The organism is Cellulomonas sp. ACRRI (assembly GCF_022346185.1).
GTDB lineage: Bacteria > Actinomycetota > Actinomycetes > Actinomycetales > Cellulomonadaceae > Cellulomonas.
This window is the reverse complement of the sequence record NZ_JAKRMS010000021.1, coordinates 1-41,142: the sequence shown is the minus strand read 5'-3', so window position 1 is coordinate 41,142 and position 41,142 is coordinate 1. Positions and strand designations below refer to the sequence as shown.

The window sequence follows — 41,142 nt, the reverse complement described above, 5'->3', positions numbered from 1 at the left end:
CCCCGACCCCGCGCGACCGGCCGACCGGCAGAGCCGCCGACCCCGCTCCCCCGCACTCCCCGCCTCCGGCGGCCCCGCGCCGCCGCTCCCCCGCAGTGGAGGACCCATGAGAACGACCCGGATCCGGCTCGCGGCCGGTGCCGTCGTGCTGGCGCTCGCCCTGGCCGCCTGCTCCGGCGGCGGCGACGGCGACGAGTCCGCCGACGGCAGCGCGACCGGCTCGGGCGGCGGCGCGATCCGCGTCGCCGTGACCGACCCGGTCCAGCTGATCCCCGGCCGGCAGTCGATCGCCTTCGACTTCAACATGGCCGTCTGGGCGCCGCTGACCTGGATCGACGACGCGGGCGAGCTCAGCTACGTCGCGGCCGACTCCGTCGAGTCCGAGGACGGCACCACCTGGACGATCACCCTGAAGGACGGCTGGACCTTCCACGACGGCACGCCGGTCACGGCGCAGTCGTACGTGGACGCGTGGAACGCGGTGGCCTACGGCCCGAACGCGTGGGAGAACTCCGGGCAGCTCGCGAACATCGTGGGCTACGACGACCTGAACCCCGCCGAGGGCGAGCCGACGACCACGGAGATGTCCGGCCTCGCGGTCGTCGACGACACCACGTTCACCGTGACGCTGACCGGCCCGGACGGCCAGTTCCCGATGCAGCTCAGCCAGGCGCAGACGGCGTTCTACCCGATGCCGGAGTCCGCGTTCGACGACTTCGACGCGTACAACGTGCACCCGGTCGGCAACGGCCCGTTCGAGGTCGAGACCGACTACGCCGAGAACGAGGAGATGACCGTCACGGCGTACGCCGACTACCAGGGGCCCGCCCCGACGGTCGACGCGATCACGTTCGTGCCGTACACCGACACGACCACCGCCTACACCGACGTGCAGGCCGGCAACATCGACGTCGCGGGCGTCCCGGTGGCGCGCCAGACGCAGGCCTCCGCCGACTTCGGCGACCGGCTCTACACCTTCGAGGCCGCCGGCATCTCCTACCTCGGCCTGCCGCTGTGGGACGCGCGCTACTCGGACGTCCGGGTGCGCCAGGCGATCTCGATGGCCATCGACCGGGACACCATCAACGACGTCATCTACGGCGGCCTGTTCACCCCGGCCACCGCGCTCACCCCGGCCGTCGAGGCGGGCACGCCCGAGGGCATCTGCGCGGAGTACTGCGAGTACGACCCCGAGGGCGCGAAGGCGCTGCTCGAGGAGGCCGGCGGCTTCGACGGCACGATCGACATCTACTTCCCGGGCGGCTCCGGCCTCGACGAGCTCTACACGGCCATCGCCAACCAGCTCCGGCAGAACCTGGGCGTGGACGCGGTCGCGACCCCGAGCACCGACTGGGCCGAGTTCGCCGACAAGCGCACCGCGGGCGACATCGCCGGGCCGTTCTTCTCCCGGTGGGGCGCGCTGTACCCGAGCCAGCAGAACACCCTGCGGGCGTTCTACGTCGAGGGCGGCGGCTGCCCGAACTGCATCCCGTACTACGAGCCCGAGGTGACCGACCTGATCGCGGCCGCCGACGCGGAGGTGGACGCGGACGCCGCGGCCGAGGCCTACGCGGCCGTGCAGGAGCGGATCCTCGAGGACTTCCCGGCCCCGCCGCTGTTCTTCGAGACCTACTCCTACGTGGTGTCCGACCGGGTGGCCGAGCTGCCCACGTCGGCGGTCGGCAACCCGACGTACACCCAGGTCGTCCTCGCCGAGGGCGCATGAGCCACGGAACTCTCCCGGCGGGCTCGCTCGAGGACGTCCTCGAGCGGGCCCGCCGGGTCCCCCCGATGTCCGGCTTCCCCCCGGTCGACGAGCTGCTCGCCTGGTTCGGCACGCTCGCGGCCGACCACCCGCGGCTGGTCACCGAGCGGCGGGTCGGCACCTCCCGCCTCGGCGAGCCGATCCCGATGTTCTCGGTCGGCTCCGGCCCGCGGCCGCACCTGCTGTTCGCCGGGGTGCACCCCAACGAGCCGATCGGCTTCCGGACGCTGCAGCACCTCGCCTCGGAGCTGGTGGCCGACCCGGACCTGCTCGCCCGCTCGGGCGCCACCTGGCACCTGGTCCCGTGCATCGACCCGGACGGCACCCGGCTCAACGAGTCGTGGTTCGCGGACCCCTCGGACCGCACCGCGTACGCGCGGCGGTTCTACCGCCCGGCGCCGGCCGAGCAGGTCGAGTGGACGTTCCCGTTCGCGTACAAGGACGCGTACTTCGACGACGTCATCCCCGAGACCCAGGCCCTCATGCGCGTCATCGACGACGTGCGGCCGGAGCTCATGGTGAGCCTGCACAACGCGGAGCTCGGCGGCGTCTACTACTACCTGTCCGAGGAGGTGCCCGGGGCCGTCGACGCGCTGCACGCCGTCCCCCGCACCCTCGGCCTGCCGCTCGACGTCGGCGAGCCGGAGTCCCCGTCGATCCGGTCGATCGCGCCCGCGGTGTTCCACATGTCCAGCACCCGCGAGGAGTACGACTACCTCGAGTCGCTGGGCATGGCGGCGGCCACGATGGTCGGCGGCGAGTCGTCCAGCGCCTACGCGCGCCGGCACGGCACGGTCTCGCTGGTCGCGGAGCTGCCGTACTGGTCGCACCCGCTGGCCGACGACGCCACGCCGACGTCGGCCGACTACGCCGACGTCGTGCGCGCCAAGGGCGCGGAGCTGGTCGACCTCGGCGCGACCCTCACGCGGCTGCTCGAGGACGCCCGGCCCGACCTCACGCTGCGCTCGCCGTTCCTGCGGGCCAGCGAGGCGTTCGTGCCGATGATGGGCGAGGGCGGCCGTGCCGAGCTGCTGCGGGCCGAGCGCCCGGAGCTGCGCCGCGCCGCCACGGCGGCCGAGGTGTTCAGCAACGAGGACGTCGTCCGCTGCTTCCGGCTGCGGTTCGGCGGGATGCTGCTGCGCGCGCTCGACGCCGAGGTGCAGGCCGGTGTCGCCACGGCGCGCGTCCGGCGGGTCGCCGACCGCGCGCGGGAGGTCTACGCCGGCTGGGTCGCCGAGGCGGACTCGCTCACCGGCCTGACCGTGCTGCCCGTCGAGCGGCTGGTCGGCGTGCAGTACGGCGCCACGCTGGCGATGTCGCAGGTGCTGGCGGCCCGGTCCGCGGGGTCGGCGTCGTGAGCCGGTACGCGGTGCGCCGCGCCGTCGAGCTCCTGGTCGTCTTCCTCGGCGTCACGCTGGTCATCTACCTCATGGTGTTCGCGCTGCCCGGCGACCCGATCCGCTCGCTGGGCGGGGACCGGCCGCTGCCGGACAACGTGGTCGCCGAGCTGCGCTCCCGGTACCACCTCGACGAGCCCGTGCTCCAGCAGTACGCCCGGTACCTCGGCGGGCTGTTCACGGGCGACCTCGGCACCAACTTCAGCGGGCAGTCCGTCGCCGGCCGCATGGAGTCGCGGTGGCCCGTCACGATCACCCTCGCGCTGACCGCGTGGGGCATCGAGGTCGTCCTCGGCGTGCTGCTCGGCCTGTTCGCGGGCCTGCGCCGCGGCCGCGCCGGCGACCGGTTCGTCCTGGCCGGCACCATCCTGGCGACGAGCATCCCGGTGTTCGTGGTCGCGGTGACCGCGCAGCTGGTGCTCGGTGTCCGGCTGGGCTGGTTCCCCGTCGCGGGCACCACCGACGGCTGGCCGACCTCCTACCTGCTGCCCGCGGCCGTCATCGCCGTGTTCGGCCTCGCCTCGGTCACCCGGCTGATGCGCGGGTCGGTGGTCGACACGCTGCAGTCCGACTTCGTGCGGACGCTGCGGGCCAAGGGGCTGCGGGAGCGGCAGGTCGTCGGCGTGCACGTGATGCGGAACTCGGCGATCCCGGTGCTGACCTTCCTGGCCATCGACCTCGGCTACCTGCTCGGCGGCACGGTCGTCGTGGAGGGCGTGTTCAACCTGCCCGGCGTCGGCCAGCTGCTGTTCCAGGCGATCCGCGCGCACGAGGGGCCGACCGTCGTCGGCGTCTCCACCGCGCTGATCATCATCTTCCTGCTGACGAACCTGGTCGTGGACCTGCTGTCGTCGGTGCTCGACCCGAGGATCCGCCATGAGTGACACCCTCACCGCGACAGCGGTCACCGAGGTCGACGCGGACGCACCCGCCGCGCCGCGCGGCGTCTGGCGCACGCTGCGGCGCCGCCCGCTGTTCTGGCTCTGCGCCGGGGTGCTCGGCGTGCTGCTGCTGATCGCGGTCGCCCCGTCCTGGTTCGCCGGCTGGTTCGGCCAGCCCGACCCGCGGGCGTGCGACCTGGCCGACAGCGCGCTGCGTCCCGGCGGCGAGCACGTGTTCGGCACCGACGTCCAGGGCTGCGACGTGTACGCCAACGTCATCTACGGCACCCAGGCCTCGCTCACCGTCGGCGTGCTCGCCACCGCGGTGGCGCTGCTGGTCGCCCTGGTCGTCGGCACCGCGGCCGGGTTCTACGGCGGGCTCGCCGACCGGCTGATCGCCCGGCTGACCGACGTGTTCCTCGGCTTCCCGTTCCTGCTCGGCGCGGTCGTCGTGCTCACCTCGATCGGCAGCCGGTCCGCCGTCACCGTCGCCCTGGTGCTCGCGCTGTTCTCCTGGCCGACCATGGCCCGGCTGGTCCGCGGTTCGGTCCGCGCCGTCCGGGACGCGCCGTACGTCGAGGCCGCCAAGGCCATGGGCCTGCGGGACCGGCGGATCATCGCCCGGTACGTGCTGCCCAACTCGATCGGCCCGGTGCTGGCCGTGGCCACGACCATGGTCGGCGGCGTCATCGTCTCGGAGTCGACGCTGACGTTCCTCGGCCTGGGCCTGCGCGCCCCGTCGATCTCCTGGGGACTGCAGCTGTCCAGCGCGCAGACCTACTTCCAGACGTCCCCGCACATGCTGCTGTTCCCGAGCATCTTCCTCACCGTGACCGTCCTCGCGATGATCACGCTCGGCGACGTCCTGCGCGACGTCCTCGACCCGAAGGGCCGCGGCTGACCGCCGCGGCCCGCCGCACCGCCCCGCGCCACCACGGCACCGCCCGCACCACCCGCACCGTCCCGAGAGGCCCACCGCATGTCCGACACGACCGCCACCCTCCGCGCCGCCGCCCCCTACCTCGCGTCGTGGGTGGACCTCCAGGGCGCGTTCCGCCGCGCCGTCGGCGTCCAGGTGGCGATCCGGTCCGGCGACGACCTGGTGCTCGACCACGCCTGGGGCACCGCCGACGTCGCCACGGGCGAGCCGCTGCGCACCGACCACCTGTTCCGGATCGCCTCGCACTCCAAGTCGTTCACGGCGACCGCGGTCATGCGGCTGGTCGAGGCGGGCCGGCTGCGGCTGGACGACACGGTCGCCACCCACGTCCCGGCGCTGGCCGCGTCGCCGCTCGGGTCCCGCACCGTCCGCGAGCTGCTGGGCCACCAGGCCGGGGTGATCCGGGACGGCGAGCGCGGCGACTTCTGGCAGCTGGACGGCCCGTTCCCCGACGAGGGCACCCTGGTCGCCGAGCTGCTGGAGGCCGGCGAGGTCTACGGGTCGAACGAGCACTTCAAGTACTCGAACTACGGGTACGGCATCCTCGGCCTGGTCGTCGAGTCCGTGACCGGCGAGCCGTTCCGCGACCACCTGCGCACCGCGGTCCTCGACCCGCTGGGCATGGCCGACACCGGCGCGGAGTACGACGAGGGGCTCGCCGACCGGTACGCCGCCGGGCACACCGCCCTGCTCGACGCCGACGACCGCCGCGAGACGATCGAGCACGTCGACACCCGGGCGCTCGCCGCCGCCACCGGCTTCTACTCGACGGCCCGGGACATGACCGCCTTCGGCGCCGCGCACTTCTACGGCGACGAGTCGCTGCTGTCGGACGCGGGCAAGCGCCTGCTGCACCGCCAGGAGTCGGTGGTGACGGTGCACGGCAAGGAGGTCGGCCGGTACGGCATCGGCCTGGACCTGCACACGATCGGCGACCGCGAGGTCGTCGGCCACTCCGGGGGCTACCCGGGGCACATCACGCGCACGTACATCGACCCGCAGCAGCGGCTCGTGGTCAGCGTCCTCACGAACGCGATCGACGGCCCCGCGGACCCGATCGCGGTCGGCCTGATCAAGCTGATCGACCTCGCCCTCAACCCGCCCGCCGACGCGCCCGCGCCCGCCGCGGACGCCCGGCCGCTCGCCGAGTACACGGGTCGGTTCGGCGCCCTGTGGGGGATCACCGACATCGCCGAGCTCGGCGGCCGGCTCCTGCTGCTGCACCCCGCCGCGCCGGACCCCGTCGCCGCCTACGACGAGCTGCACGTGCGCGGCCGCGACCGGCTGGGCACGACCCGGCAGCCCGGGTTCGGCTCGGCGGGCGAGGACGTCGTCGTCGAGCGGTCGGCGGACGGCGCGATCGCCGCCGTGCGCAACGGCATGACCTCGTGGCCGCTCGACGAGTTCCGCCGCCGGCGCACCGGCATGACCCGCCGCCGGGACGCCGGTGCGGCCGTCCCCGCGTCTCTAGGCTGACCCGCATGACCAGCGACGACGCAGCACCGGCCGCCGACCTCACGATGACGCCGGACCAGCTGGCGTGGATCGAGCAGTTCGCGCTCACCTGGGAGGGCACGAACAGCGCCCGCATGGAGGGCCGCGTGGTGGGGCTGCTGATGATCGCCGACCGCCCGTACCTGTCCTCGCAGCAGATCGCGCACCTGCTCACCGCGAGCGCCGGGGCCGTGTCCACCGCGACCCGGCGGCTCGTGGAGGTCGGGTTCATCCAGCGGCACGCGATCGGCGGCGACCGGAACCACTACTTCCGCGTCGAGGACGACATCTGGGGGCGCTGGCTGGCGAGCGAGCGGAACTACCTGCCGCGGCTGCAGCGGGTCCTCGACGCGGCCCTCACCGGCGGCCCGGCGGAGGGGCCGGCGCGCCGCCTGCGCAACGCCCGCAACTACATGGAGTGGCTCGCGGGGTACCACCGCAAGATGCTCGCCGACTGGGAGGCCTACCGCGACGCGCAGGCCGGGACTGGAGAACCGTGACGACCGACCCCACCCCCGCCGCCGGCCGCGCGCCCGTGCTGTCGGTCCGCGACCTGACCGTCACGTTCCGGGTCGACCGCGGGCGGTCGCCCGACGTGCACGCCGTCCGCGGCGTCTCCTTCGACCTGCACGCGGGCGAGGTGCTGGCCGTCGTCGGCGAGTCCGGGTCCGGCAAGTCCGTGTCCTCGCTCGCCGTGCTGGGCCTGCTCCCCGGCACCGCCCGGGTCACCGGCAGCGCCCGGCTCGGGGACCTGGAGCTGGTCGGCCTGGACGACCGGGCGCTGTCCGACGTCCGCGGCCGCCGGGTCGCGATGATCTTCCAGGACCCGTCGAACGCCCTGGACCCCGTGTTCACCATCGGGTTCCAGCTGCGCGAGACCCTGCGCCGGCACCTGCCCGGCCTGTCCCGCGCCGAGGCCCGCGCCCGGGCCGTCGAGCTGCTGCGCATGGTCGAGCTGCCCGACCCCGAGGACCGGCTGCGGTTCTACCCGCACCAGCTGTCCGGCGGGCAGGCGCAGCGGGTCATGATCGCGATGGCCCTGGCCTGCGACCCGGAGGTGCTGATCGCCGACGAGCCGACCACCGCACTCGACGTCACCGTGCAGCAGGAGGTGCTGGACGTCCTGCGCCGGCTGCGGGCGCGCACCTCCGCGGCCGTCGTGCTGATCACCCACGACATGGGCGTCGTGGCGGACCTGGCGGACCGGGTCGTGGTGATGCGGCACGGCGAGGTCGTCGAGACCGCCGACGTCGCCGACCTGTTCGACGCCCCCGCCGCGGCCTACACCCGCACCCTGCTCGACGCCGTGCCGCGGATCGGCGCCGACGAGCGCCCCGCCGGCACCGACTCCGCCGAGCGGCCCGCGCTCAACGTCGAGGACCTGGTGGTCGAGTACCGGAACCGCCGGGGCCGCGTGGTCCGCGCCGTCGACGGCGTGACGCTGCGGGTGCAGCCCGGCGAGATGCTGGCGCTGGTCGGCGAGTCGGGCTCCGGCAAGTCGACCCTCGGCCGGTGCGCGCTCGGCCTGGCGCCGCTCACCTCCGGCACGGTCGAGGTCGTCGGCACCCGCCTGGGCCGGGACACCCCGCGCGCCGTGCGGGCCGCCCGCACCCGGATCGGGGTCGTGTTCCAGAACCCGGCCGCGTCGCTGAACCCGCGGTACACGGTCGGCGAGTCGATCGCGGAGCCGCTGCGGGTGCACGCCGGACTGCGCGGTGCCGCGCTGACCGCGCGGGTGGGCGAGCTGCTCGACGGCGTCGAGCTGCCCGCGGCCTGGGCCTCCCGGTACCCCCACGAGCTGTCCGGCGGCCAGCGGCAACGCGTGTCGATCGCCCGCGCGGTGTCCCTGGACCCGGAGCTGCTGATCGCCGACGAGCCCACGTCCGCGCTGGACGTCTCCGTGCAGGCCACGGTGCTCGAGCTGTTCCGGTCAATCCAGCAGCGGCTGCGGTTCGCCTGCCTGTTCATCAGCCACGACCTGGCGGTGGTGGACGAGCTGGCCGACCGGGTCGCGGTGATGCACCGCGGGCGGGTGGTGGAGGCGGGCGAGCGCAGCCGCGTGCTCGGTGCGCCCGAGCACGACTACACCCGCCGGCTGCTGGCCGCGGCCCCGGTGCCGGACCCGGCGGCGCAGGCGGCGCGGCGGGCGGCACGGCTGGCGGGCTGACGCCGCCCGGCTCCGCCCGGTCCCGCGCGCGCATCCCACGCCGTGCGCCGTCGCGCGACCCGAGACCGCCCGATTCGTCCGTGATGTCGACCACATGTGCGGTTTTTCACCCCTCCGATACCACCGAGATGCACCTGACGCCACAGGAACCCGTGCGACCGTCCGATGGACAGCAGCACACGGGCCGAGGTGGCCCGCGGGGCGACGTCGGCCCGGCCGGCGCCGCAGGGGCCTCCCCGGAGGCCCGGAGCACGGAGGTGGGACCGCATGACCCTCGACGACCTCGGCCGCCCGGCCACCATCGGCCGGCTGCCCGCCGCCTGGACCCCGTTCGACGAGCTGCGGGCCGCCGTCGGCCCCACCCCCTGCGTCGCCCGCCCGCACGCCGGCCTGGTGCACCGCGACGGCCCGTGCCAGTGCTTCGTCGGCGGTCCCGCCCCCGAGCACGCCGAACGGCCGGAGGACGCCGTGCTCGCGCTGGCCTGGTACGGGGCCGCGTAGCGCGTTCACCCGGTCCGCCGGGCCCCGCCACCCATCCGCGGGACGCCGCGCTCCGAACCCCTCGTGACTCACACCCGAGGGACGCAAGGAGCGATGATGCGACGCACCCGCAGCACCTACGCCGTGGCCGCGATGGCCGCCGGGCTCACCCTGAGCCTCACGCTGGCCGCCTGCAGCAGCAGCGACGACACGACCGGGGGCGCCCAGCCGTCGGCCGCCACCTCGATGGACGGCTCGGACCACTCCGCGATGAGCGGCACGGGCGCCGTCGAGCCCGTCAGCACCGGCGACCCGTTCGCCGACGCGCGCACCGCCGCCGCGCACATGCCCGAGACGGCCCTGACCCTGGCGACCGGTCTGGCCGCCGCCACGGGCACCGCCGGAGAGGTCGACTCCGACGCCGCCACGCTGCGCGCCGGCCTCACCGCGCTCCTCCAGGAGCACGTCTACCTGACCGGCATCGGCGTGGCGACCGCCTACACGGCCGGCGCCGACTCCGAGGAGTTCGCCGCCGCGAAGGCCGCGCTGGACGGCAACACCGCCGACCTCGCCGACGCCGTCGGCTCGCTCGCCGGCGAGGAGCAGGCCGCCGCGTTCCAGCAGCTCTGGGACGCGCACGTCGGGTACTTCGTCGACTACGCCGTCGCGGTGAAGTCGGGCGACCAGGCCGCCGCCGACGCCGCGCAGGCGTCGCTCGCCGGGTACACGACCGACGCGGGCGCGTTCTTCGAGCAGATCAGCGCCGGCAACCTGCCCGCGGCCGCGGTGGCGGAGGCGCTCGCGATGCACGTGAGCACCATGTCCGCCGCCATCGACGCCCTGGCCGCCGGCGAGCCGACCGCGTCCGACACGCTCAAGGCCGCCGCCGACCACGTCGGCATGGACGCCGCCACGATCGCGACCGGCCTGGCCGCCGGCGCCGGCCTGTCCGGGGACGCGACGGACGACGCCTCGACGCTCCGCTCGACGCTGACCGCGCTGCTCCAGGAGCACGTCTACCTGGCGTCGTACGCCGTGTTCACGGCCTACACCGCCGAGGGCGGGGTCGAGTCCCCGGCGTTCACCGCCGCGGCCGCCACGCTGGACGCCAACTCGGTCGCGCTGTCCGACGCCGTGGCCTCGCTGGCCGGCGAGGAGAAGGGGACCGCGTTCCTCGACCTGTGGCGCGAGCACATCGGCTACTTCGTCGACTACGCGGTCGCCGACGCCACCGGCGACACGGACGGGCAGCAGGAGGCCCTGATGAACCTCGACGGCTACCGCGGCCCCGCGGGCCAGTTCTTCGAGGACGTCAGCGGCGGCGAGCTGCCCGCGGACGACGTCGCCGCCGGGCTGGGCATGCACGTGTCCACCCTCGCCGGCGCCATCGACTCGCTCGCGGCGGCGCTCGTCCCCTGACGGGCCCCGAGACCGTGACGCCGGCCCCGATCCCCGCCGGGGCCGGCGTCACGCTCGCGCCGCGGGCGGGTCGGGGCGAGCCCGCGGGCGCCGTGCGGCAGACTGCTGCGGTGTCCTCCCCCGGTTCCCGCCCCGCCGCCCGCGCGACGGCCGACGAGGCGCTCGCCCGCGTCGCCGACGGCGACCGCGACGCGTTCCCGGCGCTGTACGACATGCTGTCCCCCGCCGTGCACGGCACGGCGCTCGCCGTCCTCCGCGACCCGGACCACGCCGCGGAGGTCACCCAGGAGGTCATGGTGGAGATCTGGCGCACGGCGTCCCGGTGGGACGCCCGGCGCGGCTCGGCGCGCGCGTGGGCGACCACGATGGCGCACCGCCGGGCCGTCGACCGCGTGCGCTCGGTGCAGGCCCAGCGCACCCGCGACCAGGCGGTGCTCGACGGCGACCGGCCGCGCGCCTTCGACGTCGTCGCCGAGCAGGCCGAGTCGAACCTCGAGGCCGAGCGCGTCCGGCACTGCCTGGGCGGGCTGACCGACACCCAGCGCGAGGCCGTGGTCCTCGCGTACTACGACGGCCGGACCTACCGCGAGGTGGCCGAGTCGCTCGAGGCCCCGCTGCCCACGGTCAAGAGCCGCATCCGCGACGGCCTCACCCGGCTGCGCGACTGCCTGGGGGTGGCCGCGTGAACGCGCCCGCGACCCCGCGCCCGGGCGACCGCCGGCCCGACGACGCCGCCACCCGCGAGCTGCTCGGCGCCTGGGCGCTGGACGCCCTCGACGACGCCGAGCGGGCCCGCGTCGACGACCTGATCGCCCGCGACCCGGAGGCCGCCCGCGAGGCCCGGTCGCTGCGCGAGACCGCGGCCGTGCTGGGCGAGGCCGTGGCGGTCGCCGCGCCCGACGCCGTGCGGCTCGCCGTGCTGGCCGAGGTCGACCGCGTGCCGCAGACCGATGCGGGGACGGACCCGGAGGCGGACGGGTCCGCGCCGGTCCGCGCCGCGGCCGACCGCCCGGCCGCGTCCACGACCCCCGGCGGCGCCGTCCCGACGCCGCCCGACCCGACGCCGACCACCCCGGGCGCGCCGCCCCGGACCGGGCGCACCGGCGGCTCCACCCGGCCCGCCGGCCGCCGGACCGCGCGCCGCCGCTGGTCCGCCGCCGTCGCCGCCCTCGCCCTGCTCGCGGCGATCGCCGTGCCCAGCACCGTCGCCTGGCGGCAGGGCCAGCGGGCCGCCGAGGCCGAGGCGCGCGCGGACCGGATCACCGCCCTGCTCGCCGAGCCCGGCGCCCAGGTCGTCTCCGCCCCGGTCACCTCGGGCGGCACCGCGGTCGCGGTCGTCACCGCCGACGCCGCGCTGGTCACCGCGACCGGCGTCGACGCGCCGGGCGCCGGGGAGGTCTACCAGCTGTGGGTCATGCGGGACGGCTCGCCGGTCCCGGACGCCACCACCGGGGTCACCGACGGCACGCTGCAGATCCGCACCGACGCCTACCGGACCGGCGACGCACTCGCCCTCACCGTCGAGCCCGAGGGCGGCTCGGAGCAGCCGACCAGCGAGCCCGTGGTGGTCCTGGCCCCCGCCTGACCCGGCCGACGGCGCGCGCGGCTCAGTCCGCGGCGGTGTGCGCCGAGCCGCGCGGGATGACCAGCGGCGTGCCCGCCAGCGGGTCCGGGATCACCAGGCACGGCAGGCCGAAGACCTCCTCGACCAGCTCGGCCGTCACCACCTCCGTCGGCCTGCCCTGGGCGACCACGGCGCCGTCCTTCATCACCACCAGGTGCGTCGCGTACCGGGCCGCGTGGTTGAGGTCGTGCAGCACGGCGACCAGCGTCGCCCCCTCGGCGTGCAGCCGGGCGAACAGGTCCATGAGCTCGATCTGGTGCGCGATGTCGAGGAACGTCGTCGGCTCGTCGAGCAGCAGGATGCCGGTCTCCTGGGCCAGGGCCATCGCCACCCATACCCGCTGCCGCTGCCCGCCGGACAGCTCGTCGACCGGCACCGCGGCCAGGTCGGTCACGCGCGTCGCGTCCATCGCGTCCGCCACCGCCCGGCGGTCCGCGTCGGACTGCTGCCGGAACAGGTTCTGGTGCGGGTACCGGCCGCGCGCGACCAGCTCGCCGACCGTGATGCCCTCCGGCGCCAGCGCCGTCTGCGGCAGCAGCCCCACCCGGCGCGCGACCTCCTTGGTCGGCATCCGGTGGATCGACGTGCCGTCGAGCACCACCTCGCCGGCCGCCGGCCGCAGCAGCCGGGCCAGCGAGCGCAGCAGCGTCGACTTCCCGCACGCGTTCGGGCCGACGACCACCGTGAACGAGCCGTCCGGGACCGCCAGGCTCAGGTCGGTCGACACGGTCTTCCGCTCGTAGCCCAGGGTCACCCGGTCGGCCCGCAGCCGCTCCTGACTCACCATCGCCGCCGCGCCTCCCGCACGATCAGGGCCAGCAGGTACACCCCGCCGAGCACCACCGTCACCACACCCACCGGCAGCGCCGTGGGCAGCACGTGCTGCGCGAGCACGTCCGCCGCGAGCAGCACCACCGCGCCGGTCAGTGCCGACGCCACCAGCGGCAGCCCCGCCGAGCCGGTCAGCCGGCGGGCGATCTGCGGCGCGGCCAGCGCCACGAACGCGATCGGCCCCGCGGTCGCGGTCACCGTCGCGATCAGCGCGACGCCCAGCACGACCACCGCGAGCCGGGACGCCTCGACGCGCACGCCGTGCGCGCTCGCCGCGTCGTCGCCGAGCTCGAGCTGCCGCAGCGAGGGGCGGACGGCCCACACCAGGGGCGCCAGCACCGCGAGCACCGCGACGGCCGGCAGCGCCTGCGACCAGCCGACCAGCGAGAGGGACCCGGCGCCCCAGATCGACGCCGCGAGCGCCACCTCGGTCTTCGCCCGCAGCAGCAGCCACACGTTGACGCCGTGCAGCATCCCGGTGACGCCGATGCCGACCACGATCAGCCGGAAGCCCTGCACCCCGTCCCGGTACGCCAGCAGGTACACCACCAGGGCCGTGAGCAGCCCGGCCACCAGCGCCCCCGCGGACACGCCGAGCGTGCCCGTGCCGAGGACGGTCGTCACGACCAGAACCCCGGTGTACGAGCCGGTGGAGAAGCCGATGACGTCCGGCGACCCCAGCGGGTTGCGGGTCACGGACTGGAACAGGGCGCCCGACACCGCGAGCGCCGCGCCGAACACCAGCGCCACCAGCACCCGCGGCAGCCGCCACTCGGTCACGATGGTCGTGGCGAACCCCTGGTCCGTCACGAGCGCGCGGACCACGTCCACGACGCCCAGCGGGTAGTCGCCGACGCCGAGCGCCACCAGCGCGAGCAGCAGCGCGGCCACCGCGAGGCCCGCCACGGCGAGCCGGGGACGGCGCCGGGGGCCCGCGGGACGGCGGGGCGCCGCGCCGGGCGTGGGCGTCGCCGCCACCCGCAGGCCGCTCACAGCCCCGTGGCCTTCCGCCGCCGCACCAGCGCGATCAGCACCGGCGCGCCCACGAACGCGGTGACGACGCCCACCGGCAGCTCCCCCGGCCACAGCAGCACCCGCGCCGCCACGTCCGCGAGCAGCACCAGCACCGGCCCGGCCAGCGCGGACAGCCCGAGGATCCACCGCTGGTCCGGGCCGACGAGCCAGCGCACGATGTGCGGCACCATCAGACCCACGAGCGTGATCGGCCCGGCCATCGCGGTCGCGCCGCCGGCCAGCAGCGTGATCGCCACCACCGACAGCACCCGTGTCCGGCCGACCGAGGCGCCCAGCGCCGTCGCCAGGTCCTCCCCCAGCCCGAGCGTGTTCAGCGCCCCGGCCACGACCCCCGCGACCGCCAGGCCGAGCAGCACGAACGGCAGCACCGGCAGGATCACGTCCCAGCCCCGGGCCTGGAACGACCCCGACTCCCAGGTCAGCAGGACCGCGAACCGCTCCTGGTCCGTGAGCCGCAGCGCGCCGACCAGCCCCGTCAGCACCGCGCTCAGCGCGACCCCGGCCAGGGTCAGCTGGACCGGTCCCGCGTTCGACCGCCCCGCCGAGCCGACCAGGTAGACCGCCACCGTCGCCAGCAGCGCCCCGCCGAACGCGAACCACACGTACCCCGACGGCCGGGTCACGCCGAGCAGGACCACGCCCATCGCGACCGCGAAGGCCGCGCCGCTCGTCACCCCGAGGATGCCGGGGTCCGCGAGGGGGTTCCGGGTCAGCGCCTGCATGAGCCCGCCGGCGACCGCGAGCCCCGCGCCGACCAGCACCGCCAGCACGGTGCGCGGCAGCCGCAGGCCGACGACCGCGGCGTGGTCGGGCGCGGGCACGTCCCCGCCGGTCAGCGCGCCCCAGACCGTGGACAGGCCCACGGGGCGCGACCCGACGGCGAGGCTGAGGGCCAGCGCGGCGACGAGCAGGCCCGCGAGCAGCACCAGCGCGGCGCCGCGCCGGGCGGTCGAGTACCTCCTCGGGCGGGCCGCCGCGGGGTGCGGGGCGCCGACCGCGCTCACCCGGGGTTCCCGCACGTCATGAGGCTAGGCTAACCTTCCGGGGCATTCGCCCGATCGTGACTCCGTTCCCGAGGTCGCCACGGGCCCCCTCCACGAAAGGCCTTCGATGAAGTCCATGCGTGTCGCCGCCGTCGCGGCGGTCGCGGTCCTGGCCCTGAGCGCGTGCTCCGGCACCGACGACGCCGCCGGCTCGGGCGAGACTACCGCCGCGGGCGGCACCGGCTCCGCGTCCGAGGGCACGTTCCCCGCGACCGTGGACACCAAGTTCGGCGAGATCACCGTCGAGTCCCGCCCGGAGCGCATCGTCGCCCTCGGCTGGGGCGACGCCGAGACCGCGCTGTCCCTGGGCTACCAGCCGGTCGGCGCGTCCGACTGGCTGGCGTTCGGCGGCGACGGCGTCGGCCCGTGGGCGGAGGGGCAGTACGACGAGTCCCCCGAGATCATCGACACCCTCGAGCCGTCCTACGAGGCGATCGCCGCGCTCGAGCCCGACCTGATCCTCGACGTGAAGTCGTCCGGCGACCAGGACCGGTACGACCGGCTCTCCGAGATCGCCCCCACCGTCGGCGTGCCCGAGGGCGGCGACTCCTACCTCACCACCGGCCAGCAGCAGCTGGAGATCATCTCGACCGCGCTCGGCGTCCCGGAGAAGGGCGAGGAGCTGCAGACCCAGCTCGAGGACGCCTTCGCCGCCGCGCGCGAGGCGCACCCGGACTGGGACGGCAGGACCATCGCCGCCGCCACCCGCACCTCCGAGGGCTGGGGCGCCTACATCGAGGGCGGCGACCGCGTCGACTTCCTGGAGAACCTCGGCTTCGTGCAGTCGCCGACCATCGCCGACCTGCCCGTGTCCGCCTCGGGCTTCAGCGTCGACATCTCGTCCGAGCAGCTCGACCTGCTGGACGCCGACCTGATCGTCGCGTTCCCGATCTACATCGACACCGCCGAGATCACCGACGACCCGCAGTGGCAGGCCATCCCGGCCGTCGCCGACGGGCGCGCGGTGGTGATCGACGGCGACCTGTCCTCCGCCTACTCGCTCGGCACCATCGGCGCCCAGCAGTACGCGCTCGACAACCTGGTGCCGCTCATCGAGGACGCGCTCGGCTCCTGAGCCCCGTCGCGCCGCCCGGCGCGGCCCCGGCGGGGGCGTCGCTCACACCGTGAGCGGCGCCCCCGTCAGCCGTTCGTAGGCCTCGAGGTACCGCGCGCGGGTCCGCTCGACGACCTCCGCGGGCAGCGCCGGCGGCTCGGCGTCCGCCGCGCGGTCCCAGCCCGACGCGTCCGAGGCCAGCCAGTCGCGGACGACCTGCTTGTCGAAGCTCGGCTGCGCCCGGCCCGGCTCCCAGGCGTCGGCCGGCCAGAACCGCGACGAGTCCGGCGTCAGCACCTCGTCGCCCAGGGTCACGGCCCCGGTCGTCGGGTCGACGCCGAACTCCAGCTTGGTGTCCGCCAGGATCACGCCGCGCTCCCGCGCGACGCCCTCGGCCCGCGAGTACACCGCCAGCGTGAGGTCGCGCAGCTCCTCCGCGCGCTCCCGGCCCAGCCGCGCGGCGACGACGTCCAGGCTGACGTTCTCGTCGTGCTCGCCGAGCTCCGCCTTGGTCGCGGGCGTGAAGATCGGCTCCGGCAGCCGCGACCCGTCCACCAGGCCGGCCGGCAGCGGGATGCCGGTGACCTCGCCGGTCGCCCGGTACTCCGCCAGGCCCGACCCGGTCAGGTAGCCGCGGGCCACGCACTCGACCGGGAACATCTGCAGCCGCCGGCACACCATCGCCCGGCCGAGCACCGCCTCCGGCACCGCGGGCGCCTCGGCCGACACGACGTGGTGGGGCACCAGGTCGGCCAGCTGGTCGAACCACCACAGGCTCAGCCGGGTCAGCACGACGCCCTTGCCGGGGATGCCCGGGCTGAGCACGTGGTCGAACGCGCTGACCCGGTCGCTGGCGACGACGAGGACGACGTCGCCGTGCGCCTCGACCACCGCGGCACCGGCCTCCTGGGTGGTGTCGGGGACGTACAGGTCGCGGACCTTGCCGGAGTAGGTGTGCGTCCAGCCGGGCAGCGTGGGTGCGGTCATGGGGCCATCCTGCCGCAGCCGCGGGGGCGGCCGGGGCGGCCGTCCGGGGGCGCGCGGACCGGCGCGGCGTCAGAGCAGCGTGAGGACGCCGAGCAGCGCGACGGCCGCCCCCAGCAGCATCGACACCGTGATGAGCACCAGGTGCACGGTGAGGAACCGCGTCGGCCGCCCCTGGGCGTCGCGGGCCCGGGGGTCCGCCGCGATGCGCGCGCCGAACCGGGGCCAGACGAGCAGGCTCCACGCCCCGGCGACGAGCAGGACGAGGGACCAGGCGAGGGGCAGCTCCATGCGGGCGAGTATGCCTGCCGCCGGCCCCCTCAGCCCTCCGCGGCCGCCCGGGCGATGTCGGTGCGGTGGTGGGAGCCCGGCAGGGCGATCCGGTCGACGCCCGCGTAGGCCGCCGCGCGGGCCGCCGCCAGGTCCGGGCCGGTGCCGACGACCGACAGCACCCGGCCGCCGGCGGAGAGGACCGCGCCGTCCGCGCCGGCCGCCGTGCCGGCGTGCAGCACGTGGACGCCGGGGACCGCCCCGGCCTCGTCGAGCCCGGTGATGACGTCGCCGGTGCGCGGCGCCTCCGGGTACCCGGCCGACGCGACGACCACGGTGACGGCCGCCTCGTCGGTCCAGTCGAGCGGCGGCAGGTCGTCGAGCCCGCCGGTGGCCGCGGCGAGCAGCACGCCCGCGAGGGGCGTCGCGAGCCGGGCCAGCACCACCTGCGTCTCGGGGTCGCCGAACCGGGCGTTGAACTCGACCACCCGGGTCCCGTGGCTGGTCAGCGCGAGCCCGCAGTACAGGACGCCGACGAACGGGGTGCCGCGCCGCGCCATCTCGTCCACGGTGGGCTGGGCGACCTGGGCGACGACCTCCGCCACGAGCCCCGCCGGGGCCCAGGGCAGCGGGGTGTACGCGCCCATCCCGCCGGTGTTCGGGCCGGTGTCGGCGTCGCCGACGCGCTTGAAGTCCTGGGCCGGCACGAGCGGCACCACGTGGGTGCCGTCCGAGAGCACGAACAGGGACACCTCGGGGCCGTCCAGGTAGTCCTCGACGACGACCCGGCCGCCCGGCTTGGCCAGGCAGGCGAGGGCGTGCTCCAGGGCCACGGCGCGGTCCTCGGTGACGACGACGCCCTTGCCGGCGGCGAGGCCGTCGTCCTTGACCACGTACGGGGCGCCGAAGGTGTCGAGCGCGGCCTCGGCCGCGGACGCCTCGGTGACGACCACCGGGTCGGCCGTGGGGACGCCGGCGGCGGCCATGACCTCCTTGGCGAACGCCTTCGACCCCTCGAGCCGCGCGGCCTCGGCGCTCGGCCCGAACACCGGCACCCCGGCCGCGCGCACCGCGTCGGACACGCCCGCCACGAGCGGGGCCTCCGGGCCGACGACGACCAGGTCGGCCCCGACGGAGATCGCCAGCGCCGCGACCGCCGCGCCGTCGAGCGGGTCCACCGCGTGCAGCGTCGCCAGCGCGCCGATGCCCGGGTTGCCGGGGGCGGCGTGCAGCTCGGTGACCTGCGGGTCGCGGGACAGGGCCAGGGTGAGGGCGTGCTCGCGGGCGCCGGTCCCGACGACGAGGATCTTCACGGGGCCGACCCTACCGAGGTCGCGCTCAGCCCCGCCCGGCCGTCCACGCCGACCGGGAGCCCTCGTCCGCGCGGACCTCCTCCAGCACCTCGAGCACCTGGTCGACGACCACGTCCGGCCGGTCGCGCGGCACGAGGTGCCCGCTGGCCTCCGCGACGACGAGCGCGGCGCGCGAGGAGAGCCCGAGCATGCGGCGCTGCCCGTCCTGCCAGATCCGCTCCAGCTCGGCGCCGCCGCGCGCGGAGATCCCGGCCGCGGCGTAGTCCTGGGGCTCGCCCCGGGCGATGATCCGCACCGGGAGGTCGCCGAGGTCCTGGCCGCGGACGGCGTCCTCGGTCGACCCGATCCGGTCGGCCTCCTGCTGCCGCGCGGCGAAGAACGCGGGGGTGGCGACGACGTCGAGGAACCGCTCCCGCTCCGCCGGGTCGACCATGCCGGCGAGGAGCTGGTCGGCGAACAGCCGGAGCGCCCCGGTGCGCTGGAGCGCACCCAGGGCCCACGCGGGCGGGTCGGCGGGCCGGCCCTCCGCCGCGAGCACCTCCGCGGTGGCCCGGGCGTCGTCCTCGGGCCGGGCGTCGACGAGCACCAGCCCGGCGACCTCCTCCGGGGCCCGCTCGGCGAGGAGCCGGGCGAACAGCCCGCCCATCGAGTGGCCGACCACGACGGACGGGCCGGCGAGCCCGGCGGCGTCGAGCGCGGCGCGCAGGTCGGCGACGACCGCCTCGCCGGTGCGCGGCTCCGCGGACGGCTCGCTCCAGGCGTACCCGGCGCGGTCGTACGCCACGACGGTGGTGTGCCCGGCCAGGGCGTCGGCGACGGCCTCCCAGCCGAGGGAGGTCTCGCCGCTGCCGGCCTCGAGCACGACGACCGGCGACCCTGCGCCCCGGACGTCGAGGTGCAGGGCGTGGTCGCCGACGTCGACCAGGCGGCCGGGCGGCGGGTAGCGGTCCGCGGCGCCGCGCGCCGACCACGCCTCGTACCCGGCGCCGGCGAGCGGCAGGGCGAGGAGGGTCAGCGCGACGGCGAGCGCGGTCCGGCGGAGCAGGGTCCTGGGGCGGAGACGGGTGGTGCGCACCCCGGCACCGTCCCCCGGCGCGGGGACCCGCCGCGTCGTCGGGACGACGGATCCGCGCGGACCGCGTCCTCCGTCCGGCGGAGTCCCCCGGCGGGTCAGCCCAGCAGGTCGTGGATCGCGACGGTCGCCTCGCGGCCCGGGCCGACGCCGACGGCCGAGATCCGCGTGCCGCTGATCTCCTCCAGGCGCGCCAGGTACCGCTGGGCGTTCACCGGCAGGTCCGCGAGCTCGCGGGCGCCGGAGATGTCCTCGGTCCAGCCGTCCAGGTACTCGTAGACCGGCTTCGCGTGGTGGTAGTCGCTCTGGTCGTCCGGCATCTCGTCGAACCGCCGGCCGTCGACGTCGTACGCCACCGCCACCGGGATCTTGTCGCGGCCGGTGAGCACGTCGAGCTTGGTGACGACCAGGTCGGTGAGGCCGTTGATCCGCGACGAGTAGCGCGCGACCACGGCGTCGTACCAGCCGGTGCGCCGCGGGCGGCCGGTGGTGGTGCCGAACTCGCCGCCGGTCTGCCGGAGCCACTCGCCGTCCTCGTCGAACAGCTCGGTCGGGTACGGGCCCTCGCCGACGCGGGTGGTGTACGCCTTGGCGACGCCGACGACCCGGTCGATGCGGGTCGGGCCGATGCCGGAACCGGTGCACGCGCCGCCCGCGGTCGCCGACGACGAGGTGACGAACGGGTACGTGCCGTGGTCGATGTCGAGCATCGTGGCCTGGCCGGCCTCGAACACCAGCGTCTTGCCGGCGTCGAGCGCCTGGTTCAGCACGAGCGGGGTGTCCGCGACGTACGGGCGCAGCCGCTCGGCGTAGCCCAGCAGGTCCTCGACCGTCTCGTCGACGGTGATCGCGCGGCGGTTGTAGACCTTCACCAGCAGGTGGTTCTTCTGGTCGAGGGCGCCCTCGACCTTCTGCCGCAGGATGTTCTCGTCGAACAGGTCCTGGATGCGGATGCCGACCCGGTTGATCTTGTCCGCGTACGCGGGGCCGATGCCGCGACCGGTCGTGCCGATCTTCCGCTTGCCCAGGAACCGCTCGGTGACCTTGTCGACCGTGCGGTGGTACGGGGCGATCACGTGCGCCGCGGAGGACACGAGCAGCCGCTCGGCGGACACCCCGCGGGCCTCCAGCGCGTCGATCTCCTCGAACAGGACCTCGATGTCGATCACGACGCCGTTGCCGATGACCGGCACGACGCCCGGCGACAGGATGCCGGACGGCAGCAGGTGCAGGGCGTACTTCTCGCCGTTCACGACCACCGTGTGCCCGGCGTTGTTGCCGCCGTTGAACTTCACGACGTAGTCGATCCGCGACCCGAGCTGGTCGGTCGCCTTGCCCTTGCCCTCGTCACCCCACTGGGTCCCGAGCACCACGACGGCCGGCATGTGATCACCACTCCCACCCTGCCTCGCGGCGGCACCCGCAGCGGTGCCGAGCGGCGTGGCTCGGGCGCGGGAGGTCCGGGCACGGGGCGGCAGGCGACCCCAGTACCTCCGAAATGCTAGCGGAGCCGCGTGATCACCGTCCGGGCGACGCCCGCACCGCCGGGTGCCGGCGCCGCCCGGGGGCGGTCAGCGCAGGCCGGCGACCTCGGCGGCGGAGGTGCCCGAGTCGACGAGGAACTGCTCGCAGCGCGCGGCCTCCTCGTCCTCCTCGATCGCCTCGGCGGCCTCGGCGAGGGCGAGCAGCGCCCGCAGGAAGCCCTGGTTGGGCTCGTGGTCCGCGGGGATCGGCCCCTGGCCGCGCCACCCGGCGCGCCGCAGCGCGTCCAGGCCGCGGTGGTAGCCGGTGCGGGCGTAGGCGTACGCCGCGACCGGGTCGCCCTCGTCCCGGAGCGCCCGCTCGGCGAGCAGCGCCCACGCGAGCGACGAGGCGGGGGCGCGGCGTGCGGCGTCGCGGGGGTCGCCGCCGGCGGTCAGGACGGCGCGCGCGTCGGCGTCGGCACCGTCCGGGAGGCGGGTGGGCTCGGGTCCGAGGAGGTTGGCTCCGGTCATGCCGACCAGTGTCGCAGGCGACCCGTCGGGGACCTCGGCATGCGTCCGCGCCCGCGACGTGGTTACAGTCGTCCAGCACGCGCCCCTCGTCGACAGGTCCCCTCATGATCGAGATCGCCACCTCGGCCGCGACGACGACCCTCGTCATCGCCGGGGACCTCGACCTGGCCGAGCGCGACCAGTTCCCCGAGATCGCCGCCCGCGTCGTCGGCCTGCGCCGCCAGCTGCTCGTCATCGACATGTGCGACGTGACGTTCATGGACTCGACCGGCGCGGCGTTCCTCATCTCGCTGGCGGACGCCAGCCGCAAGCGCGGTGGCGCGACGGTGCTGCGCGGTGCGGACCCGCGGGACCTGTTCGTGCTGGAGATCTGCGGGGCGCTCGAGCTGTTCCGCATCGACGCGGACCACCGGTGCGCCGCGCCCGGGGCCGACGGCACCGAGCAGGTCGCGCAGGACGCGTCCTCGCCGGCCTGACCTCGCGGACCTACGCCCCGCCGCGGGGCCCGTGCAGCACCGACGGCTCCGACGGCCGCACGCGCGCCCACACGACCTTGCCGCCGCGCGACGGCCGCCAGCCCCAGTCCGCCAGCCGCTCGACGATCCGCATGCCGAACCCGCCGATCCGGCCCGGGTGCCCCTCGGTCGCGACGGGCGGCGTGGGGTTGGAGTCCTCGACCTCGATCCGCAGGCCGTCGCCGGTGTCGTGCAGCCGCAGGGTGACCCGTCCCCAGCCGTGCAGCACGGCGTTGGCGACCAGCTCGGAGACGACGAGCTCGGCGTTCGCCGCGTCGCCCAGCTCCCACGCGTGCGAGGTCCGCAGCACCGCGTGCCGCGCCCGGGCGATGGAGGCCGGCTCGCTCGGCAGCTGCCAGCGCCGGCTGCGCACGTTGCCGCCGTGCCCGGAGGTGTCGGTGAGGTCGGGGATCCGCACGACGACCACGGCGACGTCGTCCTCCGGGCTGTCCGCGAGCCGCGCCAGCAGCTCCTCGCCGATGCCGGCCGCGTCGACGGCGGACGCGCCCGCGGCCACCTCGCGCAGCGCGGCCAGGCCGTCCGGCAGCGCGCGGTCCCGGCGCTCGATGAGGCCGTCCGTGTAGAACACCAGCACGTCGCCGGGGAGCAGGTCGTGCCGGGCGGTCCGCCGGCGCCCGTCGCCGAACCCGATGAGCGCACCCCCCGCGCCGTCGAGCAGCACGACCTGCCCGTCGCGCACCAGCAGGGCGGGCAGGTGGCCGGCGCGCGAGTACTCCAGGCGCCAGCTCGGGCAGCCGCCGTCCTCGGGGTCCCGGCGCGTGAGCGTGGTGAGCACCAGGCCCGCGGAGCGCGGGATGCGCATGCCGCCGACGAGCTGGTCCACGCGCTCGAGCACCGGCCCGGGCTCCGTGACCTCGAAGGCGTACGCGCGCACGACCGACCGGAGCTGGCCCATGGCCGCCGCGGCCTCGACGTCGTGGCCCACCACGTCGCCGATCACCACCCCGACGACGTCGGGGGCGATCTGCACGACGTCGTACCAGTCGCCGCCGACCTGCGCGTAGACGACGTTCGGCGCGTAGTACGACCAGACGTCCAGGCCCTCGATCTCGGCCTGCTCCGGCAGCATCGCGCGCTGCAGGGTCTCCGCCACCCGGTGCTCCCGGGCGTACAGCCGGACGTTCTCCATCGCCAGGCCGACCCGGCGCGCGGTGAGCGACAGGATCGTGCGGGTGCGCTCGTCCAGGCCGCCGCGGGCGGGGGCGTCGTGGACCAGGTCGGGGCCGGTGGCCGCGCGCGGGACGACCGCCAGCAGGCCGAGCTCCCGGTGCCGGCCGGGCAGCGGCAGGACCGCGACGTGCCCGACGGCCGCGCCGTCGGGCACGCGGGCGCGCAGGTCCTCCGCCAGCCAGGCCGAGGCGGTGCCCGGCTCGCCCGGCGCGTCGGTGTCGAGGTCCAGGACCAGGTGCGTCTCGCCCTCGCCGTCGAGCAGCCGCTGCACCGGGTCGTCGCCGGGGGGCCGCGCGCCCCGCCGGGCGACGAAGGGCACCCCCGTGCCGCCGGGACCGTGCCGCCGCCCCGAGGCACGGGGCGCGCGGTGGACGTCGACCCCGTCCGCCGCCTGCAGGCCGTCGTCGTCCACGTAGAACCCGGCCCAGGCGACCACCCGGTGCGCCAGCAGCTCGGCGATGGCCCGCAGCCCGTACGGGTCGTCCAGGTCCATCACCAGGTCGGACACGGCGCCGATCAGCGCGAGGTCCTCGCTCTCCCGGCGGACGACCTCCACCTCGGCGGCCACCGCGGCGTCGCGGTCGACCTGCTCGGTGACGTCGACGAGGGCCGCCACCCAGTGCGTCGGCTCGGTCGCGCCCTCGGCGGTCACCGGGGTGACGACCGTGCGGGCCCAGAACCAGTCGCCCCGGGCGCGGCGCAGCCGGAGCAGGGCGGAGGTCGCACGCCGGTCCAGGACCGCGTCCCGGAGCTGGTGCAGGCCGGAGGCGTCCTCGGCGGACAGGGCGATCAGGTCCACGGCGGGCCCGGCGACGTCGTCGAGCGTGAGCCCGGTCGCGTCGGTGAACGCACGGTTGACCCAGACGACGGGCCAGCGCGGCGGCTCCGCGGCCACCACGAGGACCGGCATGCCCACGATCTGGCCGACGGCACGCCCGATCGAGTCGACGGTGTCCGCGGCACCGTCGCCGGGCGTGGAGTTGACCACCACCGCCTCCGATCGTCTAGCGTTCCCGACAGATCCCGGTGCAGCAGCCCGCCGGGACGGGCCGATCACCGGCGGCGGCCGACGTGCCAGCCGCCCGGACGGGAGGGAGCATCGTGCGCGACGGTAACAGCACACCCGCGGGCGGGCTCGCCGGGGACCAGGGCGCGGATGCCTCGGCCGCGCCGACCGTACCCGCTCCGGGCGACGCCGCCGGGGAGCCGGGCTCGGTGCACGTCATCCTGTCCCCCGACCGGACCACGATCGTGCTCTCCGGCGAGGTCGACGCGGACCTCGGGCCGGACCTGGCGGAGGCGTCCACCGACGCCGAGCAGGCGGGACTGCCCATCGAGGTGGACGCGCACCACGTGACGTTCATGGACTCGTCCGGCGTGGCGTTCCTCGCCAGGCTCGCCATGCGGACCCCGCACCGCGTCCGGCTGCTCCACGTGCCGCCGACGGTGCAGTTCCTGCTCGAGGTCACCCGGATCGGCGAGCTGCTCGACGTGGTCGAGGACGACCTGCGGGCCTGAGCGGCGCACGACCGGCGGACGCACGAGGGCCCGGTCACCGTGACGGTGACCGGGCCCTCGCCGCGTCGCTCCCCGTGCGGGGACCGGGCGGATCAGCGCATGCGCTGGCCCGCCGAGCGCAGCTGCTGCGCGGCCTCGACGATGCGGGCGGCCATGCCGGCCTCGGCCAGCTTGCCCCAGGCGCGCGGGTCGTAGGCCTTCTTGTTGCCCACCTCGCCGTCGACCTTCAGGACGCCGTCGTAGTTGCTGAACATGTGGCCGACCACGGGGCGCGTGAACGCGTACTGGGTGTCGGTGTCGATGTTCATCTTGATGACGCCGTTGTCGACCGCCTCGGCGATCTCCGCGGCCGTGGAGCCCGAGCCGCCGTGGAACACGAGGTCGAACGGGTTCTCCCTGCCGACCTCGGCGCCGACGGCCTTCTGGATGTCCGCGAGGATCGACGGGCGCAGCTTGACGGCACCCGGCTTGTAGACGCCGTGCACGTTGCCGAAGGTCAGGGCCGTCAGGTAGCGGCCCTTCTCGCCGGCGCCGAGCGCGCGGACCGTCGCCAGGCCGTCCTCGGCCGTGGTGTAGAGCTTCTCGTTGATCTCGGCCTCGTGGCCGTCCTCCTCGCCGCCCACGACGCCGACCTCGATCTCGAGGATCGTGCGCGCGGCCTGCGACAGCTCGAGCAGCTCGGCCGCGATGACGAGGTTCTCGTCCAGCGGGATGTCGGAGCCGTCGAACATGTGCGACTGGAAGGTCGGGTTCTTGCCGGCCTTGACCTCCTCGGCCTCCAGGGCCAGGAGCGGGCGGACCCAGGAGTCCAGGTTCTTCTTGACGCAGTGGTCCGTGTGCAGGGCGACGGTGATGCCGTAGCCCTTCGCGACCTCGGTCGCGTACGCGGCGAGCGCGCGGGTGCCGGAGACGCGGTCCTTGACCGTGGAGCCGGACGCGTACTCGGCGCCGCCGACGGACACCTGGAGGATGCCGTCCGACTCGGCCTCGGCGAAGCCCTGCAGCGCGGCGGTGACGGTCTGGGAGGAGGTGACGTTCACGGCCGGGTAGGCGAACTTGCCCGCCTTCGCCCGGTCGATCATCTCGGCGTACACCTCAGGGGTGGCGATGGCCATCGCAGCAGCTCCAAAGAGAAGTGGGGTTTCGCTTTCTCCCCAAGTCTGGCACGTCCCGGGGACCGGCCGGACGGGACGTCCTGCCCACGGGACGCCCGGGGAGGTCAGGCCGGTGGCGGTCCCGCGTGCCGGACCGCCCACGCGTGCATCGCGATCGCGGCCGCCGCGCCCGCGTTGATGGACCGCGTCGAGCCGTACTGGTCGATGTGCAGCACCGCGTCGGCACCGGCCCGCGCGGCGTCGGACAGCCCGGCGGACTCCTGGCCGAACAGCAGGACGCACGCCCGCGGCACGGGGTACCCGTCGAGCGGCACGGAGCCCGGGACGTTGTCGATCCCGAGCACCGGCAGCGCGCCGCCCCCGGGGCCGGCCGTGGCGGCCCAGGCGAGCAGGTCGTCGACGTCGGGGTGGTGGTGCACGTGCAGGTAGCGGTCGGTGACCATGGCGCCGCGGCGGTTCCAGCGGCGGCGGCCGACCACGTGCACCCCGGCGGCGTTGAAGGCGTTGGCGGTGCGCACCACCGAGCCGATGTTGAGGTCGTGGGCCCAGTTCTCGATGGCGACGTGGAACGGGTGCCGCCGGGTGTCGAGGTCCGCGACGACGGCCTCGACGGACCAGTAGCGATAGCGGTCGACGACGTTGCGGCGGTCGCCGTGCGCGAGCAGCTCGGGGTCGAGGCGCGGGTCGTCCGGCCACGCGCCGGGCCCGCCCGGCCAGGGGCCGACGCCGACCTCCTCGGGGCCGGCGGGGTCCACGGGGCCGGCGGGGTCGGTGGGGTCCACGGTCACACCAGGTCGACCGTCAGCGCCGCGGCCGACGCGCGGGCCCGCTCCCGCGCCTGCTCGACGTCGGCGCCCCGGGCGACGGTGACCGCGACCCGGCGACGCCCCGCGACGGAGGGCTTGCCGAACAGCCGCACCTGCGCGGTCGGCACCGCGAGCGCCGCGTCGACGCCGGAGAACCGCGGCACGCCCGTGCCCTCCGCGAGCACGGCGCACGACGCGGCCGGGCCGAGCGGCAGCACGTCCCCGACGGGCAGGCCGAGGACGGCGCGGGCGTGCAGGGCGAACTCGGACAGGTCCTGGGACGCCAGCGTGACGAGGCCGGTGTCGTGCGGGCGCGGCGACACCTCGGAGAACAGCACCCGGTCCCCCACGACGAACAGCTCGACCCCGAACAGGCCCCAGCCGCCGAGCGCGTCGGTCACCGCGGCGGCGACGCGCCGCGCCTCCGCGAGCGTGCCCGGCGGCAGCGGCGCGGGCTGCCAGGACTCCCGGTAGTCGCCGTCGACCTGGACGTGCCCGACGGGGTCGCAGAACGTGGTGCCCCCGGCGTGCCGCACGGTCAGCAGCGTGATCTCGGAGTCGAACCGCACGAACCCCTCGACGATCACCCGCACCGCGGCGCCGCCCTCGGCGACCGCCCGACCGCCCTGCTGGGCGTACGCCCACGCCGCCTCGACGTCGTCCGCCGTCCGGACCACCGACTGCCCCTTGCCCGAGGACGACATGACGGGCTTCACGACGCACGGCAGCCCGACGGCGTCGACCGCGTCCCGCAGCGCGTCGAGGTCGTCGACGAACCGGTACGGCGAGGTGGGCAGGCCCAGCTCCTCCGCCGCCAGCCGCCGGATGCCCTCGCGGTCCATCGTGAGGACGGTGGCGCGGGCGGTCGGCACGACCCGGACGCCGGCGGCCTCGACGTCGGCGAGCACGTGCGTGGCGATCGCCTCGATCTCCGGGACCACCACGTGCGGGGCCTCGGCGTCGAGCACCCTCCGCAGCGCCGCGGGGTCGAGCATGTCGACGACGTGCGACCGGTGGGCGACCTGCATGGCCGGGGCGTCCGGGTACCGGTCGACGGCCACCACCTCGACGCCGAGCCGCTGCAGCTCGATCGCGACCTCCTTGCCGAGCTCGCCGGAGCCGAGCAGCAGGACCCGGGTCGCGCCGGGCGTGAGCGGGGTGCCGAGGACGCCGGGCCGGCCGGCGGGCGGGGAGGTCGTCACGGCGGCCATCCTCCCGCACCCGGTCCGCCGCCCTCGCGCACCACCTCGCCCTCCGGGGCACCCACACAGGATGTGCACCTCCGGCAGCCGGCGGGCGGAGCCCCGCCCCGTACGCTGAGGCCCATGCCTGCGTCAGCCGCGCTCGTGTCGCTCGTCCCTGCCCTCGGCGCCCAGCCCGCGCTGCTGCCGGACTGGCTCGACGCGGAGCACCTCATCTCCTCGTTCGGCTCGTACGCGCTGATCGGGATCGTCGTCGTCGTCTTCATCGAGACGGGGCTGCTGTTCCCGCTGCTGCCCGGGGACTCGCTGCTGTTCACCGCGGGGGCGCTCGTCGCCCAGGAGGCGCTGGACTTCCCGCTCTGGCTGCTGTGCGCCCTGCTGTTCGCGGCGGCGTTCCTCGGCGACCAGGTGGCCTACCTCATCGGGCACAAGGTCGGCCCGCGGCTGTTCCGCCGGCCGGACTCGAAGATCTTCAAGCAGCAGTACATCGACCAGACCTACGCCTACTTCGACAAGTACGGCGGCCGGACGGTGATCCTGGCCCGGTTCGTGCCGATCGTGCGCACCTACGCCCCGGTCGCCGCGGGCGTCGGCGGCATGCGGTACCGCACGTTCGTCTCGTACAACGTCATCGGCGCGCTGCTCTGGGGCGTGGGCGTCACGGTGCTCGGGTACCTGCTCGGCACGATCTCGTTCGTCCGGGAGAACATCGAGGCGCTCGCCGTGCTCATCGTGCTCGTCTCGGTGATCCCGGTGGCGATCGAGCTGTGGCGCGGCCGCCGGGCGGCGAGGCGCGGCGAGGTCACCGCCGAGGGCCGCGACGAGCGGTACGACGAGCCCGCCGAGCGCGCCGCCGTCGAGCGGAAGGCGTTCGAGCAGTGACCGCCCGGCCGATCACCTCCTGGCTGTCCGACATGGACGGCGTCCTCGTGCACGAGGGCGTGGCCCTGCCGGGGGCGCCGGAGTTCGTGCGGGCGCTGCGCGACGGCGACCACCCGTTCCTGGTGCTGACCAACAACTCGATCTTCACCCCCCGCGACCTGCGCGCCCGGCTGGCCGCCTCCGGCATCGACCTGGCCGAGGAGTCGCTGTGGACGTCGGCCCTGGCGACCGCGCAGTTCCTCACCGACCAGGAGCCCGGCGGCTCGGCGTACGTCATCGGCGAGGCCGGGCTCACCACGGCGCTGTACGAGGCGGGGTACACGCTGACCTCGGCCGACCCGGACTTCGTGGTGCTGGGTGAGACGCGCACGTACTCCTTCGAGGCGATCACCCGCGCGATCCGGCTGATCCAGGGCGGCGCGCGGTTCATCGCGACCAACCCCGACGTCACCGGCCCGAGCCAGGAGGGCGACCTCCCCGCCACCGGTGCGGTCGCGGCGATGATCACCGCCGCGACCGGGCGGCAGCCGTACTTCGTCGGCAAGCCGAACCCCATGATGATCCGGTCCGCGCTGAACCGGATCGACGCGCACTCCGAGACGACCGCGATGATCGGCGACCGGATGGACACCGACGTGGTCTCCGGGATCGAGGCCGGCCTGCGGACGTTCCTGGTGCTCACCGGGTCGACCCGCTCCGAGGACCTCGTGCGGTACCCGTTCCGCCCGACCCAGGTCCTCGACTCGGTGGCGGACCTGGTCCAGCGCGTCCCGCAGTGGGCGCAGTCGTACCCGGGCGCCACCGCAGCCCCGGAGGCCTGAGCCCGGCGCGCACGCCGCCTACGCCTTCCGGCCAGGCCACCCCCGGCGGCAGCGGGTCGGGCGGGAAGGCGTAGGCGGCGCGGCGCCGGCCCCCGCGGGGCGGGTCAGGCCAGGCCGAGGTCGGTCAGGTCGAAGAGGTAGTGGTACGGCACCCCGAGGGCCTCGATCTTCTCCCGCGCCCCCGTGGCCCGGTCGACGATCACGGCCACGCCGCGGACGTCCGCGCCCGCCTCGCGCGCGGCCTCGACCGCGGCGATCGGCGAGGCGCCGGTGGTCGAGGTGTCCTCGAGCACGACGACGGGGCGGCCGGCGATGTCCGGGCCCTCGATGCGGCGCTGCATGCCGTGCGCCTTCGCCTCCTTGCGCACCACGAACGCGTCGAGGTCCTGCCCCCGGGACGCGGCGGCGTGCAGCAGCGCCGTGGCGACCGGGTCGGCGCCGAGCGTCAGACCGCCCACGGCCTCGACGTCCGCCGTGCCCAGGCCGACCTCCTCCAGCCGGTCGAGCAGCACGTGGCCGATGAGCGGCGCCGCCCGGTGGTGCAGGGTCACCCGGCGCAGGTCGACGTAGTAGTCGGCCTCGCGGCCGGAGGACAGGGTGACCCGGCCGCGCACGACGGCCAGCTCGACGATGAGGTCGCGGAGCTGCTCGCGCGGGGTCGGGGAGAGGGAGGAGGTCGTCACGGCCGCCAGCGTAGCGAGGCCGAGCCGCGCGTCAGTCCCCCGGGGCGCGGTCCGGGCGGCGGGTGGCGAGCGCCCGCAGGGCGGAGCGGGGCAGCACCCGCAGCACGCCGGAGGCGGCCCGGTAGCGCAGGCTGGGCGTCGACAGCACGGCCCCCCGGCGCACGTCCGCGAGGGCGGTCGCCACGACCCGGTCGGCGGACAGCCAGGCCAGCTCCGGGTAGGCCTCGCCGGCACGCAGCCCGGCGCGCTCGTGGAACTCGGTGTGCGTCAGGCCCGGGGACACGACCGTGGCCGTGACGCCGGTGCCGGCGAGCTCCGCGGCGAGCCCCTCGGTGAAGGTCCGCACCCACGCCTTGTGCGCCGAGTAGGTCCCGGAGGTCATGAGGGCGGCGACGGAGCCGACGTTGAGGATCGCGCCGCGCCCGCGCTCGACCATCGCGCCGGCCGCGGCGTGCGACAGCACGAGCACCGCGCGGACCATGAGGTCGAGCGCCGCCTCCTGCTGCGCGAGGTCGCTGCCGACGAACCGCTGGCCCAGGCCGATGCCGGCGTTGTTCACGAGCAGGCCGACGGGCCGCTCGGTTGCGCGCAGCCGCTCCGCGACGCGCTCCACGTCGGCGCGGTCGGTGAGGTCGGCGCGGAGGACCTCCGCGCGGACGCCCGCGGCGGCGCGCAGCTGGGCGGCGAGGCGCTCCAGGCGCTCGGCGTCGCGGGCGACGAGGACGACGTCGTGGCGGGCGGTGGCGAGCTGCCACGCGAACTCGAGCCCCAGGCCGGAGCTGGCGCCCGTGATCAGTGCGGTTCCCATGCGGCCACCCTACGGTCGCGACCCCCCGGTCGCCCGGGTGCCGGCCACCCGGTTCCGCGGGTGTCGGGACCGGCCGGTACCGTGCCGGTCATGCGCCTCGCCACCTGGAACGTGAACTCCGTCCGCACCCGCGTCGACCGCGTGATCGCCTTCCTCGAGCGGACCGGCACGGACGTGCTGGCGATGCAGGAGACCAAGTGCAAGGACGAGCAGTTCCCGCGCGAGGCCTTCGAGGCCGCCGGCTACGAGGTGGTCACGAGCGGCTTCAGCCAGTGGAACGGCGTCGCGATCGCCTCCCGGGTCGGGATCCACGACGTCGAGCACGCGTTCGCCGGCCAGCCCGGCTGGGGCGAGGACCCGGTGACCGAGGCCCGCGCCCTCGGGGCGAGCTGCGGCGGCGTGCGGGTGTGGAGCCTGTACGTCCCGAACGGCCGCGAGGTCGGCGACCCGCACTTCGACTACAAGCTCCGCTGGCTGGAGGCGCTCCAGCAGGAGTCGCGCCGCTGGATCGAGGAGGACCCGGCGCTGCCGGTGGCCCTCGTCGGCGACTGGAACGTGGCCCCGCTCGACACCGACGTGTGGGACATCGGCGTGTTCGCCGGGCGGACGCACGTGACCCCCGCGGAGCGGGACGCGTTCCAGGCGTTCGGCGCCGGCGGGTACACCGAGGTGTCCCGCGTGCACGTCCCCGCCGAGCACACCTACACCTACTGGGACTACCAGCAGCTGCGGTTCCCGCGGAACGAGGGCATGCGGATCGACTTCACCTGGGCGTCGCCCGCCCTCGCGCCGCGGGTGACCGGGGTGTCGATCGAGCGGGTCGAGCGCAAGGGGAAGGCGCCCTCGGACCACGTGCCGGTGGTGCTGGACATCGCCGACGCGGCGTGACGTGACCGACCCGTACGGCTACCCCGAGCCGTTCTACGCGCCCGGCTGGGCTCCGCCCCGTCCCCGCACGGACGGCGTGTCCGTCGCGGCGCTCGTCACGGGCGTCCTCGGCACCGGGCCGGTCGCGCTGGTGCTCGGCCTGGTCGGGCTGCGCCGCACGCGGCCCGGCGCCCCTGACCGGCGCTCCGGGCGGGGGCTCGCCGTGGCGGGCGTGGCGCTCGGCGCGCTGGGCACCCTGGCCTGGGCCGGCCTGGCCGCGCTGGTCGTCGGCTCGGCCGTCGCCGCGCGCCCGCTGCCGGCGGACGTCGCCGAGCCAGTCGACGCGCACGCGGTGCAGCTCGTGCCCGGCGCGTGCCTCGCGGACGTCCCCGCGGACGGCCCCGTCGACCGGGTGCGCGTCGTGCCGTGCGCCGAGCCGCACGCGGCGCAGGTGGTGTCGTCCTACGCGTTCGAGCCCGGCTCGCCGTGGCCCGGCGCCGCGGAGGCGTCCGCGCGCGTCGAGGCGTCCTGCGACCTGACCGACGACGAGCGCGACCAGGGCACGCGCATGCTCGCGTGGGCGCCGACGCAGGGGTCGTGGGCGCGGGGCGACCGGACCGGCCTGTGCGTGGCGGTGCCCCCCGCCCCGGTCACGGGGTCGCTGCTGGACGGCTCGGGCGCGCCGGCCCCGTCCTAGCGGTCGACGCCGGCGTCCAGCTCGGCGGCGTCCGCCGGCGGGGCGTCCGCCCCGGCGTCCAGCGGCACGACGAGCTGGTCCTGGACCTGCCGGCGCACGACGCCGGCCATGTCGGTCGCGCCGTCGTCGAGCAGCCACTGGACCTGCATGCCGTCCATGAGCGCGATGAGCTGGCGGCCCGCCGCGTCCGGGTCGACGCCCTCGCGGAGCGCACCCTGCTCGGCGGCCCGGGCGTACGCCGTCGTCGCGGCGTCGAGCGCCCGGCGGTACCGGTCCTGGAAGTACGCGTGCGCCGGGTGGTCCGCGGAGGTGGCCTCGGCGGAGAGCACGGCGTACAGCTCGACGATCCCGCGCCGGGTGGCGTTGAGCGCCACGAGCTCGACCAGGTGCCGCAGGGTGGTCACCCCGTCGGCGCTGTCCGCGTCCAGCCACTCGATGTCGACCTCGTCGCGGTGCTCGAGCACCGCGAGCAGCAGGGACTCCTTGGTCGGGAAGTGGTGCAGGAGGCCGGGGTGCGAGATGCCGCACCGTGCCGCGATCTCGCGGAGCGAGGCCCCGCGGTACCCGACCTCGCCGAACATGGCCGTGGCCTGGTCGATGATCTCCCGGCGCTTCGCGCGCCCCTTCGCGTACCCGCGCTGCTGCGTCTCGACGGACATCGTCCCTGGCCCCCGTCACCGTGCTCCGTGCGCGCCGGGCGGCGCGTGGTGGACAGGTTCTCACAGGCGGTCGGCGGACCGGCGACAAAAACCCGACCGAACGGTAGGCATCGGCTAGAGTGGTGGCACCAGTCCCACCGCACGAGGAGGTGCCCCCGCATGACCGCCGCATTCGACGTCGAGCGCGTCCTGGCCGAGCTCACCCTGGAGGAGAAGGCCGCCCTGACCTCCGGCTCCGACTTCTGGCACACCGAGGGCGTCGAGCGCCTCGGCGTCCCGCCGGTGATGGTGACCGACGGCCCGCACGGCCTCCGCAAGCAGGCCGAGAGCGCCGACCACCTGGGCATCGGCAACTCCGTGCCCGCCACCTGCTTCCCGCCCGCCGCCGCGCTGGCCTCGACCTGGGACGTCGACCTGCTCGACCGCGTCGGGCGCGCGCTGGGCCGCGAGACCCGCGGCAACGAGGTCGCCGTGCTGCTCGGCCCCGGCGTGAACATGAAGCGCTCGCCGCTGTGCGGCCGGAACTTCGAGTACTTCTCCGAGGACCCGGCGCTGGCCGGCGACCTCGGCGCGGCCCTCGTGTCCGGCATCCAGTCCGAGGGCGTCGGCACCTCGCTCAAGCACTACGCCGCCAACAACCAGGAGACCGACCGCATGCGGGTCTCCTCCGACGTCGACGAGCGCACGCTCCGCGAGATCTACTTCCCCGCCTTCGAGCGCGTGGTGAAGCAGGCCCAGCCGTGGACGGTCATGTGCTCGTACAACAAGATCAACGGCACCTACGCCTCCCAGGACCACTGGCTGCTGACCGAGGTGCTGCGCGACGAGTGGGGCTTCGAGGGCCTGGTCGTCTCCGACTGGGGCGCCGTGGTCGACCGCGTCGCCGCCGTCGCCGCGGGGCTCGACCTGGAGATGCCCGCCACCGGCGGCCGGACGGACGCGCTGGTCGTCGACGCGGTCAAGAACGGGCGGCTGGACGAGGCCGTGCTCGACACCGCGGTGCGCCGGGTGCTCACGCTGATCGCCCGCGCGCAGCCCGCGCTCGCGGAGCCCGGCTCGATCGACGTCGAGGCGCACCACGCGCTGGCCCGCGAGGCCGCGGCGGACGGCTCGGTGCTGCTGAAGAACGCGCCGGTGGACGGCACTCCGGTCCTGCCGCTGTCGGCGGACGACGCCGCGCGCGCCGTGGTGATCGGCGAGTTCGCCCGGACCCCGCGGTACCAGGGCGCCGGCTCCTCCCAGGTGAACCCGACCCGGCTGGACGACGCCCTCACCGCGCTGCGGTCGGCCACCGGCACGGACCTCGCGTTCGCCGCCGGGTTCTCCGTCGCCGGCGTGGACGGCTCGCAGGACGCCGACGACGCCGCGCTCCTCGCGGAGGCCGTCGAGGTCGCCCGCGGCGCGGGCACCGTGCTGCTGTTCCTCGGCCTGCCGGCCCCGGACGAGTCCGAGGGCTACGACCGCACGCACCTCGACCTGCCCGCCAACCAGCTCGCCGTGCTGCGCGCGGTCGCCGAGGTGAACGACCGCGTGGTCGTCGTCCTGGCCAACGGCTCGGCGGTCGCGGTGGAGTGGCAGGACGCCGCCGCGGCGGTGCTGGAGACGTGGCTCGGCGGCCAGGCGGGCGGCTCGGCCGTCGCGGACCTGCTGCTCGGCGTGCGGAACCCGTCCGGCAAGCTCGCCGAGACGATCCCGCACCGCGTCGAGGACACCCCGGCGTTCGGCAACTTCCCCGGCGCAGGCGGCCACGTCCGGTACGGCGAGGGCGTGCTCATCGGCTACCGCTGGTACGACACCCGGCTGCTCGACGTGGCCTACCCGTTCGGCCACGGCCTGTCGTACACGACCTTCGGCTACTCGGACGTCGCGGCGGCCGTGTCCGGCGAGGGCGCCTCGTCGTCGGTCGACGTGTCGGTGACCGTGACCAACACCGGCGACCGCGCCGGCGCCGAGACGGTCCAGGTCTACGTCGGTGACCCGGAGGCCGCCGTCCTGCGCCCGACGCGCGAGCTCAAGGCGTTCGCCAAGGTGACGCTGGAGCCCGGCGAGTCCCGCACGCTGCGGTTCACGCTCGACGCCCGCGACCTGTCGTACTGGCACCCGGCGCTGCGCCGCTGGGCCGTCGGCGGCGGCCGCACGGTGATCGAGGTCGGCGCGTCGTCCCGGGACATCCGCGGCACGGCGGAGGTCCCCGTCACCGGCGAGGCCCTCTACGGGACGCTCACCGCGGACTCGACCGTCAACGAGTGGCTCGCCCACCCGCGGGGCGCCGAGCTGCTCGGCGACGCCTTCGGCGAGGCCACCGCGGCGCTCGACCCGACGATGCTGGCGATGATGGGCGACATGCCGATGCGCGTCGTGGCGGGCTTCGGCATGGGCGGCTTCGACCTGGCCGGCCTGGACGACCTGGTGGCGCTGGCCGCGGCCTGACGCCCCCGCGGCGGCGCTGCGCGCGGCGGTGGACCCCGCCTGGGAGGACCGGGTCTTCTTCGGCTACGAGCGGCTGCTGGACCGGGGGCTCGTGCTGCGGCAGCGGGTCGAGCGCGCCACCTCGTCGCAGGTGCGGCTCGCGGACGGCACCACGCTCGACGCCGACTACCTGGTGCTCGCGACGGGGACCGCGTACCCGTTCCCGGCCAAGTTCATCGAGTCCGAGACCGCGGTCGCGCAGGCGCGGCTCGCCCGGATGCGCGAGGGGCTGGCGCGCGCGGAGCGCGTCCTGGTCGTCGGCGCCGGCGCCGTCGGCCTGGAGCTGGTCGGCGAGCTGCTGGACGCCTACCCGCACCTGTGGATCACCCTGGTCGACCAGGCCGACGACGTGCTCACCACGGACGACTACCTGCCGGAGCTGCGGGAGACGGTGCGCGGCCAGCTCGCCGACCGGGTGGAGCTGGTGCTGGGTTCCCGCCTGGGCTACCTGCCGCCGTCGGACGTCGGCGTGCACGAGCCGTTCGTCGTGGAGACCGAGGCGGGCGTGCGCGTCGAGGCGCAGATGTGGTTCCGCTGCTACGGCAACCTGCCGGCGAGCGACTACCTGGCGGGCGACCTGATGGGCGCGCGCAACGGCCTCGGCGAGGTCCGGGTGGACGGCACCCTGGCGCTGGCCGGGCACCCGACGGTGTTCGCGGTGGGCGACATCACGGACGTGCCGGAGTCGAAGCGCGCCTCGGCGGCGCGGGCGCACGCCGAGGTGGTGGCCGCGAACATCACGGCGCTGATCGAGGGGCGGGAGCCGACCGCGACCTACGCCCCGGCGCCGGAGCGCATCCTGCTGCCGCTGGGGCGCGCGGGCGGGGCGTCGCAGCTCGTCGGCGAGGACGGGGTGCGCCGCGTGGTCGGTGCCGCGGCGACGAGCCGGCTGAAGGGCGAGGACCTGTACGCGTCGAAGGTGGGCGCGCTGTTCGCCTGATCCGCGGGGCGGTCAGCCGCGGGCGGCGAGCCGCCGGCGGCGCAGCCGGGTCCAGACGAACCGCACGACCAGCACCACGATCACCGCGTACACGGCGTAGTTGATGTAGTCCGAGTAGTGCCCGATGTCCTGCCACTGGGAGCCGAGCACGTACCCGCCGACGATCAGCAGGCTGTTCCAGACGGCGCTGCCGATCGCGGTGTAGAGCAGGAACCGGACCTGCGGCATCCGCTCCAACCCGGCCGGGATCGACACGAGCGACCGGACGATCGGGACGCACCGGCCGATCAGCACCGCCGCGCCGCCGTGCCGCTCGAACCACGCCTCGGCGCGGTCCAGGTCCTCGACCTCCATCAGCGGGATCTTCTCCAGCCAGCGACGCAGCCGCGCCCGGCCGAACCAGGCGCCCAGCCCGTACAGCAGCCAGGCCCCGGCCACCGCACCGAGGGTGGCCGCGACGATCGCCCACACCAGGCTCATCTCGCCCTGGCTCGCGACGTACCCGGCGACCGGCAGCACGACCTCGGACGGGATCGGCGGGAACAGGTTCTCCAGCGCCACGACGAGGCCGACCCCGGCGGGGCCCAGCGTCTCGATGACGCCGACCACCCAGCCGGCCAGGCCGGTGAGCTCGGGCGCGGCGTCGGAGGCGGCGGGGACGCCGGCGGCCAGGGCGTGGGTCGCGTTCATCGCGGTCGATCGTCGCACGCGCCCCCGCGGGCGGCCCCCGGTGCCGAGGGTCCGGCGTGCGAGGCGCACAGGTCCTGCACACCTCGCACACCGGACATCACGGGCACGCCACCGCGTCGGGTGGAAGAAATGGCCGGACACGCCGACGGCGTGTCCGGCCAGACCTTCCACTCCCCGACCCGGTCCGCTCCCGGACCCGGTCCGCTCCCCGACCCGGTCCGCTCCCGGACCCAACGGGTCAGCCCCGGGTCAGCTCCAGGCCGTGCCCGTCGGCCGCGCGCGTCACGCGCACCGTGTCGCCGTCGTGGACCTCGCCCGCGAGCAGCAGCCGGGCCAGCCGGTCGCCGATCTCGCGCTGCACGAGCCGGCGCAGCGGCCGCGCGCCGTACGCCGGGTCGAAGCCCTCGATCGCCAGCCACTCGCGCGCCGCCGGGTCGACGGTGAGCGTGAGCCGCCGGTCCCGCAGCCGCGCCGCGAGGGACGCCACCTGCAGGTCGACGATCCTGCCGATCTCCTCGAGCGACAGCGGGTCGAACAGCACGATGTCGTCCAGCCGGTTGAGGAACTCCGGCTTGAACGCCGCGCGCACCGCGTCCATGACCCCGGCGCGCCGCTGCTCGGGGTCGAGCAGCGGGTCGACCAGGTGCTGGGAGCCGAGGTTCGACGTCAGCACGAGGATGACGTTCCGGAAGTCGACCGTGCGCCCCTGGCCGTCCGTGAGCCGGCCGTCGTCGAGCACCTGCAGCAGGATGTCGAACACCTCGGGGTGCGCCTTCTCGACCTCGTCCAGCAGCAGCACCGAGTACGGCCGCCGCCGGACGGCCTCGGTGAGCTGGCCGCCCTCCTCGTAGCCGACGTAGCCCGGGGGCGCCCCGATGAGGCGCGCGACGGAGTGGCGCTCGGCGTACTCGGACATGTCGATCCGGACCATGGCGCGCTCGTCGTCGAACAGGAAGTCCGCGAGCGCCTTGGCGAGCTCGGTCTTGCCGACGCCGGTCGGGCCGAGGAACAGGAACGACCCGGTCGGCCGGTCGGGGTCGGAGATGCCCGCGCGCGAGCGCCGCACGGCGTCCGACACGGCGGCGACCGCCGCGGACTGCCCGATGAGCCGCTCGCCGATGACCTCCTCCATCCGGAGCAGCTTGGCGGTCTCGCCCTCCAGCAGCCGCCCGGCGGGGATGCCGGTCCACATGGCGACGACCTCGGCGATCTCGTCCGGGCCGACCTTGTCGGCGATCATCGGGGTGTCCGCCGCGACCGAGGCGTCGGCCTCGCGCTCGCTGCGCTCCGCCTCGGCGATCTCCTTCTCGACCGCGGGGATCTCGCCGTACTGCAGCCGCGCGGCCGCGGCGAGGTCACCCTCGCGCAGCAGCCGGTCCGCGGTCGAGCGCAGGTCGTCCAGGCGGGCCTTGAGGTCGCCGACCAGGTTGTGCCCGGCCTTCTCCTTCTCCCAGCGCGCGGTGAGCCCGGCGAGCTCCTCGCGGCGGTCGGCCAGGTCGGCGCGGAGCTTCTCCAGCCGCTCGCGGGAGGCGGGGTCGTCCGCCTCGGACAGCACGACCTCCTCCATCTCGAGCCGGGTCACGGCGCGCTGCAGCTCGTCGATCTCGACCGGGGAGGAGTCGAGCTCCATCCGCAGCCGGGACGCGGCCTCGTCGACCAGGTCGATCGCCTTGTCGGGGAGCTGGCGGCCGGTGATGTACCGGTCGGACAGGGTCGCGGCGGCGACCAGCGCGGCGTCGGCGATCGTCACCTTGTGGTGCGCCTCGTACCGCTCCTTGAGGCCGCGCAGGATGGCGACGGTGTCCTCCACGGACGGCTCGCCGACGAAGACCTGCTGGAACCGGCGCTCCAGGGCGGGGTCCTTCTCGATCCGCTCCCGGTACTCGTCGAGGGTGGTGGCGCCGACCAGGCGCAGCTCGCCGCGGGCCAGCATCGGCTTGAGCATGTTGCCCGCGTCCATCGCGCCCTCGCCGCCGGCGCCCGCACCGACGACGGTGTGCAGCTCGTCGATGAAGGTGACGACCTCGCCCTCGGAGGAGGTGATCTCCTCCAGGACCGCCTTGAGGCGCTCCTCGAACTCGCCGCGGTACTTCGCGCCGGCGACCATCGCCGCGAGGTCGAGCGAGACCAGGCGCTTGCCGCGCAGGGACTCGGGCACGTCACCGGCGACGATGCGCTGGGCCAGGCCCTCGACGACGGCGGTCTTGCCGACGCCGGGCTCGCCGATCAGCACCGGGTTGTTCTTGGTCCGGCGGGACAGCACCTGGATGACGCGGCGGATCTCGGCGTCCCGGCCGATGACCGGGTCGAGCTTCCCGTCGCGGGCGCGCTGCGTGAGGTCGACGCCGTACTGCTCCAGGGCCTTGTAGGTGCCCTCGGGGTTCGGGCTGGTGACCCGCGAGGAGCCGCGGACGGACGGCAGCGCCGCGGCGAGCGCGTCGCGGGACGCGCCCTGGCCGCGCAGGGCGTCGGCGACGCCCGTCTGGCCGGCGGCGAGGCCGAGCAGGAGGTGCTCGGTGGACACGTAGTCGTCGCCCAGGGTGCGCGCCTCGGCCGACGCGGCCTCGATCGCGGACGCGGTGGCCCGGGAGGCGGTCGGCTGCGCCACGGACGAGCCGCTCGCCGCGGGCAGGTTGACCAGGATCGCGCGCACCGCGCGGCCGAGCGCCTGGCGGTCGGCGCCCACGGCGTCGAGCAGGCCGTTCGCCACACCGCCCTCCTGGGCGAGCAGCGCGTTCAGCAGGTGGGCCGGCTCCAGCTGCGGGTTGCCCGCGGCCGACGCCTGCTGGATGGCGTCGCCGATCGCCTCCTGCGACTTGGTGGTGAGCTTCGCGTCCAACGTCCCCTCCGTGCGTCCGGGTCGCGGCGGCCGGGCGGCCGCGCGTACGTGCGTGCTGGTGCGCCCCGCGGGTCCAGCGCGGGACGTCCGGTGCAACGCCGACCAAGTTGAGCCTATTCCGCTCAACTCTCGCCGTCGACCCGGCCGACGCGCGCCGCTTCGGCGAGGCGGCGGACCGTCGCCCGCCGGCTCGACCTACCAGGTGACGCCGGGTCATAGCACCGCATGACTCTGACCGTCGTCACCGCGCGTTGTGACCGGCTTCACGCCGTCGACTCGCATACGACACATCCCGGCAACGCGCGACACGCGCGCTGACCAGCGCACCCGTTGAAGCGCTTCCCCGTTTCGGACATGTCCGACTTGCACGACTGTGATCTGCGCATTTATGGGCAATCCGGACACCTTGTCTGTGATCCATCTCACAAACAGTGCCCGATATGCCCGCAGCGAGTTGCGCGGCGGCTGCCCCGTCCAACACGCTGGGCCCACTCGAGGCCGGGAGCACAACCGGCGCACAGATTCCACCGATCGTCTCGTCGCCACCCGTCCGATCGGGTGACACCACTCCCCCCGAAGCCCCGCGCACTTGTCACAGAGGCGCCCGCCTCCGACCGGGACGATCACGCTGGTCGTCTCGTGGTGCTCCTCGGTCCACGGGCGGTACCGGCGGGACA

At 75.4% G+C, this 41,142-nt stretch carries 38 protein-coding genes; 20 read left to right on the top strand and 18 right to left on the bottom strand.

From position 1 onward, the window contains the following. The first annotated feature begins 106 nt into the window (after window positions 1–106). The 11 genes from MHY85_RS06520 to MHY85_RS06470 all read left to right on the top strand — a co-directional run bounded on the left by MHY85_RS06520 (window position 107) and on the right by MHY85_RS06470 (window position 12,128). Window positions 107–1,726, top strand: a complete 1,620-nt coding sequence (locus MHY85_RS06520) for an ABC transporter substrate-binding protein (RefSeq protein ID WP_239194356.1) — start codon at window positions 107–109, stop codon at window positions 1,724–1,726. Next, window positions 1,723–3,123, top strand: coding sequence for a M14 family zinc carboxypeptidase (locus tag MHY85_RS06515; RefSeq protein ID WP_239194354.1), 1,401 nt, complete (start codon window positions 1,723–1,725; stop codon window positions 3,121–3,123). The genes MHY85_RS06520 and MHY85_RS06515 overlap by 4 nt, the downstream gene beginning before the upstream one ends. Beyond that, on the top strand, window positions 3,120–4,046 hold the full coding sequence (locus tag MHY85_RS06510) for an ABC transporter permease (RefSeq protein WP_239194352.1): 927 nt from the start codon (window positions 3,120–3,122) through the stop codon (window positions 4,044–4,046). The genes MHY85_RS06515 and MHY85_RS06510 overlap by 4 nt, the downstream gene beginning before the upstream one ends. Next, on the top strand, window positions 4,039–4,944 hold the full coding sequence (locus MHY85_RS06505; protein WP_239194350.1) for an ABC transporter permease: 906 nt from the start codon (window positions 4,039–4,041) through the stop codon (window positions 4,942–4,944). Before MHY85_RS06510 ends, MHY85_RS06505 begins: the two co-directional genes overlap by 8 nt. 78 nt (window positions 4,945–5,022) lie before the next feature. Beyond that, window positions 5,023–6,459 carry a serine hydrolase gene (locus MHY85_RS06500; protein ID WP_239194348.1) on the top strand — a complete coding sequence of 479 codons (1,437 nt, stop codon included), beginning with the start codon at window positions 5,023–5,025 and terminating at the stop codon, window positions 6,457–6,459. A 5-nt stretch (window positions 6,460–6,464) separates the two neighbouring features. Continuing rightward, window positions 6,465–6,977 carry a GbsR/MarR family transcriptional regulator gene (locus MHY85_RS06495; protein ID WP_239194346.1) on the top strand — a complete coding sequence of 171 codons (513 nt, stop codon included), beginning with the start codon at window positions 6,465–6,467 and terminating at the stop codon, window positions 6,975–6,977. Then, entirely contained in the window at window positions 6,974–8,644 is a 1,671-nt protein-coding gene (locus tag MHY85_RS06490; protein WP_239194344.1) for an ABC transporter ATP-binding protein, read from the top strand. The genes MHY85_RS06495 and MHY85_RS06490 overlap by 4 nt, the downstream gene beginning before the upstream one ends. Before the next feature lie 267 nt (window positions 8,645–8,911). Continuing rightward, window positions 8,912–9,145: a hypothetical protein gene (locus MHY85_RS06485; RefSeq protein ID WP_239194342.1), complete on the top strand. Its 234-nt coding sequence runs from the start codon at window positions 8,912–8,914 to the stop codon at window positions 9,143–9,145. A 96-nt stretch (window positions 9,146–9,241) separates the two neighbouring features. Next, window positions 9,242–10,543 carry a hypothetical protein gene (locus MHY85_RS06480; RefSeq protein ID WP_239194340.1) on the top strand — a complete coding sequence of 434 codons (1,302 nt, stop codon included), beginning with the start codon at window positions 9,242–9,244 and terminating at the stop codon, window positions 10,541–10,543. A 110-nt stretch (window positions 10,544–10,653) separates the two neighbouring features. Further along, window positions 10,654–11,229 carry an ECF RNA polymerase sigma factor SigK gene (sigK, locus tag MHY85_RS06475; RefSeq protein WP_239194338.1) on the top strand — a complete coding sequence of 192 codons (576 nt, stop codon included), beginning with the start codon at window positions 10,654–10,656 and terminating at the stop codon, window positions 11,227–11,229. After that, window positions 11,226–12,128, top strand: coding sequence for an anti-sigma factor domain-containing protein (locus tag MHY85_RS06470; RefSeq protein ID WP_239194336.1), 903 nt, complete (start codon window positions 11,226–11,228; stop codon window positions 12,126–12,128). Before sigK ends, MHY85_RS06470 begins: the two co-directional genes overlap by 4 nt. Window positions 12,129–12,150: 22 nt before the next feature. Here the strand turns inward: MHY85_RS06470 and MHY85_RS06465 are convergent, their stop codons facing one another. From MHY85_RS06465 to MHY85_RS06455, 3 genes are read right to left on the bottom strand one after another with little or no spacing between them, the layout of a single operon-like run. Beyond that, window positions 12,151–12,954 (bottom strand): ABC transporter ATP-binding protein, encoded by an 804-nt coding sequence (locus MHY85_RS06465; protein ID WP_239194334.1) that lies wholly within the window; start codon window positions 12,952–12,954, stop codon window positions 12,151–12,153. After that, complete coding sequence (locus MHY85_RS06460; RefSeq protein WP_239194362.1) at window positions 12,948–13,982, bottom strand: iron chelate uptake ABC transporter family permease subunit; 1,035 nt, start codon at window positions 13,980–13,982, stop codon at window positions 12,948–12,950. The genes MHY85_RS06465 and MHY85_RS06460 overlap by 7 nt, the downstream gene beginning before the upstream one ends. A gap of 5 nt (window positions 13,983–13,987) precedes the next feature. Next, on the bottom strand, window positions 13,988–15,052 hold the full coding sequence (locus tag MHY85_RS06455; RefSeq protein ID WP_239194332.1) for an iron ABC transporter permease: 1,065 nt from the start codon (window positions 15,050–15,052) through the stop codon (window positions 13,988–13,990). Window positions 15,053–15,152: 100 nt separating this feature from the next. Between MHY85_RS06455 and MHY85_RS06450 the strand changes: the two genes are divergently transcribed. Beyond that, window positions 15,153–16,151, top strand: a complete 999-nt coding sequence (locus tag MHY85_RS06450; protein ID WP_239194321.1) for an iron-siderophore ABC transporter substrate-binding protein — start codon at window positions 15,153–15,155, stop codon at window positions 16,149–16,151. Between the two features lie 42 nt (window positions 16,152–16,193). Here MHY85_RS06450 and MHY85_RS06445 read toward each other — a convergent pair whose 3' ends face one another. From MHY85_RS06445 to MHY85_RS06420, 6 genes are all read right to left on the bottom strand, one after another. Next, window positions 16,194–17,117: a phosphoribosylaminoimidazolesuccinocarboxamide synthase gene (locus tag MHY85_RS06445; RefSeq protein WP_239194319.1), complete on the bottom strand. Its 924-nt coding sequence runs from the start codon at window positions 17,115–17,117 to the stop codon at window positions 16,194–16,196. Between the two features lie 69 nt (window positions 17,118–17,186). After that, on the bottom strand, window positions 17,187–17,405 hold the full coding sequence (locus MHY85_RS06440; protein ID WP_239194317.1) for an SCO4848 family membrane protein: 219 nt from the start codon (window positions 17,403–17,405) through the stop codon (window positions 17,187–17,189). A 29-nt stretch (window positions 17,406–17,434) separates the two neighbouring features. After that, window positions 17,435–18,697, bottom strand: a complete 1,263-nt coding sequence (gene purD, locus MHY85_RS06435; RefSeq protein ID WP_239194315.1) for a phosphoribosylamine--glycine ligase — start codon at window positions 18,695–18,697, stop codon at window positions 17,435–17,437. A gap of 25 nt (window positions 18,698–18,722) precedes the next feature. After that, window positions 18,723–19,772 (bottom strand): alpha/beta fold hydrolase, encoded by a 1,050-nt coding sequence (locus tag MHY85_RS06430; protein WP_239194313.1) that lies wholly within the window; start codon window positions 19,770–19,772, stop codon window positions 18,723–18,725. 95 nt (window positions 19,773–19,867) lie between these two features. Beyond that, a complete protein-coding gene (locus MHY85_RS06425) occupies window positions 19,868–21,154 on the bottom strand; it encodes an adenylosuccinate synthase (protein ID WP_239194311.1) in 1,287 nt (428 codons plus the stop codon). Between the two features lie 186 nt (window positions 21,155–21,340). Continuing rightward, window positions 21,341–21,763: a DUF3151 domain-containing protein gene (locus MHY85_RS06420; protein WP_239194309.1), complete on the bottom strand. Its 423-nt coding sequence runs from the start codon at window positions 21,761–21,763 to the stop codon at window positions 21,341–21,343. Window positions 21,764–21,867: 104 nt separating this feature from the next. Here MHY85_RS06420 and MHY85_RS06415 point away from each other — a divergent pair, with 104 nt between their 5' ends. Continuing rightward, window positions 21,868–22,239, top strand: a complete 372-nt coding sequence (locus MHY85_RS06415) for an STAS domain-containing protein (protein WP_239194307.1) — start codon at window positions 21,868–21,870, stop codon at window positions 22,237–22,239. A 10-nt stretch (window positions 22,240–22,249) separates the two neighbouring features. On the opposite strand, the gene MHY85_RS06410 is transcribed toward MHY85_RS06415, so the two are convergent. Beyond that, window positions 22,250–24,460: a SpoIIE family protein phosphatase gene (locus tag MHY85_RS06410; RefSeq protein ID WP_239194305.1), complete on the bottom strand. Its 2,211-nt coding sequence runs from the start codon at window positions 24,458–24,460 to the stop codon at window positions 22,250–22,252. Between the two features lie 110 nt (window positions 24,461–24,570). Between MHY85_RS06410 and MHY85_RS06405 the strand changes: the two genes are divergently transcribed. Continuing rightward, window positions 24,571–24,987 (top strand): STAS domain-containing protein, encoded by a 417-nt coding sequence (locus MHY85_RS06405; RefSeq protein WP_374233034.1) that lies wholly within the window; start codon window positions 24,571–24,573, stop codon window positions 24,985–24,987. Window positions 24,988–25,079: 92 nt separating this feature from the next. Here the strand turns inward: MHY85_RS06405 and fbaA are convergent, their stop codons facing one another. The 3 genes from fbaA to purT form a co-directional block, all read right to left on the bottom strand. After that, on the bottom strand, window positions 25,080–26,102 hold the full coding sequence (fbaA, locus tag MHY85_RS06400; RefSeq protein ID WP_239194303.1) for a class II fructose-bisphosphate aldolase: 1,023 nt from the start codon (window positions 26,100–26,102) through the stop codon (window positions 25,080–25,082). A 104-nt stretch (window positions 26,103–26,206) separates the two neighbouring features. Next, window positions 26,207–26,890, bottom strand: a complete 684-nt coding sequence (locus MHY85_RS06395) for a TrmH family RNA methyltransferase (protein WP_239194301.1) — start codon at window positions 26,888–26,890, stop codon at window positions 26,207–26,209. After that, a complete protein-coding gene (gene purT / locus MHY85_RS06390) occupies window positions 26,887–28,110 on the bottom strand; it encodes a formate-dependent phosphoribosylglycinamide formyltransferase (protein WP_239194299.1) in 1,224 nt (407 codons plus the stop codon). The genes MHY85_RS06395 and purT overlap by 4 nt, the downstream gene beginning before the upstream one ends. Before the next feature lie 123 nt (window positions 28,111–28,233). Between purT and MHY85_RS06385 the strand changes: the two genes are divergently transcribed. Both MHY85_RS06385 and MHY85_RS06380 read left to right on the top strand, forming a co-directional pair. Next, window positions 28,234–28,992, top strand: a complete 759-nt coding sequence (locus MHY85_RS06385; RefSeq protein ID WP_239194297.1) for a VTT domain-containing protein — start codon at window positions 28,234–28,236, stop codon at window positions 28,990–28,992. A gap of 32 nt (window positions 28,993–29,024) precedes the next feature. Then, the gene (locus MHY85_RS06380; protein ID WP_239194358.1) at window positions 29,025–29,813 is read left to right on the top strand and encodes an HAD-IIA family hydrolase; all 789 of its coding nucleotides are present in this window, start codon (window positions 29,025–29,027) and stop codon (window positions 29,811–29,813) included. A 104-nt stretch (window positions 29,814–29,917) separates the two neighbouring features. On the opposite strand, the gene pyrE is transcribed toward MHY85_RS06380, so the two are convergent. Together pyrE and MHY85_RS06370 are read right to left on the bottom strand one after the other, a co-directional pair. Further along, window positions 29,918–30,496 carry an orotate phosphoribosyltransferase gene (gene pyrE / locus MHY85_RS06375; protein ID WP_154728560.1) on the bottom strand — a complete coding sequence of 193 codons (579 nt, stop codon included), beginning with the start codon at window positions 30,494–30,496 and terminating at the stop codon, window positions 29,918–29,920. A gap of 31 nt (window positions 30,497–30,527) precedes the next feature. After that, entirely contained in the window at window positions 30,528–31,304 is a 777-nt protein-coding gene (locus tag MHY85_RS06370) for an SDR family oxidoreductase (RefSeq protein ID WP_239194295.1), read from the bottom strand. Window positions 31,305–31,394: 90 nt separating this feature from the next. On the opposite strand from MHY85_RS06370, the gene MHY85_RS06365 reads away from it, so the two are divergent. Together MHY85_RS06365 and MHY85_RS21760 are read left to right on the top strand one after the other, a co-directional pair. Continuing rightward, a complete protein-coding gene (locus MHY85_RS06365) occupies window positions 31,395–32,192 on the top strand; it encodes an exodeoxyribonuclease III (RefSeq protein WP_158370023.1) in 798 nt (265 codons plus the stop codon). Window position 32,193: 1 nt separating this feature from the next. Further along, complete coding sequence (locus MHY85_RS21760) at window positions 32,194–32,868, top strand: DUF4190 domain-containing protein (protein WP_239194293.1); 675 nt, start codon at window positions 32,194–32,196, stop codon at window positions 32,866–32,868. Here the strand turns inward: MHY85_RS21760 and MHY85_RS06355 are convergent. Continuing rightward, the gene (locus tag MHY85_RS06355) at window positions 32,865–33,527 is read right to left on the bottom strand and encodes a TetR/AcrR family transcriptional regulator (RefSeq protein WP_239194291.1); all 663 of its coding nucleotides are present in this window, start codon (window positions 33,525–33,527) and stop codon (window positions 32,865–32,867) included. The genes MHY85_RS21760 and MHY85_RS06355 overlap by 4 nt on opposite strands. Before the next feature lie 159 nt (window positions 33,528–33,686). On the opposite strand from MHY85_RS06355, the gene MHY85_RS06350 reads away from it, so the two are divergent. Continuing rightward, window positions 33,687–35,957, top strand: coding sequence for a glycoside hydrolase family 3 C-terminal domain-containing protein (locus tag MHY85_RS06350; RefSeq protein WP_239194289.1), 2,271 nt, complete (start codon window positions 33,687–33,689; stop codon window positions 35,955–35,957). Window positions 35,958–35,985: 28 nt separating this feature from the next. Then, entirely contained in the window at window positions 35,986–36,936 is a 951-nt protein-coding gene (locus MHY85_RS06345) for an FAD-dependent oxidoreductase (RefSeq protein ID WP_239194287.1), read from the top strand. Window positions 36,937–36,948: 12 nt separating this feature from the next. On the opposite strand, the gene MHY85_RS06340 is transcribed toward MHY85_RS06345, so the two are convergent. Then, window positions 36,949–37,626, bottom strand: a complete 678-nt coding sequence (locus tag MHY85_RS06340; protein ID WP_239194285.1) for a DedA family protein — start codon at window positions 37,624–37,626, stop codon at window positions 36,949–36,951. A gap of 238 nt (window positions 37,627–37,864) precedes the next feature. Next, window positions 37,865–40,465 carry an ATP-dependent chaperone ClpB gene (gene clpB, locus MHY85_RS06335; RefSeq protein WP_239194283.1) on the bottom strand — a complete coding sequence of 867 codons (2,601 nt, stop codon included), beginning with the start codon at window positions 40,463–40,465 and terminating at the stop codon, window positions 37,865–37,867. Between the last annotated feature and the right edge of the window lie 677 nt (window positions 40,466–41,142).

Coding starts and splice junctions, on each gene's coding strand:
- MHY85_RS06520 (WP_239194356.1), top strand. CDS start 107: ATGAGAACGACCCGGATCCGGCTCGCGGCCGGTGCCGTCGTGCTGGCG.
- MHY85_RS06515 (WP_239194354.1), top strand. CDS start 1,723: ATGAGCCACGGAACTCTCCCGGCGGGCTCGCTCGAGGACGTCCTCGAG.
- MHY85_RS06505 (WP_239194350.1), top strand. CDS start 4,039: ATGAGTGACACCCTCACCGCGACAGCGGTCACCGAGGTCGACGCGGAC.
- MHY85_RS06500 (WP_239194348.1), top strand. CDS start 5,023: ATGTCCGACACGACCGCCACCCTCCGCGCCGCCGCCCCCTACCTCGCG.
- MHY85_RS06495 (WP_239194346.1), top strand. CDS start 6,465: ATGACCAGCGACGACGCAGCACCGGCCGCCGACCTCACGATGACGCCG.
- MHY85_RS06485 (WP_239194342.1), top strand. CDS start 8,912: ATGACCCTCGACGACCTCGGCCGCCCGGCCACCATCGGCCGGCTGCCC.
- MHY85_RS06480 (WP_239194340.1), top strand. CDS start 9,242: ATGCGACGCACCCGCAGCACCTACGCCGTGGCCGCGATGGCCGCCGGG.
- MHY85_RS06465 (WP_239194334.1), bottom strand. CDS start 12,954: ATGGTGAGTCAGGAGCGGCTGCGGGCCGACCGGGTGACCCTGGGCTAC.
- MHY85_RS06450 (WP_239194321.1), top strand. CDS start 15,153: ATGCGTGTCGCCGCCGTCGCGGCGGTCGCGGTCCTGGCCCTGAGCGCG.
- MHY85_RS06445 (WP_239194319.1), bottom strand. CDS start 17,117: ATGACCGCACCCACGCTGCCCGGCTGGACGCACACCTACTCCGGCAAG.
- MHY85_RS06440 (WP_239194317.1), bottom strand. CDS start 17,405: ATGGAGCTGCCCCTCGCCTGGTCCCTCGTCCTGCTCGTCGCCGGGGCG.
- MHY85_RS06425 (WP_239194311.1), bottom strand. CDS start 21,154: ATGCCGGCCGTCGTGGTGCTCGGGACCCAGTGGGGTGACGAGGGCAAG.
- MHY85_RS06420 (WP_239194309.1), bottom strand. CDS start 21,763: ATGACCGGAGCCAACCTCCTCGGACCCGAGCCCACCCGCCTCCCGGAC.
- MHY85_RS06415 (WP_239194307.1), top strand. CDS start 21,868: ATGATCGAGATCGCCACCTCGGCCGCGACGACGACCCTCGTCATCGCC.
- fbaA (WP_239194303.1), bottom strand. CDS start 26,102: ATGGCCATCGCCACCCCTGAGGTGTACGCCGAGATGATCGACCGGGCG.
- MHY85_RS06385 (WP_239194297.1), top strand. CDS start 28,234: ATGCCTGCGTCAGCCGCGCTCGTGTCGCTCGTCCCTGCCCTCGGCGCC.
- MHY85_RS06380 (WP_239194358.1), top strand. CDS start 29,025: ATGGACGGCGTCCTCGTGCACGAGGGCGTGGCCCTGCCGGGGGCGCCG.
- MHY85_RS06370 (WP_239194295.1), bottom strand. CDS start 31,304: ATGGGAACCGCACTGATCACGGGCGCCAGCTCCGGCCTGGGGCTCGAG.
- MHY85_RS06365 (WP_158370023.1), top strand. CDS start 31,395: ATGCGCCTCGCCACCTGGAACGTGAACTCCGTCCGCACCCGCGTCGAC.
- MHY85_RS06355 (WP_239194291.1), bottom strand. CDS start 33,527: ATGTCCGTCGAGACGCAGCAGCGCGGGTACGCGAAGGGGCGCGCGAAG.
- MHY85_RS06350 (WP_239194289.1), top strand. CDS start 33,687: ATGACCGCCGCATTCGACGTCGAGCGCGTCCTGGCCGAGCTCACCCTG.
- MHY85_RS06340 (WP_239194285.1), bottom strand. CDS start 37,626: ATGAACGCGACCCACGCCCTGGCCGCCGGCGTCCCCGCCGCCTCCGAC.